Origin of the sequence: Natranaeroarchaeum sulfidigenes (assembly GCF_017094485.1) — an archaeon.
GTDB lineage: Archaea > Halobacteriota > Halobacteria > Halobacteriales > Natronoarchaeaceae > Natranaeroarchaeum > Natranaeroarchaeum sulfidigenes.
In genome coordinates this window covers 1-56,361 of record NZ_CP064786.1, presented here as the reverse complement: position 1 = coordinate 56,361, position 56,361 = coordinate 1, and the positions used below count along the sequence as shown (strand labels likewise).

At 60.5% G+C, this 56,361-nt stretch carries 56 protein-coding genes and 3 tRNA genes (1 of these 59 only partly in view); 27 read left to right on the top strand and 32 right to left on the bottom strand.

Annotated features, from left to right (window positions below; all coding sequences use genetic code 11):
* Positions 1-764 carry the 5' portion of a Gfo/Idh/MocA family protein gene (locus tag AArcS_RS00295; RefSeq protein ID WP_238480027.1) on the bottom strand. It extends 223 nt beyond the left edge of the window, so the window shows 764 of its 987 coding nt (coding positions 1-764); the start codon lies at positions 762-764; its stop codon lies off the left edge, out of view.
* 127 nt (positions 765-891) lie between these two features.
* Between AArcS_RS00295 and fba the strand changes: the two genes are divergently transcribed.
* Positions 892-1,884: a class II fructose-bisphosphate aldolase gene (gene fba, locus AArcS_RS00290; RefSeq protein WP_238478435.1), complete on the top strand. Its 993-nt coding sequence runs from the start codon at positions 892-894 to the stop codon at positions 1,882-1,884.
* A 153-nt stretch (positions 1,885-2,037) separates the two neighbouring features.
* Positions 2,038-2,724, top strand: coding sequence for a type 1 glutamine amidotransferase domain-containing protein (locus tag AArcS_RS00285; protein WP_238478434.1), 687 nt, complete (start codon positions 2,038-2,040; stop codon positions 2,722-2,724).
* Between the two features lie 16 nt (positions 2,725-2,740).
* Here the strand turns inward: AArcS_RS00285 and pfkB are convergent, their stop codons facing one another.
* The 4 genes from pfkB to AArcS_RS00265 all read right to left on the bottom strand — a co-directional run bounded on the left by pfkB (position 2,741) and on the right by AArcS_RS00265 (position 7,668).
* Positions 2,741-3,655, bottom strand: a complete 915-nt coding sequence (pfkB, locus tag AArcS_RS00280) for a 1-phosphofructokinase (RefSeq protein ID WP_238478433.1) — start codon at positions 3,653-3,655, stop codon at positions 2,741-2,743.
* Positions 3,652-4,413, bottom strand: a complete 762-nt coding sequence (gene glpR, locus AArcS_RS00275) for an HTH-type transcriptional regulator GlpR (protein ID WP_310736978.1) — start codon at positions 4,411-4,413, stop codon at positions 3,652-3,654. The genes pfkB and glpR overlap by 4 nt, the downstream gene beginning before the upstream one ends.
* A 36-nt stretch (positions 4,414-4,449) precedes the next feature.
* The gene (locus tag AArcS_RS00270; RefSeq protein ID WP_238478432.1) at positions 4,450-5,580 is read right to left on the bottom strand and encodes a PfkB family carbohydrate kinase; all 1,131 of its coding nucleotides are present in this window, start codon (positions 5,578-5,580) and stop codon (positions 4,450-4,452) included.
* 573 nt (positions 5,581-6,153) lie between these two features.
* Positions 6,154-7,668 (bottom strand): oligosaccharide flippase family protein, encoded by a 1,515-nt coding sequence (locus AArcS_RS00265; protein ID WP_238478431.1) that lies wholly within the window; start codon positions 7,666-7,668, stop codon positions 6,154-6,156.
* Between the two features lie 179 nt (positions 7,669-7,847).
* Between AArcS_RS00265 and AArcS_RS00260 the strand changes: the two genes are divergently transcribed.
* From AArcS_RS00260 to AArcS_RS00225, 8 genes are all read left to right on the top strand, one after another.
* Entirely contained in the window at positions 7,848-8,609 is a 762-nt protein-coding gene (locus tag AArcS_RS00260; RefSeq protein WP_238480026.1) for a GTP cyclohydrolase IIa, read from the top strand.
* Positions 8,606-9,595, top strand: a complete 990-nt coding sequence (locus tag AArcS_RS00255; protein WP_375139666.1) for a zinc-dependent alcohol dehydrogenase — start codon at positions 8,606-8,608, stop codon at positions 9,593-9,595. The genes AArcS_RS00260 and AArcS_RS00255 overlap by 4 nt, the downstream gene beginning before the upstream one ends.
* 69 nt (positions 9,596-9,664) lie before the next feature.
* Positions 9,665-10,129 (top strand): hypothetical protein, encoded by a 465-nt coding sequence (locus AArcS_RS00250; protein ID WP_238478429.1) that lies wholly within the window; start codon positions 9,665-9,667, stop codon positions 10,127-10,129.
* Between the two features lie 59 nt (positions 10,130-10,188).
* The gene (locus AArcS_RS00245) at positions 10,189-10,551 is read left to right on the top strand and encodes a DUF7475 family protein (protein WP_375139665.1); all 363 of its coding nucleotides are present in this window, start codon (positions 10,189-10,191) and stop codon (positions 10,549-10,551) included.
* Complete coding sequence (locus AArcS_RS00240; protein ID WP_238478427.1) at positions 10,548-11,327, top strand: hypothetical protein; 780 nt, start codon at positions 10,548-10,550, stop codon at positions 11,325-11,327. Before AArcS_RS00245 ends, AArcS_RS00240 begins: the two co-directional genes overlap by 4 nt.
* Positions 11,324-12,091: a CDP-alcohol phosphatidyltransferase family protein gene (locus tag AArcS_RS00235; RefSeq protein ID WP_238478426.1), complete on the top strand. Its 768-nt coding sequence runs from the start codon at positions 11,324-11,326 to the stop codon at positions 12,089-12,091. The genes AArcS_RS00240 and AArcS_RS00235 overlap by 4 nt, the downstream gene beginning before the upstream one ends.
* Before the next feature lie 46 nt (positions 12,092-12,137).
* Entirely contained in the window at positions 12,138-12,515 is a 378-nt protein-coding gene (locus AArcS_RS00230; protein ID WP_238478425.1) for a 6-pyruvoyl trahydropterin synthase family protein, read from the top strand.
* Positions 12,516-12,523: 8 nt separating this feature from the next.
* A complete protein-coding gene (locus AArcS_RS00225) occupies positions 12,524-13,627 on the top strand; it encodes a glycosyltransferase family 4 protein (RefSeq protein ID WP_238478424.1) in 1,104 nt (367 codons plus the stop codon).
* Here AArcS_RS00225 and AArcS_RS00220 read toward each other — a convergent pair.
* From AArcS_RS00220 to AArcS_RS00200, 5 genes are all read right to left on the bottom strand, one after another.
* On the bottom strand, positions 13,604-14,476 hold the full coding sequence (locus AArcS_RS00220) for a class I SAM-dependent methyltransferase (protein ID WP_238478423.1): 873 nt from the start codon (positions 14,474-14,476) through the stop codon (positions 13,604-13,606). The two genes, AArcS_RS00225 and AArcS_RS00220, sit on opposite strands and share 24 nt — an antisense overlap.
* A 54-nt stretch (positions 14,477-14,530) precedes the next feature.
* Positions 14,531-15,124, bottom strand: a complete 594-nt coding sequence (locus tag AArcS_RS00215; RefSeq protein ID WP_238478422.1) for a hypothetical protein — start codon at positions 15,122-15,124, stop codon at positions 14,531-14,533.
* Between the two features lie 189 nt (positions 15,125-15,313).
* Positions 15,314-15,385: transfer RNA gene (locus AArcS_RS00210), tRNA-Thr, on the bottom strand.
* Between the two features lie 76 nt (positions 15,386-15,461).
* Entirely contained in the window at positions 15,462-16,160 is a 699-nt protein-coding gene (locus AArcS_RS00205; RefSeq protein WP_238478421.1) for a DUF7114 family protein, read from the bottom strand.
* An 85-nt stretch (positions 16,161-16,245) separates the two neighbouring features.
* Positions 16,246-17,610 (bottom strand): restriction endonuclease, encoded by a 1,365-nt coding sequence (locus tag AArcS_RS00200; protein ID WP_238478420.1) that lies wholly within the window; start codon positions 17,608-17,610, stop codon positions 16,246-16,248.
* 97 nt (positions 17,611-17,707) lie between these two features.
* On the opposite strand from AArcS_RS00200, the gene AArcS_RS00195 reads away from it, so the two are divergent.
* Positions 17,708-18,406, top strand: coding sequence for an enoyl-CoA hydratase/isomerase family protein (locus AArcS_RS00195; RefSeq protein ID WP_238478419.1), 699 nt, complete (start codon positions 17,708-17,710; stop codon positions 18,404-18,406).
* Between the two features lie 6 nt (positions 18,407-18,412).
* On the opposite strand, the gene AArcS_RS00190 is transcribed toward AArcS_RS00195, so the two are convergent.
* From AArcS_RS00190 to AArcS_RS00175, 4 genes are all read right to left on the bottom strand, one after another.
* A complete protein-coding gene (locus AArcS_RS00190; protein WP_238478418.1) occupies positions 18,413-19,207 on the bottom strand; it encodes an NAD+ synthase in 795 nt (264 codons plus the stop codon).
* A 123-nt stretch (positions 19,208-19,330) separates the two neighbouring features.
* On the bottom strand, positions 19,331-20,761 hold the full coding sequence (locus AArcS_RS00185; RefSeq protein ID WP_238478417.1) for an NAD(P)(+) transhydrogenase (Re/Si-specific) subunit beta: 1,431 nt from the start codon (positions 20,759-20,761) through the stop codon (positions 19,331-19,333).
* A complete protein-coding gene (locus AArcS_RS00180) occupies positions 20,758-21,039 on the bottom strand; it encodes an NAD(P) transhydrogenase subunit alpha part 2 (protein ID WP_238478416.1) in 282 nt (93 codons plus the stop codon). Before AArcS_RS00180 ends, AArcS_RS00185 begins: the two co-directional genes overlap by 4 nt.
* Complete coding sequence (locus AArcS_RS00175; RefSeq protein ID WP_238478415.1) at positions 21,039-22,232, bottom strand: NAD(P) transhydrogenase subunit alpha; 1,194 nt, start codon at positions 22,230-22,232, stop codon at positions 21,039-21,041. Before AArcS_RS00175 ends, AArcS_RS00180 begins: the two co-directional genes overlap by 1 nt.
* Positions 22,233-22,453: 221 nt before the next feature.
* Between AArcS_RS00175 and AArcS_RS00170 the strand changes: the two genes are divergently transcribed.
* A tRNA-Gly gene (locus tag AArcS_RS00170) sits at positions 22,454-22,524 on the top strand.
* Positions 22,525-22,848: 324 nt separating this feature from the next.
* Here the strand turns inward: AArcS_RS00170 and AArcS_RS00165 are convergent.
* Entirely contained in the window at positions 22,849-23,616 is a 768-nt protein-coding gene (locus AArcS_RS00165; protein ID WP_238478414.1) for a hypothetical protein, read from the bottom strand.
* Positions 23,617-23,699: 83 nt separating this feature from the next.
* On the opposite strand from AArcS_RS00165, the gene AArcS_RS00160 reads away from it, so the two are divergent.
* On the top strand, positions 23,700-24,197 hold the full coding sequence (locus AArcS_RS00160) for a DUF367 family protein (RefSeq protein ID WP_238478413.1): 498 nt from the start codon (positions 23,700-23,702) through the stop codon (positions 24,195-24,197).
* A 1-nt stretch (position 24,198) separates the two neighbouring features.
* Here AArcS_RS00160 and AArcS_RS00155 read toward each other — a convergent pair whose 3' ends face one another.
* Positions 24,199-24,987, bottom strand: coding sequence for a TrmB family transcriptional regulator (locus AArcS_RS00155; protein WP_238478412.1), 789 nt, complete (start codon positions 24,985-24,987; stop codon positions 24,199-24,201).
* An 81-nt stretch (positions 24,988-25,068) separates the two neighbouring features.
* Between AArcS_RS00155 and AArcS_RS00150 the strand changes: the two genes are divergently transcribed.
* Positions 25,069-26,790 (top strand): COG1361 S-layer family protein, encoded by a 1,722-nt coding sequence (locus AArcS_RS00150; RefSeq protein ID WP_238478411.1) that lies wholly within the window; start codon positions 25,069-25,071, stop codon positions 26,788-26,790.
* A 1-nt stretch (position 26,791) separates the two neighbouring features.
* A complete protein-coding gene (locus AArcS_RS00145; RefSeq protein ID WP_238478410.1) occupies positions 26,792-29,227 on the top strand; it encodes an efflux RND transporter permease subunit in 2,436 nt (811 codons plus the stop codon).
* Between the two features lie 14 nt (positions 29,228-29,241).
* Here the strand turns inward: AArcS_RS00145 and AArcS_RS00140 are convergent, their stop codons facing one another.
* On the bottom strand, positions 29,242-31,197 hold the full coding sequence (locus AArcS_RS00140; protein ID WP_238478409.1) for a DEAD/DEAH box helicase: 1,956 nt from the start codon (positions 31,195-31,197) through the stop codon (positions 29,242-29,244).
* A gap of 55 nt (positions 31,198-31,252) precedes the next feature.
* Entirely contained in the window at positions 31,253-31,645 is a 393-nt protein-coding gene (locus AArcS_RS00135) for an ArsR/SmtB family transcription factor (RefSeq protein WP_238478408.1), read from the bottom strand.
* Between the two features lie 186 nt (positions 31,646-31,831).
* Here AArcS_RS00135 and AArcS_RS00130 point away from each other — a divergent pair, with 186 nt between their 5' ends.
* The 5 genes from AArcS_RS00130 (at position 31,832) to hcsS (ending at position 35,157) form a co-directional block, all read left to right on the top strand.
* Entirely contained in the window at positions 31,832-32,224 is a 393-nt protein-coding gene (locus AArcS_RS00130) for a cupin domain-containing protein (RefSeq protein ID WP_238478407.1), read from the top strand.
* A 127-nt stretch (positions 32,225-32,351) separates the two neighbouring features.
* Positions 32,352-32,684 carry an arsenite efflux transporter metallochaperone ArsD gene (gene arsD, locus AArcS_RS00125; RefSeq protein ID WP_238478406.1) on the top strand — a complete coding sequence of 111 codons (333 nt, stop codon included), beginning with the start codon at positions 32,352-32,354 and terminating at the stop codon, positions 32,682-32,684.
* Positions 32,685-34,613, top strand: a complete 1,929-nt coding sequence (gene arsA, locus AArcS_RS00120) for an arsenical pump-driving ATPase (RefSeq protein ID WP_238478405.1) — start codon at positions 32,685-32,687, stop codon at positions 34,611-34,613.
* A complete protein-coding gene (gene hcsL, locus AArcS_RS00115; protein ID WP_238478404.1) occupies positions 34,610-34,978 on the top strand; it encodes a halo-CC-star protein HcsL in 369 nt (122 codons plus the stop codon). Before arsA ends, hcsL begins: the two co-directional genes overlap by 4 nt.
* Positions 34,969-35,157, top strand: a complete 189-nt coding sequence (gene hcsS / locus AArcS_RS00110) for a halo-CC-star protein HcsS (protein WP_238478403.1) — start codon at positions 34,969-34,971, stop codon at positions 35,155-35,157. The genes hcsL and hcsS overlap by 10 nt, the downstream gene beginning before the upstream one ends.
* A 214-nt stretch (positions 35,158-35,371) precedes the next feature.
* Here hcsS and AArcS_RS00105 read toward each other — a convergent pair whose 3' ends face one another.
* From AArcS_RS00105 to AArcS_RS00080, 6 genes are all read right to left on the bottom strand, one after another.
* Positions 35,372-35,893 carry a hypothetical protein gene (locus AArcS_RS00105; protein WP_238478402.1) on the bottom strand — a complete coding sequence of 174 codons (522 nt, stop codon included), beginning with the start codon at positions 35,891-35,893 and terminating at the stop codon, positions 35,372-35,374.
* A 167-nt stretch (positions 35,894-36,060) separates the two neighbouring features.
* Positions 36,061-36,390: a hypothetical protein gene (locus AArcS_RS00100; RefSeq protein WP_238478401.1), complete on the bottom strand. Its 330-nt coding sequence runs from the start codon at positions 36,388-36,390 to the stop codon at positions 36,061-36,063.
* A gap of 151 nt (positions 36,391-36,541) precedes the next feature.
* Entirely contained in the window at positions 36,542-37,333 is a 792-nt protein-coding gene (locus tag AArcS_RS00095) for an FkbM family methyltransferase (RefSeq protein WP_238478400.1), read from the bottom strand.
* 29 nt (positions 37,334-37,362) lie between these two features.
* Positions 37,363-38,193, bottom strand: a complete 831-nt coding sequence (locus tag AArcS_RS00090; RefSeq protein ID WP_238478399.1) for a phosphatase PAP2 family protein — start codon at positions 38,191-38,193, stop codon at positions 37,363-37,365.
* 78 nt (positions 38,194-38,271) lie between these two features.
* The gene (locus tag AArcS_RS00085; RefSeq protein ID WP_238478398.1) at positions 38,272-38,499 is read right to left on the bottom strand and encodes a hypothetical protein; all 228 of its coding nucleotides are present in this window, start codon (positions 38,497-38,499) and stop codon (positions 38,272-38,274) included.
* 361 nt (positions 38,500-38,860) lie between these two features.
* Positions 38,861-39,184, bottom strand: a complete 324-nt coding sequence (locus AArcS_RS00080; RefSeq protein ID WP_238478397.1) for a hypothetical protein — start codon at positions 39,182-39,184, stop codon at positions 38,861-38,863.
* A 1,059-nt stretch (positions 39,185-40,243) separates the two neighbouring features.
* Here AArcS_RS00080 and AArcS_RS00075 point away from each other — a divergent pair.
* Positions 40,244-40,798: a hypothetical protein gene (locus AArcS_RS00075; RefSeq protein ID WP_238478396.1), complete on the top strand. Its 555-nt coding sequence runs from the start codon at positions 40,244-40,246 to the stop codon at positions 40,796-40,798.
* 79 nt (positions 40,799-40,877) lie between these two features.
* A complete protein-coding gene (locus AArcS_RS00070; protein ID WP_238478395.1) occupies positions 40,878-41,423 on the top strand; it encodes a 2Fe-2S iron-sulfur cluster-binding protein in 546 nt (181 codons plus the stop codon).
* A 146-nt stretch (positions 41,424-41,569) separates the two neighbouring features.
* On the opposite strand, the gene AArcS_RS00065 is transcribed toward AArcS_RS00070, so the two are convergent.
* Positions 41,570-41,642 (bottom strand) — tRNA-Gln (locus AArcS_RS00065).
* Between the two features lie 115 nt (positions 41,643-41,757).
* The gene (locus AArcS_RS00060; protein ID WP_238478394.1) at positions 41,758-42,360 is read right to left on the bottom strand and encodes a homing endonuclease associated repeat-containing protein; all 603 of its coding nucleotides are present in this window, start codon (positions 42,358-42,360) and stop codon (positions 41,758-41,760) included.
* Between the two features lie 1,899 nt (positions 42,361-44,259).
* On the opposite strand from AArcS_RS00060, the gene AArcS_RS00055 reads away from it, so the two are divergent.
* From AArcS_RS00055 to AArcS_RS00045, 3 genes are all read left to right on the top strand, one after another.
* A complete protein-coding gene (locus AArcS_RS00055) occupies positions 44,260-45,822 on the top strand; it encodes an HTTM domain-containing protein (RefSeq protein ID WP_238478393.1) in 1,563 nt (520 codons plus the stop codon).
* 78 nt (positions 45,823-45,900) lie between these two features.
* Positions 45,901-46,473 carry an IMP cyclohydrolase gene (locus AArcS_RS00050; protein WP_238478392.1) on the top strand — a complete coding sequence of 191 codons (573 nt, stop codon included), beginning with the start codon at positions 45,901-45,903 and terminating at the stop codon, positions 46,471-46,473.
* Positions 46,474-46,520: 47 nt separating this feature from the next.
* On the top strand, positions 46,521-47,180 hold the full coding sequence (locus AArcS_RS00045; RefSeq protein WP_238478391.1) for a metallophosphoesterase family protein: 660 nt from the start codon (positions 46,521-46,523) through the stop codon (positions 47,178-47,180).
* 2 nt (positions 47,181-47,182) lie between these two features.
* On the opposite strand, the gene AArcS_RS00040 is transcribed toward AArcS_RS00045, so the two are convergent.
* The 3 genes from AArcS_RS00040 to AArcS_RS00030 all read right to left on the bottom strand — a co-directional run bounded on the left by AArcS_RS00040 (position 47,183) and on the right by AArcS_RS00030 (position 50,840).
* Positions 47,183-48,361, bottom strand: coding sequence for an aspartate kinase (locus AArcS_RS00040; protein ID WP_238478390.1), 1,179 nt, complete (start codon positions 48,359-48,361; stop codon positions 47,183-47,185).
* A 126-nt stretch (positions 48,362-48,487) separates the two neighbouring features.
* Complete coding sequence (locus AArcS_RS00035) at positions 48,488-49,528, bottom strand: ATPase domain-containing protein (RefSeq protein WP_238478389.1); 1,041 nt, start codon at positions 49,526-49,528, stop codon at positions 48,488-48,490.
* A 73-nt stretch (positions 49,529-49,601) separates the two neighbouring features.
* A complete protein-coding gene (locus AArcS_RS00030) occupies positions 49,602-50,840 on the bottom strand; it encodes an RNA-guided endonuclease InsQ/TnpB family protein (RefSeq protein WP_238478388.1) in 1,239 nt (412 codons plus the stop codon).
* A gap of 205 nt (positions 50,841-51,045) precedes the next feature.
* Between AArcS_RS00030 and AArcS_RS00025 the strand changes: the two genes are divergently transcribed.
* Positions 51,046-51,471, top strand: a complete 426-nt coding sequence (locus tag AArcS_RS00025; protein WP_238478387.1) for a hypothetical protein — start codon at positions 51,046-51,048, stop codon at positions 51,469-51,471.
* A 34-nt stretch (positions 51,472-51,505) separates the two neighbouring features.
* On the opposite strand, the gene AArcS_RS00020 is transcribed toward AArcS_RS00025, so the two are convergent.
* Both AArcS_RS00020 and AArcS_RS00015 read right to left on the bottom strand, forming a co-directional pair.
* On the bottom strand, positions 51,506-51,691 hold the full coding sequence (locus tag AArcS_RS00020; protein WP_238478386.1) for a hypothetical protein: 186 nt from the start codon (positions 51,689-51,691) through the stop codon (positions 51,506-51,508).
* 108 nt (positions 51,692-51,799) lie between these two features.
* Positions 51,800-53,386 carry a DNA-directed DNA polymerase II small subunit gene (locus tag AArcS_RS00015; protein ID WP_238478385.1) on the bottom strand — a complete coding sequence of 529 codons (1,587 nt, stop codon included), beginning with the start codon at positions 53,384-53,386 and terminating at the stop codon, positions 51,800-51,802.
* An 86-nt stretch (positions 53,387-53,472) separates the two neighbouring features.
* Between AArcS_RS00015 and AArcS_RS00010 the strand changes: the two genes are divergently transcribed.
* Complete coding sequence (locus tag AArcS_RS00010; protein WP_238478384.1) at positions 53,473-54,372, top strand: S26 family signal peptidase; 900 nt, start codon at positions 53,473-53,475, stop codon at positions 54,370-54,372.
* A 40-nt stretch (positions 54,373-54,412) separates the two neighbouring features.
* Here AArcS_RS00010 and AArcS_RS00005 read toward each other — a convergent pair whose 3' ends face one another.
* Positions 54,413-55,930 (bottom strand): Cdc6/Cdc18 family protein, encoded by a 1,518-nt coding sequence (locus AArcS_RS00005; RefSeq protein WP_238478383.1) that lies wholly within the window; start codon positions 55,928-55,930, stop codon positions 54,413-54,415.
* Positions 55,931-56,361: the final 431 nt, after the last annotated feature.

Genomic DNA, 56,361 nt, shown 5'->3' with positions numbered 1-56,361 from the left:
TCGTCCGATGGCGGGCTGAACGCGTTTTCGACCTCGATCCAGCCGTTCGCCGCTTCGACCCGATATCGCTGAACGGTCTGGGTATCAAAACCCGAGGCGACTCTGGCAGAAGAGCCGTCATCGTACTCCAGGATTCCGGCGACCTCCGTGTCGACGCCCGAATCACGGGAGTCGTGGATGTGGGCATATACGCGACCCGGCTGGCCGAGAAACTGCCGGGCAGCCGAGACGGCGTACGCGCCGACATCCATCAGGCTTCCCCCGGCGAGGTCGGGATTCAGCCGGATATCGTCAGGGGCGTCGACCAGCGGGAATTTGAACGATGCCGAGACAGAGCGGATATCATCGAGGCGCTCGTCGGCCAGTTCGATCGCGCGTTCGGTTCTTGGGTGAAACTGATACATGAACGCCTCCATGAGCGTGACGTCGCGTCGTTCGCAGTGATCGACGACCTCGTGGGCCTCCGCGGCATCGACGGTGAGGGGTTTCTCACAGAGGACATCGAGCCCGGCGTCTGCCGCCCGTTTCGTCCACTCGGCGTGCAGGCCGTTGGGAAGGGGGATATAGACGGCATCGATCCCGGAATCGTCGAGTAGCGCGTCGTAGGATCCGTAGCTCCGGGGAATCGAAAAGTCGTCCGCGACCGACGCCGCCCGGTCGGCGTCCCGGGAGGCGATCGCACCGACCGTCGCTTCGCTCTCCCGGATCGCGGGAACGACCGAGTTTCGGGCGATGCCTGCCGTGCTGAGAATACCGAACTCCATGCGCGGTGATTGATCGTGCACACTAAAAGCTCTCCGGGCGATTGAACGTGCATCGCGCCGATAGACCGCGGTTTCGAATATATTATTACCCGCGCCGTGGAACGTTTACGGTGGGTAGACCACTACCATGTCATTCTACGACGGCAGTGAACTCGCGACCGTGTACGACGACGCGCTGGAGGAAGGGTTCGGCCTGATCGCCTCGAACATCGCGGAGCCGAATACGATGATCGGCCTGATGGAAGGGGCAGCACGCAACGACTCGGATCTATTGTTGCAGGCCTCTGCCGGAGCCTGTCGCTTCGCCGGGAACGGCGACGCCAAAGCCGGCCTAAAAGCGCTCGGTGGCTACATCGACGCGCTCGCCGAGGGGTTCGATATCGGCGTGTTCCTCAATATGGACCACCAGACCGACATGGACTTCATCGAGTACCAGATGGAGACCGACATTCCATCCTCGGTGATGATCGACGCCTCCCACGAGCCGTTCGAGGAGAACGTCGCCGAGAGCAAGAAGGTCGTCGAGATGGTCGACGAGTACGACGCCGACATCCTCATCGAGGCCGAACTGGGCCAGATCAAAGGCGTCGAGGACGAGATCGCCGTCGAGGACGCGTTCTACACCGATCCCGAGCAGGCCGTCGAGTTCGTCGATCGGACGGGCTGTGACCTGCTTGCGATCTCCGTCGGTACGCAGCACGGCGTCGCCAAAGGAAAGGATCTGGAGCTTCGCCCCGACCTCGCGGGCGATATCCGTCAGGCGCTGCGCGACCACGGCCTGGACACGCCGCTCGTCCTGCACGGCTCCTCGGGCGTCCAGCCCGACCAGCTCCAGGAGATGCTCCAGCACGGCATTTGCAAGGTCAACAAGGACACCCGGTACCAGTACGAGTACACCCGGACTGCCTTCGATTACTACGACGAGCACCGCGACGCCATCTTCCCGCCGGAGGGCGTCCCGGATTCGCGTGATACCTTCTTCAACGACACCGACTGGTCGCCGAACAAGGACCACTTCGACCCCCGCGTCACCGGCCGGGAGATCCGCGAGCGCATCGCGGACGTTCACGCCGACCTGACCGAGGTCTCGGGGAGCGCAGGCAACAGCAAATTCGATTGAACTCGGTGCTGTCGCGTTTTTATCGAGTCGCCAGCCAGCGAGAGCGTTGCCAGTCCAGCGGCGTGGCAGCCAGCGAGGGTGTTCCCAGGCCACAGCCATGACAGGCAGTGAGTATGGTGGGTTTTTCAGTGCTTGGACCCGAGTATGTTACTGATGGCGAACGCACTCTTTATCGTCAGTGAAGAAGGGTACTGGGGCGAAGAATGTATTGAGCCACTGACAACACTGTCGGACGCCGGTGTCGAAATTACTGTAGCAACGCCAAGCGGGGGCCCGCCGGTGATCGACGAGCAATCTGTCGATCCGGACGAAGTCGGTGAGGAGACGGCGACACACGTTGCCGAGGTCCACGAGACCGACGAGCGACTGCGGAATCCAGAGGCCCTGGCGGACGTCACCCCGGACGCGTACGATGCGGTCGTGTTTCCGGGGGGTCACGGCACTGTGTGGGATATCAATCAGGACCGCCACGCCCGGGCCGCACTCCGAACGGCTGTCGAGGACGGGGATGCAAAGGCGCTTGTCGTCTGCCATGCGGTCGGGATCCTCGCCTTTACCCGGGACTCCGATGGGGGATTCCTCGTCTCCGGACGGAACGTGACCGGGTTCCCGAACGCCTGGGAGGACGGGATCGTCACCGAGCAGGAACTGCTACCCGACGGGCGGAAACTTCCCTACTGGGTCGAGGATGAACTGAACGCTGCCGGTGGCAACTGGGACGCCGAACTCGACGCTGAGACGTCAGTTACCGTCGACGGCGACCTCATCACGGCCCGTGGTCCGTCGTCATCCCACGAGGCAGCACTCGTACTTCTCGACGAGATGGGTATCAGCCCCTAGAGATCAACAAAAACGTTCAGTCCGGGTCCTCGACGATTCGGACCTGATCGGCGAGCTCCGGGACATCGTCGAGGTGGTTGACCGCCGTTCCGACGGTACCGACGAGTCGCGCCGACACTGCGACGCCATAGCTGAGGACGCGCTCGGGCGACTCGCTCGTGTGCGAGGCAGCGAGGACGCCCGAGAGCAACGCGTCGCCCGCGCCAACCGTATCGGCGACATCGACGTCGAGCGATTCTGCGAACAGAACGGTGTCCTCGGCGACGTACAGCGCCCCCATCGCGCCGAGCGAGGCGACGACACGGTCGAACCCCTGCCTGCGAAGTGCCTGTGCGGCCTCACGACACTCCGCGATCGTCTCACAGGGCATCCCGGTAGCGGCTGCGAGTTCGACCTCGTTCGGTTTGCAGAGGCTGTACTGGGCGTCGAGTTCGGCGAGCGCCTCGCCGCCGACGTCGACGACGGTTTCCCAGGGGCCACCCTCTGCGAGTCGGTCGATCGCATCGACGTCGAGGCCCGGCGGGAGCGAGCCGCCGATCACGACGACTGCAGGCTCGTGGCGGGAAATCACGTCGATCAACTCGTCGATGGCTGACTCGTCGACGGTTGGGCCGTGGTGATTGATCTTGTACTCCGCATCCGGAGCCGAAATCGTCGTGTTCAGACGAGTCCGTTCGGAAACCTCGACGAAGTCGTGGGTGATCCCGTCCTCGTCGAGTTCGTTGCGGATGAACTCGCCGGTCATCCCACCGAGCAGCCCGGTCGTTGTCGTTTCGACGCCGAGGTGGCGCAGGTACTGGGAGACGTTGATGCCCTTGCCACCGGAGTTGAGTTCGTACTCACCGGTCCGGGCGACATCACCGTCGACCAGTGGTTCCGTGAGCGATAGCGTGTGGTCGATCGCTGGGTTGAGTGTGACTGTAAGGATCATATATCGTCGATGTAGTTAGTGTTGGAGTCGTCGAAGGCGGCACGGTACGGGTCGGAGAGCCGTTCATCAGTGATGACGAGATCGATCTCTTCGAAGTCGGCAAAGCGGACGAAGCTCCGCTCGTCGAACTTCGTCGCGTCCGCGACCAGCACGACACGCGTCGAGTTGTCGATCATACTGCGTTTGGCCTGTGCTTCGGCCTCATTAGGAGTCGTCAGCCCAGTCTCGAGATCGATTGCGTTCGTCCCCAGGTAGAGGAGATCGAAGTGCAGCCGTTCGATGAACGCTTCGGTGGACGGGCCGACAAGCGCCTGCGTGCTCTGTCGGAGCCGACCGCCGGTGAGTTTGACGTCATTGTCACCGCCACCGAGTTCAAGTGCGAGCAACGGCGAGTTAGTGACGGACACGATCGAGCCATCTGTCGGTGCGCGTTTGGCGACCTCCATCGTCGTCGTCCCGGTATCGAAGAATACGACCTGTCCGTCCTGCAGTTCGTCGATTGCGTGATCGGCGATGGTCCGTTTGACGTCCAGATTCTGGACCTCCTTTTGATCGAACGCCTGCTCGTTGCCCACGCTGGTAACCGGGAGCGCCCCGCCGTGGGAGCGCTCGATCAGTTGCTCGTCTTCGAGCGTCTGGAGGTCGCGTCGGATCGTCGCCTCGGACACGTCGAGTTCATTGGCCAGTGTCGTCACTGAGCACCCGTCGTGTGCGGAAACGAGTTCGACTATCGTCCGTCGCCGTTGTCGTGGTAACATGATTGAGTATCGTATCTCGTTCCCCCAAGCGCAGTGTTACGCTTCGAGGAACGCTTCGTACTCGTCGAAGTATGCATGGAGTTCCTCGTAGGACGGCTGATCGCCGCTCCCGACGAAGTACGAGGCGACGGCGTTACCGATCGCGACCGCAGCACGGTCCGGAACGTCGTTGACGAGGCCGAGCGAGAGCCCTGCGTTGAAATGATCGCCCGCACTCGTGGTGATCTCGGGCTCCTCGACGCGGGGAACGGCAACGCGGCTCGACCCATCCGCAGTAACGACGACCGACTCGTGTGCGCCGTGCCCGACGAATCGTGTCACACCGAGTGCCTCGTAGGCGGCGCCGGACGCCTCGGCGAGCGTGTCGTACTCCCCGCCCGAGAGCGTCTCGGCGAGGACGGTGGACTCGAACTTGTTCGCGGTGATGGTCAGCGTCGCAACGTCGTCCAGACGAGTAATGACATCCATTCCCTCGCGCAGTTCGGCCTCGCTGAGCTTGCGGACATCGCCCGGATCGACCATGACGGTTTCCGGCGGGTCATCGAGCAACGGCCAGACGTCTTCGAGCAGCCCCGCTACGATGTCTGGAAAACTCGGCATGTCGGCAAAGTAGCCCATTCCGAACAGCGCAGCACCGTCAATGCGGTTTGCGAGCTCCGCTGGCTCGGTGTGCTCGACGATTTCGGCCCAGTCGAGGTCCCGTGTCTTGTTGATCTCCATCAACATCAGTTTCCCGTCGTCGAACTCGCAGGCGTCCGTGTATCCCGGATCGCCAAAGGAGACCATCTCGAACTCGTCGAACTCCTCGGCGAAGGGCTCCTCGATAGGGTTGCCGTAGGTGCCGATCATCACCGGATCGTAGCCGAGGTGACCGTACGCCCGCGAGAGGTGTGCGGTATGACCGCCGGTGCGGGTCGCCGTGTTGAGCCACTCGATCGACAGCGAGCTATCGGCGGCCGCGGACGTGCTGATCCGATCGCCGAGTTCTTCGAGCGTCGTCAGGGAATCATAGGTATCCTCGTCCTGTCGCTCGGCGACCATTCGCCGAACCCGGTCGACGAAGCCATCGAAGCCGAACACCACGGACTCGGCGTCGAGCTGGGTGGGCAACGACTCGCGGCAATCCTCGATCGCTGCGGCCGTTTCTCTTCGTACCTCTTTGTCCATACTGGATGAATTAGAGGAGGACCGATAAAATCGTTGTGTACTGTTGCAGGATTCTGACGACAGAGTGAGTAAGATCAGCCCCACTGTATTTATTTCTGATCGATAGAATAGATTAGAAGATAAAGCAGTAGCAAATTGAGTGAAGTCTTACAGTCAGACCTGCGTAACAAACCGACACAGACGGAATAGCAATTAACGATAGATACAGTTACAGCAAAACGCCCGGAAGGAAGGTCAGTGTTCACAACATCGCGTAGAGATTATTCCTGCAGACTTTTTGAGAATTCTGAAGATAGCGATACTCCGTCGACCTGTCCGAGCAGTTGTCGCCGTCAGTATGCAAAGCTAGCCAACCGTCACGTCGACGCAAGCTACACCACCAGATACGCAGTAGGGAGTTACAGGCGCTACCTCGGGAGACTGAGCTCGTATATCGAGAGCCGAAACCGGACGATCGAATAGCGCCCGACGGGGCCACTGGTCACCGAAGGCTCCCGAATACTGACGAGCAACTACCAATCCCATCATCGCTGGCAGCCGTATCGACCCCCCACAGCCACGAGAACCCATCACTCAATCGGGTGACCCCGGTGCTCCAGCAACCTCCTGGTAGGCTCTGCGATCGACCGGTTCGATACCGAAAGATAGCAAGACGGCAGCATACAGCGCGATGCCAACCACTGCGCCGACGACAATGGCTGGGAGGGGGGGTAACAGCCAGCCGACGAAACCCATTCCAGGTGCCGCAACCGCGCCCGCAAGCAGTGGTTTGAAGAATGATCGGGAGTACGGATGAAGCCGCTCGAAGTACCACACTTCGGCAACCTTCGTGAGATTACGGACTGCGAGCACACCGGCGGAGGCCACTGCCGCCCCGACGAAACCAAACTGCTGGATGAGAACGACGTTGAGGACGACGTTGGCGATTCCGAACACCCACTCGTTGGCCATTACGACGTACTGGTGATCAGTCATCATCAGCAGATAGCCGCTCGGTCCGGTGGCACAGTTGAACAGTTGACCGATGACAAACAGCGTCAGCACGAGCGTTCCGGCGGTGAACTCGGGGCCGAACAGCGTCAGAATCTCGACGCGGAAGACGATCGCAAGGATGCCAAGCAAAAGGCTGATCGTGAAGATCCAGCGCGTCGTTGCGCCGTAGATAGCCGCCAGATCGGCCCGCTCGTCGTTGGTGTACAGCCGTGCGGCAACTGGCGGAAATAACTGGTTGAACGCAAGCAACGGGATGTACAGCAGACTCGAGACGAGTACGGAGACGTTGTAAATGCCGACCGCAGTCGACGAGAGAAAGACACCGACGATCAGCACATCGATCCGCCCTTGCATGACCGTCCCTGCCTCTTTGGCGGTCAGTGGTAACGAGTAGTTGTAGTACTCCCTGACAGTCTCGCGAGTCGCGTGCGGGCCACGTAGCGTTGGCCGGACGTCGAGCCGAGTCAGAAAGAGGAAGCCTGCAACGACGAGCGTCACCATGCTCGCGGCGACCATCGCCGCGACGAGGCCGTAGACCGACGCCCCGACGAGAAGCGCACCGCCGACGGCGACGATTCGCAGAACGGGCTTTACCAGTCGATCGGCGAACACCTCGTACTCGATCAACTCGACTGCACGAAACGTCGCGTACAGCAGGTTCGCAAGCGTATCCAGAAACAGGATCCCTGCGAACAGCCGCAAGACGGCAACGAAGCCCGCTTCGTCGAGGGTAAGCGCCGCGACTGTCGGAGCGAAGACGAACAGCACCGTCGAGACTGTGAGCGCGCCCAGAAACGAGGTGAGCCACGCAAGCCCGAGGAGAAAGCGGCGCTTCTGGGGCTCATCCTCGTACTGGGGGAGATACTTGAGAATGGACGTGTCAGAGCCGAGGTTCGTCAGGAGCAAGGCCGTAAACGCGATCGTCTTGCCGTACGCGAACAATCCGTACAGGCCTGCCCCGAGCCAGCGCGAGACGAGCAGGTGGACGAGAAACTCACCGGCGTCGGAGACGATTTTCCCGACGGTGTAGAGGGAGGCTCCGCGAGCGATCGAGACGAGCGAGTGGACCCGAGACTCGTCACCCCTGTCCGTCATTGCGCGGCTCTTCGACCGAACACACATCCGTCTGTCGTTGAAGGGCAGGTCACAAGAGTCAACTATCGGATCAGGGGAGAGCAGCCACTCTACTCCGCGAGAGCCCTTGCCGGAACACGACCGATTATTACAGGAGAATCCTGAGTGGTCCTGTGACTAGCACACGGGAGTCGATCCAGATCTCACTCGTCCAGCTGGACAACTACGGGCCGTGGACGGTGACGCCGTCGCCGCGTCGCGAGACGGATCTGCAGGCACTACAGGCACGGCTGTACGCGGCCCTCGCCGATTTCGTCGGCAACCACGACGGCTACGCCTTCTTCGACCGGTTCGACAACATGATCGCCGTCACAGACGGGATGACCGTACCGGACCACGAGCGATTCCAGGAACAGATCAGGAACCAGTTCCCGGTGACAGTGAGCATCGGAATCGGCGTCGGCCGGACGCCGACCGAGGCGCTGGGGGCCGCCTCGCAGGCGCTCCAGGCGGAAGGAAGTGCACAGGACGCGGACAGAACCGAGCAACTGGCGACAGCCGGAGCAGTCGGGGACACTCGCGGGTCGCTGACCGTCGCTCATTTCGACGTGGTCGACGTCACCGGCGAGTTTACGGATCAGAAAGCCGCAGGGGAGACCTCACTTGCGATCCAGCGGGCGACTGTTTCGCTCGCGTCGTACCTGCGCGAAGAGCACGAGGGGATCGCCCGATTCGTCGGCGGCGACAACATCATTGCACTCTGTCCGTCACTCGACGAGGGTGCGTTCGAGGGGGCGAGAGAGCACGTGCAGGCAACGACCGGGATCGACCTGCAAGTGGGGGTCGGCGAGGGTGAAACCCCACATAAGGCAGGGTATCGGGCGAAACTGGCGCTCGAAGAATGTCGGGAGACGGGCCGACGGATCGAGCGGTTCAGCCCTCAGGCAACTATCGATCGATGAACGCGAGCGCGCTGTATTTTACCGACGAACGGACCGTCGAAACCCGATCAATAGAGATCGACGGCCCCGCCTCGGACGAACTACTGATAGAGACCGAGTTCTCGGCGGTGAGCGCAGGGACCGAACTGCTGGTCTACCGGAACGAGACGCCGCCCGAAACGGCAGTCGACGAGACCATCGAGAGTCTCCGTGGTGAATTCTCGTATCCGATGCAGTACGGCTACGCTGCAGTGGGCGAGGTAGTCGATAGGGGACGAGACGTCGAGGGCGACTGGGTCGGTAAACGGGTGTTCGCGTTCAACCCACACCAGACACGGTTCAGCGCCCGACCGGACGACGTGATCGAGGTCCCCGAGGAACTCTCGGCCGAGCACGCGACGCTGTTACCGACCGTCGAGACCGCGACGAACCTGACGCTCGATGTTCACCCACGTCTGGGCGAGCAGGTCGTCGTATTTGGTGCCGGCGTCATCGGGCTGTGTACGGTGCGACTCCTCTCGGAGTTCCCCCTCGACCGACTGGTCGCCGTCGATCCGATCGAGAGCCGTCGGGCACTCGCCGTGGAGTTAGGAGCTGATACCGGCTGTCATCCGGAGCATCTCGGCGAGCACGCAGGCGAGGTCGACGTTGCAGTCGAGCTGTCTGGCCAGCCCGACGCCCTCGACGATGCCATCGGAGTTGTCAGCTACGACGGTCGCGTCGTTGTCGGCTCCTGGTATGGGACCAAACGCGCCCGGATCGACTTCGGAAGCCGGTTCCACCGCAATCGGATCGAACTCGTCTCCAGCCAGGTGAGTACCATCGATCCCGAACTGCGCGGCAGGTGGGATACCGACCGACGCATGGACACGGCGCTGGAGTGGCTCGGGCGAATGGATGCGGGGTCACTCGTCAGTCATCAGATTCCCTTCGAGGAAGCCGGACGGGCCTACGAGCTGCTGGACGAGCGTGAGGAATCGGCGGTACAGGTGGTGTTGACCTACTGAATGAACTCCTGCCGATCGCTTCGAGATCTATTGGTACGCGCCGGACTATCCGCGTTTGGGGGTGTTCTCATGTGGGTCACGCTTACCTACGTTTCTCTCTGGCAGGTGCGAGTGGTCGGTGCGCGGCTCTCCAGGCAGTTCCCAGGGTGGCTCGTCCCGAAGCCGTTCCGTGTGCTTCCCCCGCCCGAAAGCGAGTACGTCGGCGTCTGGGATGTCCCCCCTGCGACGGCACGCGACCGGCTCGCAGAGTGTGGGTTTAGCCAGATGATCCGGGCGTACCTCCACGCATACGAACGGGACGGGAAAGTACTGTACGAGGTGGCCAGCTGCTCGTATCGACCCGGCGGGACGTTCGGGCGCTGGCAACTTCACGTTCGGCTGTTCCCGACGCCGGAGGGAACGACTGACGTGTGGTGTCACTGGGAGTTAAATCCGAACGTCGCCCCCCTCGCCCACCTCAGACAGGAGGGCTACGATCCCGAAGACGGGGAACGGCGGCTCCGTGAACTACTCGACGACGTCTCGTTCGAGTAGGGGGTTCCCCTATGCAAAGGGATTTGTCGTATCAGCCATAGCCATAGACAATGAGTATCATGGATCGATCACTTGCACTCGACTCGCTGACACCGCTGCACTGGCTTGGCATCGCGATGGCGCTCGTGAGCGCGCTCGTCCACCTCGTCCTCGGCGTCGGCTTCTTCCCACACTACATGGGCGTACTCTTTTTGCTCGCAACGGGTGGCTTCGTCGGTGCTGTCGTGCTTGTACTGTTGGATTACCGGCGTACGGTCGTCTACCTCGTTGGAATCCCGTTTACCCTGTCACAGATCGTGGGGTGGTACGTGGTCAACCAGCCCGACAGCGTGTCTGCACTCGGCGCGGCGGACATCGCCGACAAAGTCGCACAGGTCGTCCTGATCGCCGTGCTGGTAGTTCTCTACCGACGCGAGTCGTGAAACGGGAATCGATCTCCCGCCGCAAGCAACTGCGCGGTCGGCTCGTGGTCGCGATACGGCGGGGCGTGACGGCCCCAGCGACCCGACGCGTTCCGCTCACAGCACTGCGCCGATATCACCGTCTACGACGGCGTCTCGGGCCGCGGCGGTACACCGACGCCGATCCGTTCGCACTGCTGCAGGTGGATCCGGGGCGGATCGAACGGAGCCTGCTGGAGACCGCACCCGCACGGCCACAGTGGGGGCGGGTCGTCGGCGGCGACTGGGACCGGGCGGGTGAGTCGTTCGACGACCGGCAGGTACCCCGGGGACTTGAACAGCGGTTCGTCGAAGACAGTCCGTGGAGGGAGACGGCACTCTACGACGCCTATGTCGAGCAGCTGAAGCGGTTCGGTAACGCCTGGGAGCACACATCGATCAACGATTTCGAGCGGCGCTGTCGCGAGATCGAGCGGGTGTATGAGTCGATCAAACGGGAAGGCTACCGGGAGCAGGCCGAATTGAGAGACCACGGAGCGACGGTCGGTGTCCGGGCCGACGAGATTAACGTCGATATCGGCCGGGACGGAACGATCTACTGGCGGACGTACGGACAACACCGGCTCGCGATCGCGAAGTTACTCGACATCGAGACGGTGCCCGTGGTCGTGCAGCGTCGCCACAGGGAGTGGCAGCGCGTCCGCGACCGGGTACGGGAACAGGGACAGACCGGTATCGACGAGGAGTCTCACCACCACCCGGACCTGCGAGATCTCGTCGAGGAGGGAGTGGGATGACCGCAGAGCAATCGGCTGACGTGACCGCCCGTCGTCACCACTGGACGGCTGCCGCGGGAGCCACGGCCCTTCTCGCGGTCGTCGGCGGGAGCGGACTCGCACTCGCGTGGGAGAGTGGCCCGCCGAATCCATACCTACTCGGGGCCCTCGTCGGGTTCGCCGTCGTGGTAACGACGACATGGCGAGCATTTCAGCTCGCTCGAACCGAGGTCGGTCCGGAGCGGATCACGGCTGCCACCTGGGTGACGATCGCCAGAGGAGGTGCACTGGTCCTGCTGACCGGGTTCTTGTTCGTACCCTCACCGGACGGGCTGGTCACGTGGGTTCCCGGCATCCTGTTCGCGCTCGCCGCCGCGGTAGACGCCGCCGACGGGGCCATTGCCCGCTGGTTGGACTGCGAATCGAAACGAGGGGAACGTCTCGACGTCGAGATCGACTCGCTCACTGTCCTCGTGGGGGCCGTCCTCGCGGTCCGGTACGGCGTCGCCCCGGTGATTTTCGTCGTCGTCGGCGTCGCTCGGTACGCCTTCGTCGCCGGGATCAAGTACCGTCGACGACGCGGCCGCAACGTGTACGATCTCGACCCGAGCGACCTCCGGCGTGCACTCGGAGGAGCCGCGATGGTCGTTATCTGCCTTGCGCTGTTGCCGGTCCCCGGCGTGTCACTCTCACGGCTGCTGGCGTGGATCGTGCTAGTCCCATTTCTGGTGAACTTTACGCGGGACTGGCTGGTGGTCTCCGGGCGACTCGACGGAGCGCAGTAACGACAGCGAGCCACGAATTTAAGCACACGCAGTCAAAGGGACAGTTATGTACACTGTATCCGCCACCCGATCATTCGTCGCTCAGCACTGGCTGACAGTTCCCGATCCGGGACCGGAAGGAGCCCTCCATTCGCATCACTTCACAGTGGAGGTGACGTTCGAGGGACCGGAGCTAAACGAGTACGGCTACCTCGTCGATATCGACGCCGTCATCGAGGCACTGGAAGCGACGGTCGCGGAATTCCGCGACGAGACACTCAACGAGTTACCGGCGTTCGAGGGTCGAAATCCAAGCGCCGAACACTTCGCCCGGATCTTCGGCGATAGCCTGCTCGCACGCCTGCAGCCCGAGACGGCGACGCGTTTTGAAGTCGGACTACAGGAAGACGATATCGCGACTGTCACCCACGAGCGAACGCTCTGAGTACGAGCGTGAGCGAGACGACGATGCACGTCGGGCTGGTGATCTACGGGGATCTGAACGCGACTTCCGGTGGCTTTCGGTACGACCGACAGCTCGTCTCGTATCTCCGGGAGCAGGGCGACACCGTCGACGTGATCTCGCTTCCGTGGCGCTCGTATCCGCGTGGACTCGTCGACGGCGTCTCCCCGTCGATCCGGGCGAAACTCGACCGATCCGTCGACGTGCTCGTACAGGACGGGCTCTGCCATCCGTCGTTGTGGCGACAGAATCACCAACTTGAGAAGCCGGGAGCGATCGTCACGCTCATCCACCATCTTCGATCGGACGATCCGACCGAACGGTTCGGCCCGACGTTTCGGCCGTTTGAGCGGCGATACCTCGAATCAGTCGACGCCGCGATCAGTACGAGCCAGTTCAGCCGGACCCGTGCGTGCGAGCTGGCGGCCGAACTGGGCCGAAAGCCCACTCTCGTTGCGCCCCCGGCCGGGCGAACCGAGGGAGCTGCGGTCACGCCGGAGCGTGTCAGGAAACGAGCGGTAACCGGGCCGCTCCGTGTCGTCTACCTCGGGAACGTGGTTCCCCGCAAGGACCCCAAAACGCTTCTGGCCGCCATCGCGCGCGGCCACCCGGAGCGGGACTGGGAACTGACCGTCGTCGGGAGCCACGACGCCGATCCCGACTACGCCGCGTCAGTCGTCATGGCGGCCAGCGAGTACGGAATCGACGATCGGGTGGAGTTCACAGGAAAGATCGAACCACCCGGGTTGGAGGCCATTCTCGAACGGAGCCACGTCTGCTGTGTGCCCTCGCGCTACGAGGCGTTCGGTATGGTCTATCTGGAAGCGATGGAGTACGGCGTCGTCCCGATTGCCGGGAGCGTCGGCGGCGCAGGCGAATTCGTCGAGCATGGCCACAACGGGTTCGTGGTAGAGCCAGGCGACGAGGCTGGAATCACCACACACTTGCAGGAACTCGACGACCAGCGCGGGAGACTTGCCCAGCTAGGCAAACGAGCTCTCGTGACAGCGAGACAGCATCCGACGTGGGACGAATCAATGAGCGATATTCGAGCGTTCCTCGGCAAGCAATCAGACGGTGAGCAAGACGTCTAACTGGTGAGCGACGTAGACGAGTTCGTCCCGAAGGATCTGCTCGTGTCGGTGATCTTCCCAGCGCACCAGTCGGTCGCCGTCGACCGCCGGATCGTCAACAAGAGCCGAGGCCACCGTATCGACAATGTGATGCAGGAAATACGCTTCATCGGCCTGGTATCCGTTCTCGGTGGGAGCGACGACCCAGTCGGATGCCCCTGCGGCGATCAATGTGTGATCGTTTGCCGCACGTGAGAGCAAGTGCTGGCCAGCGTGTGGATCACCCGGGTTCTCGCGGCGGATCATATCCTCGTGGTATCGCTCGACGACGTGATCGTCGAACGACGGGAAGACAGTCGGCTGGAACGTCGTCCCGCCGTCGAAGGTGATCGGAAAATAACAGTGACAGCCCGCTGGGAGACGGTCGAATAGCTCGTCGACCTCCGCCGAATCCAGCAGGTCGAGAAGCGCAGATCCGATAACCAGATCCGGTGTCTCTGTCGAAAGATAGTCCGCAGCGTCCATCACCGCGGTCTCAATCCTGATTTCCTGATCGTTGCGACGGAGAGTAATTCCGCTGTCTTGGGAGACAGTATAGCCTTCCGACGCCGCCCAGTCGGGGAGCCGTTCTTTCGCGGCGGCGATCGACGCCCCGTCGACATCGACTAACGTGTACGTAAGCCGGTCAGGGAGCAGCCCCCAGTCGAGGAGGCGCTGGAGCATCGTACCGATACCAGCACCGATCTCGACGACCTCGGACGCATCCGCAAGTATCGGTTCCAGTTCTTCCAGCACGTGCCGGTTCAGCGACCGGTCGTCGATCGTCCGTTTCGCCGCGAGATAACGCTCCTGCGAGTAGGTTCGGGTCACTCGTGCGTTATCCGTGGCCGAATCGACATACCGTTTTGGTCTCCGGCGAACGCATCACTCCAGCCGTTCGAGGAAGGTGCCCACCACGAAGACGTTCGTCCCTGTACAGAAAGCGACCCCGCCCGCGGTCAGTACCGTCATGCTGAGGAAGAACTCGTCGTGGTACGGGTGAACCCCCGAGGCCCCCAGACTTTCGATCGCCCCGAGACCGGCATGGCCCAGTCCCGCGAGCACCAGCGTCGCGACGACGCCGAGCAGGCCGGTGACGAATCCGAATCCGGAGAAGATATCCTCAAATCCGACCAGCGACCACGCCTGACTCTCCGAAACCTCTCCGAGCGACGACCGATACGCCGAGACTACACCGAGACCGCCAGCCGAGACGAGGAGACACGCCACACTGAGCAACAGCAGTGCGGAAAACGCCACCGGAGAGAAGGCCGGGTTCCCGCCAAAGTAGGTCTGTGAAACTGCTGGAGGAAGAAACACCATTATCGGTACGGTCGCCGACGCCGCAAACAGCAGGTAGCTACAGCCACGGACTTTCTGGGCGATCGACCAGCGGCTCAGGAGTCCGTGTTGCGCCCGGATGAGTTCGTACTCCCGTCCGTCGAGCACCATCTCGGTGTACTTGTTCGGATCCCCCATACTGTGACAGGGTAACAAGGTTGGTGTATATATCCGTTTCGGCAGGTGAGATTTTTGTTGCGGTCACGCGGATCGACGGCCGACCCGGACTCCTCGGACACAACCGGTGACAATCCGAGCCGAGTGGCGGAAGCGAGGGCATCTCGTGTGACCACTCGTTCTGTTGATCACCGTTCGTTCCTCGCAGAAAGCCTAGGCCGGGATTTGAACCCGGGCTCTCGTCCTTACCAAGGACGCGCTTTACCGCTAAGCTACCCAGGCACGGGTGCATCCTTCGATTATCGGGATCCGACTTTATGCGTTTCGATTCCCGGATACCGCGGGACGCCGTCCCGAATCAGTGATCGGTCGCCGACTGCTGGACGTGATCGTCAGTGCCATCGGACGAGCGCGATCCAAGCATGGTGTCGAGATCGCTGGGTAATAGCTCGGCTGCAGGGGGAAGTGGTGTATCGGCCGCCCCAAGTTCGTTTGCGAGGTCAAGGAGCCTCGTCGGGACCAGCCCTGCCTCCGCAGTCGGCCATGGGCTATCGCCCGCGGTCGCGCCCGCGATCACTGCCAGCTCGAAGACGTTCCGTTCGAGCGAGCGATCCAGCGAGGCGGCGGCGTCGGCGCTTTCGGCGCTTCGGCGGAGCGTCTGGTCGCGGCCGAACGCCCGGACGGTCTCGACGGCCTTGTCGGCGGCCTCGGTCCGGGCGAGCAGATAAAAGCCCCGTGAGACGAGGACGTCGGCGGCGAGGATTTCGAGGTTGGGTTCGGTGTGATCGCGCGGGTCGCGGGTGGCCCAGGGCTGTTCCTGGGCGAGCGTCCGGGTCAGGCGCAGTCCCTCGTAGATCAACTGGACGCCAGCACCGCGTTCGGCGACGGAGTCGGCTGTCGCCGAGCCGTCAATCGACCGTGCACTGGACAGGGTGAGCGCTCCCGGGGCCATGGAGGCGTCGTCGAGACGATCGTCGAGAAGCTTGCGGAGGGTAGTCGGCTCGATATCCGCGACTGCGTCGTGTGCTGCCTGCCGAGTCCGCACGGCCTCATCCATCACGCCGGACTAGGGAGAGGAAGGGCAAAGACCTTTGGAAAGTCGGCCTGCGAGTAGCTGCGAGAGATCGCATGCGGGCTCGGCCTCAGATGACGAGACCGAGCAGGCCAAACAGGAGTAGACCGACAATGATTGCGGCCGCCCCAGCGAGCAAGGGATTCTCCATTGCTTTGCGGTAGAACGGCATCGCGTCGTACTCGGCGCGGAACCGTTCGAGGTTCTCGCGGTCGTAGAAGTACTTCGTCTTGAACAGGAACGATTCGGTGACGGCACAGCCCGTACAGACCGGAGCACCGTCCAGTCGTTCCGTTTCGATGTGGTCGTCGCAGTTGACACTCCCGCAGTTCTCACAGTAGGTGAGCAGTCCATCCCCACCGCAATGGACACAGTGGCCGAACGCCCCGTCCATGACGACTGTGTCACGATCCGCCGTGAGATAGCTGTGCTGGTAGGCATACTCGCCGAGTTCGAGCCGTGCATCGACCGCCGGAACGTAGACTGGATGGAGCGATCGGATCGAGACGTCTGACTCTGTCGGGCGACAGGTCCTGGTGTACGTGACATTGTTGTCGCCGGTATACCGAACGGTCGTCTCGAAGCGGTCGCACTGCAGTTCCGCAATCCAGTCGCGGTACTCCGCTTCAGTGCGGCCGAACCGTTCCGTATCGACGGCGTCGAACTGCTCTCGATACCGGTCGAGAGCAATGGGTTCGGTACGGTCGACGTTTCGAGCCACGAGTCGGCTGACATCGCCCGCGAGCGGTCGTGGGCCGTCGCGGTCGGCGAGGATCGAGATGGGGTCGCGCTCGTCGACGCGATGGATGACGCCGACGGAGGTCTCGAATACGGCGTTTACATGGGTGTCAGCATACACGATCGGAAGCAAGGTGAGGGTAATCTTCGACGGGGCGACAAGCTCCGGATCGAGGTTCTCGACACTGCTCGCCGCAGCGCGGAGCTGGCTAGCGACGGATTCCCGGTCCCGCGGCGGCGCGAGCGTCTCCTCACAGACGATTTCGATCCGGCCACTGTAGAGATCCATCCCGATCTCATCGCCGACCTCGCGGAGCCGCTGGCCGTCGAACAGTTCGATTTCGGCTGCCCCGGATTCACGGCCAACCCGTGCCGCGTACTCCTCGGCCGGGCGGGTAAAGCGTCCGGTCGTCGCGACCATCCCGCGCTTCGGTCCCGGATGATCGTAGGTCTGTACCGCGGAGTGGAGTTTCTGGACGACCGGCCGACCGACGGTCGCGGTGTGTTTGCACTCGACGACGACCGCGCTCGGTGGCCCGTTCTCCCGCGGTTCTTCCATCAGGATGTCACGCCCTTTGTCGGCGATGCGTTCGGCCTGCCGAACGTTCCGGTAGCCCATCTTCCGGAAGACCTCGACCATCACGTCCTCGAACTCGAAGCCGGAAAGGTCGTCGAGTACCGTTGCGTCCGCGTCCATTACTGTCAGATCTGTCTCCTGAACCCACAAGGAGTTTGTGCCCTTCGGTGCCAGCCGTTGCGGCAGAACTTACAGGACGGAGGGCTACACTCAGTACATGATCGAGCAGCGCGTCGACGAGCGGGTTCGGGTAGTGACGTTGTCGCGCCCAGACCGACGTAATGCGTTGACACCAGATGGTCTCGATCAGCTCGAAACCGCAATCGCGGATGCCGATGAACCGGTGGTGTACCTCCACGGCGCGGGCACGGCGTTCTGTGCGGGGGCCGATCTCGATGCGGTCGACGCGCTGGAGGATGCCGATGCGGCGCGGGACTTTTCGGCACGCGGCCAGCGGGTCGCACAGGCGATCGAGACAGCAGATGCGATCGTCGTCGCCGGGATCGACGGCGCGGCCCGCGGCGGCGGCGTCGAACTCGCGCTCGCGTGTGACGTCCGGGTCGCAACACCCACAGCCACGTTCGGCGAACCAGGCGTCACCTTCGGCCTGTTCGGAGCGTGGGGAGGGACCGTCCGCCTGCCCGAGATCGTCGGCCTCGGGGATGCGATGGAGTTCTCGGTGAGCGGTCGCGACCTCTCCGCCGAAGAAGCACGCCGGATCGGACTCGTCTCGCGGATCGTCGAGCAACCTGAGGCGGTTTCCCACGAGATTGCTGGCAACGATCCAGCGGCGCTCGCGGTACTCAAAGAGCGACTTCGAGACACCGCGAGCAAGGCCGAGCAGGAACGTCGAGAGGCGGACGCCTTCGCGGAACTGGTGAGAGAGCGCAAGCGAAGAAACGACGACGGAAGCTAAGCCAGCTCAGTCGAGGGCGGGCGGCGCGGGCGGCATCGAGCGCTTGTGTGCACTCCGTTCGTACATCCCTCGTACCTCTTCGACAGTACTGACATCGACATCGAGGGTTGCCGCAGTGGCGCTGGCAGAAAGCGCACCGTCGACGTGCAGTGCGAGGATCGGATCAAGCGTGTCGTACGCGATCCCCATCTCCTCTTCGTCGGTCTGCTCGCTCCAGAGACCTGCCGTCGGAGTTTTGTCGACCAGATCCTCGGGAACGCCGAGGTCGCGTGCTAGCTGGCGAACCTGCACCTTGTATAGGTTGCCGATCGGATGGCAGTCCACCGCTCCATCGCCGTATTTCGTGTAGTAACCCACCTGTGCTTCGCTCCGGTTGCCCGTCCCCAGCACGAGCCGGTTCTCGTGGTTCCCGACCAGATAGTTCAGGACGCCGCGAGTCCGCGCGCGAGCGTTACCGACCGCGAGGTCGTCGCCCTCGGCCTCGGGATACCCCGCGACGAGCTGGTCGATAATCGGCTGGATCTCGATTACCTCGTACTCGATGTCGAGCATCTCGGCGACCCGTTCCGCATCGCTCATATTGGCTTCGTGACTGACCTCTCCGGGCATCACGAGCCCCTTGAGGCCATCGTTGCCAAGCGCTTCCACCGCGAGGTGTGCGACCGTCGTGCTGTCGATCCCTCCTGACAGCCCCAGCACCGCGCCGTCGGCCCCCGCGTCGGCAACCGTCTCCTCGATGAACCCCGTGATATGCTCTCTCCGTTCCGCGAGTTCGACATCCGAAAACCGAAGATCGACCATAGTAAGTCATTTGTTCACACGTGTAAGAATCACTCGGTTCGTGCAATCTATGGAACATATTCTGTCCGGAAGATCGACAATTGGCGACGGTATGCCGGGACGGTAGACGATAGAGAAAGAAAGCTAGTGGTTCTCCTTGTATGCGTTGACTAGCTCCTGCATCGAGCCCTTCGCGTCGCCAAACAGCATGCTCGTGTTGTCCTTCGCGAACAGTGGGTTCGGGATTCCGGAGAAACCAGGACTGAGGCTTCGCTTGTTCACGATCACCGATCGTGCATCCGAGACGTTGAGGACGGGCATCCCGGCGATCGGGCTCGACTCGTCGGTGTTTGCCTTCGGATTGACGACGTCGTTCGCGCCGGTCACGATGACGACGTCAGTCTGGGAGAAGGTCGGATTGACCTCCTCGAGCTCCCGCATCTTGTCGTACGGGACATCAGCTTCCGCCAGTAGCGCGTTCATGTGGCCGGGCATCCGTCCCGCGACCGGATGAATGCCGAACTCGACGTCGACGTCGTTCTCGTCGAGCAGCTCGGCGAGCTCCGCGACCGCGTGCTGGGCCTGCGCGACTGCCATCCCGTAGCCGGGAACGATGACGACCCGCTTGGCGGTGTCCAGCAACATCTCGACCTCCTCGGGGGACGTCTCGGTGATGTTGCCGTCGTAGATGTCGTCCATCGCTTCCTGATCCGGCTCCTCGCCGAACCCGCCGAACAGGACGTTCGTGAGCGACCGGTTCATGGACTCACACATAATGACAGTGAGGATCATCCCTGCTGCGCCAACGAGCGTCCCTGCGATGATCAGCGCGCTGTTGTCCAGTACGAAACCGGTCCCGGCAGCGGCGAGTCCCGAGTAAGCGTTCAACAGTGCGATGACGACCGGCATATCAGCGCCGCCGATCGGAATCACAAGGAGGATTCCGAGCACGGCGGCAGCGAGCACCAGCAGCCAGTACGGTGGTATCCAGTCGGCATGGAGTTGCGCAGCGAACAGGTCGGGGCTTGCAACGAGGTAGCCGCCAAACACCAGCGCGACGAGCAGGACGAGGGCTTTCATCACCTGCTCACCATCGTATCGGATCGCAGAGGTAGTGATGAGCCCGTGGAGCTTTCCGGCCGCGACCAGACTACCGAAGAGGGTAACCGAGCCGACGATGCCGGAGAAGACTGCTGCGACACCCACATCGACCGGAATCGCGTCGGTCGAGCCGAGTTCAACGAGTTCCGCGCCGGCAACCACGGCAGACGCACCACCGCCGAACCCGTTGAACAGACCGACGAGCTGTGGCATTTCGGTCCGCTCGACTCTGACGGCGAGGATCGTTCCGACGGCGGTGCCGACGAGCAAGGCGCTAAAGAGCACCAGCGGGTCAATGATCTCGAACCACAGGACCGTGACGACGACGGCAACGAACATCCCGCCAGCGGAGATGAGGTTGCCACGCATCGCCGTCCGGGGATGGGTCATATCCCGCAGGCCCTGAATGAACAGTATCGAAGCGAACAGATAGGCGAGCGCGAGCGTCGATTCCGGCAATGCAGCAAGCATCATCGGTCACCTCCGCGGAAATCAGCGAGCATGAAGTGGCTAACCAGATAGCCACCGACGACGTTGATCGTTGCCATAACGACTGCAACGAACCCAAGCGCTGTCGCCAGCATCGTATCGCCGGAGCCAGCCACGACCACTGCCCCAACGAGCGTGATCCCGGTAATCGCATTCGCACCGGACATCAGCGGCGTATGGAGATTGGTCGGGATCTTGTTGATAATCTCGTATCCGAGGAACGCCGCCAGCACGAACAGCGTCAGGTTCTGGATCAGCGACATCAGGCCTCACCTCCGTTGGATGCGTCGGCAGTCTCGTCACTCTGTCCGTCTTCGTCCGAGCCCTCCCCGTCCTCGCGGTGCGGCGCTCGAACCTCGCCGTCGTGGGTTAGCAGCGTTGCGTCGATGATCTCGTCGTCGAGATCGATCGTCAGCCCATCCTCGCCCGTGAGCAGATCAAGGAAGTTCCGCAGGTTGTTCGCGTACAGTTTGCTCGCGGTCTGGGGGACAGTCGCGGCCAAGTTGGTCGGCCCGTAGATCTCGACGCCGTCGTGGACGACGGTTTCACCGGGTCGAGATGGTTCGCAGTTACCGCCGCTCTCCGCGGCAAGATCGACAACCACGGAGCCCGGATCCATCCGCTCGATCATCTCGGTTGAGATCGGCTGGGGGGCCGGCCGGCCGGGAATCGCTGCCGTCGTGATGAGGACGTCCGAGTCCGGGACAACGCTCATCAGTGTCTCTTGCTGTTGCTGGGCGAAATCTTTCTCCTGTTCTGTCGCGTATCCTTCCTCGTCGGACATCGAATCGGTCTCCGCGCCGACCTCGACGAACTCCGCGCCGAGGCTTTCGACTTCCTCGCGGACCTCCGGCCGGACATCGTTTGCAGTCGCGTTGGCTCCGAGCCGTTCGGCGGTCGAAATCGCCTTCAGTCCCGCAACTCCGGCCCCGAGGACGAACACTTCTGCAGGCTGGATGGTCCCGGCTGCAGTCATTTCCATGGGGAACAGTTTCGGCAGGGCCTCGGCGGCGATCATCGTGGCCTTGTAGCCGCTGACGCTGTCCATCGAGGAGACTGCGTCCATACTCTGTGCCCGGCTGATGCGCGGGATCAGCTCGAGAGCGAACACGTCGACTCCTCGGGAGGCTAGCTCGTCGAGTTCCGCGTCGAGTTCGTACGGACCGAGCAACCCGATCACCACCTGCCCCTCCCGGTACGGTGGGAGCTCGTCGTCGGGCGTCGCCCCGAGCCCGCGGACGTGGAACACGACATCCGATCGCTCGAAGACGTCCTCGTCGTCGACAACGTCACAACCGACCGCTCGATACGACTCGTCACTCCAGCCAGCCCCAGTACCAACTCCGGAGCTGATCAACACCTCGTGGCCGTCGTCCACGAGGGCGTCGGCTACCGGCGGAATGAGGGCCGCCCGCGTTTCGTCTGCAACTGACTCGTTCGGTACCCCGAGTATCATACAGTGAACAACTGCTTTGAGAATCGTTGTCAGTTAACTTTGTCGAAATAGACGTATGTTCAGCAAAAAGCGTTTAAGACCATTATATTATTGTGGAGCTATCAATAAACATACGCACAGTTCAATATTTGTCAAGCTGTATTGTCGGAGACGATGACGGGAGCTGAATCAGCAGTGTTTAAGAATCGCCACCGCATAAATCGGGATGCAGCAACCCGAATGCGCCGGTGGTCTAGTGGTAGGACATGAGCTTCCCAAGCTCATAGCCCGGGTTCAATTCCCGGCCGGCGCATTTCTGCTGCGAACGTCAGTGAGCAGTGAAATCGCTCCGGGAATTGAATCACGCGAGACGAACGGAGTGAGTCTCGCAGTCGGGTTCAATTCCCGGCCGGCGCATGGCTGAGCACCGCGAAGCCATGTTCGAGAGACGAACAGAGTGTCTCTCGACGCATTCCTGCGTCAATGTCACGAACGAAGTGAGTGAGTACCCGGCAGTTCTGACCGACGATCGATCGAATGTGAGGAGTTGAATCGCCGCAACGAGTAGTTGAGCCCCGGGACTAGGAATCAAAATATCAGCCCTTTTATAAGAAAAGTGACGCGAGGGCATAGCGGCTCACTGTGGGCGGGCGACGCTCGAACACCGCAGACAGAGCACGTCATCACCGATCCAGTTGACGCTCGTCGACTCGCAGTTCGGACAGTAGTGGTGATCCGTGTCGTATTCGGTCGACCCTCGCGGGGCGGCAAGATAGCCACCCTCGACGACACGGTCCAGCAACGACGGAAAGCGGCGGCGTTTGTAGCGGGCACGTTCCGCGAGGAAGGCAGCTTGATCTGCAGGATCGGAGCCGTGTAACTGCTCCCACTCGATGGCAATCTCGCCGTCAGCGAGGCTTCTGGCAACCTGCGTGAGCGGCGTCGCGGCGGCCTCGAACAGAGGAGTCGTCGCCCAGCGCTGTGGATCGTCGATCCCCGCGCCAGCGTCTCGATAGGCCGTGACGGCGTCATCGTAGGCCTCGTCCACCCCGTTCAGGTCGCCAGCAACGTGGAGATCGGCGATGAGCTCCTCGAAGCAGGCCCGCTGGGCGGCGTGGTCAGTGACCGCGGCCAGATCACGGCTGACGGCGACACCTTCGACTGCACGGTGGGTCGCACGGGCTTGCTGTCCGGCAACACGATAGCAGATCGACGCCGTGCAGAGATAGCTGAGTCCGATTCCGACCCAGCCGTGTTCGTCGTCATCGAATGGGCTACTGTTCGCCCGCGGACCGGAGAGTACCCGACGTCCCGCACGGGTGTAGGCATCCCCGGCCGCAGTGTAGTTTCGATCGGCGAGGGAGGCGATGGCGTCGTCGTAATGTCCGTCGTCGTCGGCGCGCATGACCGGACTTAGGAGCAGGTGTACACAAAAGTTCGTCCTGACGAACGCGGCGTTTTTTGTGAGTGGTCCCGTACCGCCGAACAGTGAACCTCCACGTCAGGTACGAGGGTGACGACGATCCCGACAAGTGTACTGCGAAGAAACTCTCTCGGTTCGAGCTGGCGACCTTGCACAGCACCGATCGGGCAACACCGTACGGCGTCGTGTTGAACCCGCACGCCGAGCAGGCACTGTCACCGGCCGACGCGACGGTGAGTGACCGACTAGTCGCACTCGATTGCTCCTGGGAGAGCGCCCGCGAGGCACAGTTCAGCGTCGACGGCGAACACCGTGCCCTGCCCTTCCTCGTCGCGGCGAACCCGGTCAATTACGGAAAGCCGTTCCAGTTGACGACGGTTGAAGCACTGGCGGCCGGGTTATGTATTCTGGGGGACCGAGAGCATGCCAGTCGGATTCTATCGAAGTTCAGATGGGGCGAGACGTTTCTGGTGATGAACGAGGAACCGCTACGCCGGTATGCCGACTGTGAAGATTCGAGCGAGATCGTGGCGGTCCAGCAGGAGTATCTGGACCGGGAGTGAGCTACGGTTCAGCCGGCGTGGCATCCGCCCAGAGTTCGTCGAACGTGTCGACGAGTTCGGTCGCCACCTGGTCGCTTCTGAAGTCGACGACCGAGAGCAGCTCGTTTGGGGTGATCGGGTGAACGACTTCGAGACAGACCTCCTCACCATCGATCAGGATGAACCGCTGGTCGGGGACGACCGGACTGCGCCGGATCGCAAGCCCTGCGTCGGCCAGCTCAGTATCGTATTCTAGCTCGGTGTGCTCGTGAACGAGGAGTTTGACCGTGATACCGTCGTGTAACAGCGATCGAAGGCGCTCGGTGAGCGTGTCCCGGGTTTCGGGCCCCTCGTCGATCGTCCCTGCTGCGATGGAGACGCACTCGGTTGCAGTTCCGAGGCGCTCGTCTAGCAACTCGATGGCATCTTCGTGCCGAAAGGCGCTCGTGGCGAACGACTGCGTTGGTCGGTCGGTCTCCTGTGATCGAATCGCCGTTTCAAGCTCCTCGGCGGTCGTTTCGAATCGGCGACGGCGTTCGTCGAGGTCCTCCAGCCGGGCATCGAGTAGCTGTGAGACGGCATGTTCCGGCGACGCAGGGACGTATGTGCGCGGACGTGAGTCATCGTGACGAACGACAGAGCGTTTCGACAGCGAGTTAAGGACATCATAAATCCGGCCTTTCGGTAGCTCGGCGGCAGCGGCTACCTCGTCGGCTGTCATCGGCCCTTTCTCTATCAGTGCCTGAAAGGCCTGAGCCTCGTAGTTCGATAGTCCGAGATCCGCAAGCTTCTCCGCGACGTGCTCGCCCATACTCTACGCAACACGGTTAGAAACAACAGTGTTGTGGTTTCGATCCAAAAGGTACTTGTCTACCCCTCTATCAGTACCGGTATGAACAGGGTTAGGGCTGGATTACTCGTGCTGTTTCTCGCCGGAGTCGTTCTCGTGGGGCTGGCAGTTGCAGACGAGACGACCGGTAGTCCCGATATTGAGGTGTACACGCCAGACCCGTTCGTGGAACCCGGAGAGTCAGAAACAGTCACGGTCGATCTGCAGAATCAGGGCAGCGTCGACGATGACGATGGCCCCCCTGGTGCCGACGATGACGTAACGACCGCCAGAAACGTCAGCGTCGAGCTGGGCGATGACGAGGACGTTCCGGTGGACATCAGGACGAACGAGCAGCCCCTGTCCAATATGCCACAGGACGCCATCCAGTCGGTGTCGTTCGACATCGACGTGGATCAGACCGCCGAGGCCGGAACGTACGAGCTACCAGTAAACGTGACGTACACGTACACGCCCGCCGTGGACGACGACGACGGTCCAGACGACGAGCGGACGGTCACCGAAGAGAAGTCCCTCGAGATCCGCGTCGACGAGCAGGCGCGCTTCGAGGGCGAAATCGACGTCAGCGAGTTCCGTGTGGGCGACACCCGGACGGCGACGGCGGAGATTACGAATACCGGTGCCGAGAACGCAAGCGACGCTGTCGTCGGATTTCAGGCGCAGGACCCCAACGTAGAGGCCTTCCCGGAAGTTCCGGACGGTGAGCTATCGGGAGTCCCCGACGACGGTGAGGGTGATCCAGCGACTGTCGCCAGTGAAGTCTACGTCGGGGACTGGGAGCAAAACGAGACCCGTGAGATCGATCTGAAGGTACGGGTCGACGAGGACGCCCTCCCGCAAGAGAACGCGATCAGGGCAGACGTCGAGTTCCGTGACGACCGCGGCGTCGATCGAACGTCCAGAGAGATGGTCCTCGGTGCAGACGTCGTCGAGGAACAACGCTTCGTGCTGGATGACGTGGAGAGCACCGTCCGCGTCGACGATGATGGCTTCGTCAACGGGACGGTGAAAAACGAGGGCAACGAGACGGTACGGAACGCCGTCGTCCAGTTCAGCGAGGACCCTTCGGACGATATCGACGTACTCGATACCGGTGACTCGGAGACGGTGTCTCCACGCGAGGAGACGAGCTTCGTCGGTGACCTCAAACCCGGTGAGACAGCTCAGTTCGAGTTCCGAATCGATGCCAGCGCGGATGCGACAGCGGGAGATCGGATCCTGCCAATGGAGGTGAGATACAGAAACGCCGACGACGACATTCGGACGAGTCGAACACTTGACGCGCCAGTCACGATCGGAGAGGAACGCGAGGAGTTTGCCGTCGAAGCGACGGACGGAACGTTCGAGATCGACGAGAGCGGAACCCTCGAACTCACCGTCACCAACACGTTCGGCGAGGATGTAACCGACGTCCAGGCGAAGCTGTTCACCAACGATCCGATCGACAGCAGCGACGACGAGGCGTTCATCGAGCGCCTCGACGACGGGGACAGTGAAACGATAACGTTCGAGATCGATGTCGACGGCTCGGCCAGCGAGAAGACGTACCCGGTACGTGTGGACTTCCAGTTCGACGATGCCGACGGTGATACGCGGCTGTCGGACACGTACCGGATTCCCATAACGGCAGTCGAAGGGGAGACCAACTGGCTACGCATCGGACTCCTGGCGAGCCTCGTGCTCACCGCCGGTGTCGGTGCAGTAGCCTGGCGGTACCGCGACGGGATCAGGACTCGACTGCCAAACAACGACCCCGACGAGTAACATGGGCGACTCCGCTCTCGAACGTGGTATGGGCCGCATCGGGACTCTCATAACTGAGCGTCCCGGAACGGTCGTACTCGCCTTTCTCCTCGTCACAGCCGTTTTTGCAACCGGACTCGGTGCGATCGAGAGCGAAGAGGGCACCGACGAGTTCGCCGAAGGGGTACCAGCACAGGACGCACAGGACGAAGTCGACGAACGCTTCAGCCCGGCGTTTGCAGACGATACGTCGTCAGTCCAGCTCATTCAGCGAAGCCAGGGCGCGCTGACTCCGACGGGGTTAGAACGGAACCTCGCCGTGCAGGCCGAGCTGGAATCCGACCCCCAGCTCGACATCGAGGGGACGAGCTCGATTGCTGGAGCCGTCGCACAGACCATCGAACCGTCGGCGACGACGCCGAGCGCACAGCGTGCCGTCATCGAATCGACACCCGATCACGAAGTGCGGACCACAACCCGACAGTTGCTGGCCGAAGAGGACGGTCTGGCCGAGCTCGCGAGTGAGGATTACAGCGAATCGAGCGGAGAGGCAAGCGCCACACTGACCGTCGTCGAGTTCGATGGAAGCGTCGACGAGAGCAATGCGCAGGATCGAGCCGAGCGCGCTGCCTCGGCCGTCGACGGTGAGTTCACCGTCTTCAGTGGCGGTCTCATCGAAGAGGAGTTCGAGACCGTTATCAGTGACTCGCTGGCAATCGTCGTTCCGGCGGTCGTGCTCCTGATATTGCTGTTTCTGGCCGTCGCCTATCGCGACCCGATCGACCTGCTGTTGGGGCTCGCTGCGCTCGGAATCACCGTTATCTGGACGTTCGGGTTCACCGGACTCGTCGGGATCCCCTTCTCGGAAATGATGATCGCGGTGCCACCACTGTTGCTAGCGATCGGCGTCGACTTCGGGATTCATTCGGTGAACCGCTACCGGGAGGAACGGGTCGCGGGCTCAGGTGTCAGCGAGGGGATGAGTGCAGCGACTGACCAGCTACTGATCGCCTTCTTCATCGTCGCCGGAACGACGGTAATCGGGTTCGGCGCGAACGTCGTGAGTGATCTCGGTCCGATCAGGGATTTCGGGATCGTTGCGAGCATCGGCGTGGTGTTTACCTTCCTCGTGTTCGGCCTGTTCATGCCCGCAGCGAAGGTGCTGCTGGATCGGGCCCGCGACGGAACGCGGATCCCGGAGTTCGGTACTGCCCCCCTTGGATCGGACGGATCCCTGCTCGGCCGGGTACTACCTATCGGTGCAACGGTCGGACGACGAGCGCCGATTGCCGTCCTGATCGGGGCGTTACTCGTCACAGCCGGCGCCGGTGCACTCGCGACGGGCGTCGACACGACCTTCGACGACGAAGATTTCCTCCCACCCGAGGAGCTCCCGGGTTACGTCACGAACGCCCCCGGTCCCCTCGCCCCCTCCGAGTACACCTTCACCGAGACGATCAACTTCCTGGCGGATAACTTCGAGTCCGGCGAGGACGACGAGGTGACGGTCTACGTGGAAGGGCCGATGGAGACGGACTATGCCCTGGAGTCTATCAATCGAGCCGGTGGTGATCCCCCAGGAACGGTGATCTCGGATGGTGGACAGGCCGATTCGGAAAGTATCATCACGGTTATCGAGAGCCAGGCCGAAGAAGACGAGGAGTTTGCCGCACTGGTCGATCGCAAGGACGTCACCGGGAACGGAATCCCGGACCGGAACCTCGGCGAAGTCTACGATGCCCTCGAACAGTCCGAGGCCGGGGACCGTACCGACGATTTCCTGACCGACGATAGACGATACACAAAAGTAGTCTACTCCGTCGAGTCGGGGGCGGACGACGCCGATATCAGGTCGGATATGGAAGCGATGTCGGACGATTACCGATTTCAGGCGACCCCGACAGGCGAGATCATCATCTTCCAGGGTGTCGCAGACGTGATCTTCGAGTCGGCGATCACCAGCCTCGTGCTTGCACTGACGCTTACCGCTGTCTTCCTGATGGTGATCTACCGGGTTCTCGAGGGATATGCCACTCTGGGACTCGCAAATATGGTCCCGATCGCGGTGACCGTGGCCATGCTGGTCGGGACGATGCCCCTGCTCGGGATTCCGTTCAACGCGATGACGGCAACGGTTCTCTCGATCACGATCGGCGTTGGCGTCGCCTACTCGGTTCACGTTACCCATCGCTTTATCGACGAGTTCAACGCCGGGAAGGACGGCTTCGACTCGCTGGTGACGACGCTTCAGGGAACCGGTGGCGCGCTCGCCGGCAGTATGCTGACGACACTCGGCGGGGCGCTCTCGTTGATGCTCGCAATCATTCCGATCCTTGGTCAATTCGGGATTCTGATGTCGATCAGCGTCGTCTACTCGTTCCTGCTATCGGTAACCGTCCTTCCGCCGACGTTGCTACTGTGGGAACGGTTCGTCGTGGAACGAGGCCTACTACCCTGAAGCCGTATCGCCGATCACTCGGCGGTAACGTCGAGCAACGCCGCCCTCGTCTCCTGGAGCCGTTCGAGTACAGTATCGTACTCTACGTCCGAGTCAGGATCCGTCGGTCGGTGAGTCCCTGTCCCATCCGAGAGGTGTTCAGCGATTACCTCCGTCGCCGATAGCAGCCATTCGGCGCGCTCAGCCAGCCGTCGGACGTCGCCCGGTGCAACGCCGTAGCGCTCGTCGAGGTCGGCGGGATCGACGCCCGCAATCCAGTCGTCGAGAATCCGCGCCGTCTTGACCGTCGCCAGCCAGGACTGGAAGTTTCCCTCGAAGTCGTGAACCGGTTTGGTGAACTGCTCGGCGTTGCGCATGGCGAACTCACTGAGACGGCCCGCCTCCTCGGTCCGGACGTACTGGGTGCTCATGTCCTCGGTATCACAGATGATTTCGAGCACCGTCAACGTCGTCACCCGATCCATCGCCGCCGCAGTACCGAGCGCTTCCACGACTGCTGCACCAGTCAATGGATCGACGTACACCCGGGAGACCAGTCGGCCGAGGTCTGTGGCGGAGAGGCCATCGTTGCGCCGTACCATTCCAGTCGCGTCCAGATACGAGAGTACTTCGTCGACGAGATCGGTCAGCTCGGACGGGTCGCGCTGGTGGGCGAAAAACGTCGAGGAGAGGAGGTCGTCGAGCTCGGACCGGTTCTCGGCAAAGCCGCCAGCGAGCGTGGCGAGCACGTGGGTCCGGAGCGCCTCCCGCGAGTCGAGCTTCGACTCCACACGTTCTGGTTCTGCTCCGATGTAGCGCTCCCGGAGCTCGGCGGCGTCGACGCCGGTCGCGACCAGCATCGCCTCACCGTAGGGATCGAGTCCCGGTCGCCCCGCACGGCCGAACATCTGATGAACCTCGAGGACGGGTAGTGGCTCGTAGCCCTCACCGGTGAACCGCTCGTGGTCGCGGACGATCACCCGCCGTGCGGGGACGTTGACGCCCGCCGCGAGCGTCGGTGTAGCACAGAGGACGGCGAGGTCGCGCTCTCTAAACGCCTGCTCGACGATCGAGCGGTGTTCGGCGCGAAGGCCAGCGTGGTGAAACCCGACACCGCCTTCGGCGGCCTCCGCGAGTGCCCGTCCGGTGCTGGTCGTTGCACCCTCGCGGATCCCGGTTGCGACGTCTGGTGCGGTCCGGAACTCCCTCGCGCCGAGGCTCCGGGCGAACGTCTCGGCCTCACGTCGGGAGTTGACGAAGACGAGAGCCTGCCCACCGTCATCGATCACGTCGGCGACCATCGCAGTCGTCGGTGGGTCGTCGCCGGGATCGATCGTACGTCGGCCCCCATCGTCGAACGTGACCGTGCCATCGTCGTACACCCCGGTCCGGAGATCGATCGGTCGCCACGTCGACCGGACGAGTTCGGCATCGAGCCAGTCGGCGATCTCCGCGGCGTTTCCGACGGTCGCCGAGAGCGCGACGAGTTGCTGGTCGGGGACGAGCCGCCGGAGTTTCGCGAGCGTGACTTCCAGCGTAGGCCCACGCCCGCGAGCGTTCAGCAGGTGGACCTCGTCGACGACCACACAGGCGATCGCTTCGACCCAGCTAGCCCCGTTCCGGATCGCCGAGTCGACCTTTTCGCTCGTCGCAACGACGATGTCGTCCTCGTCGAAGGACTCGTTTTCGGCGTCGTAGTCGCCGGTCGCAATGCCGACGCTCACATCGGGGAGTTCGGAAAACGTCTCGTACTTTTCGGTGGCGAGCGCACGAAGGGGGACGACGTACAGGGCAGGTCCATCGGCCGACAGCATCGCCAGCTGGGCGACGAGGGTCTTCCCGCTGGCTGTGGGCATCGCCGCGACGACCCGATCCCCCCGCGTGATTCCGGCCTCGACGGCAGCAGCCTGGGGTGGATACAGCGATTCGATCCCCAGTCCCTCGAAGTGTTCTATGAACTTCGGCGCGAGCGACAGGTCGCTGACGTCCATCTACCCGGTACTGGGGCGAGATGCTATTTAAGCTACAGGGCGGAAAAGCCAGATACTAGAGGCGTCGCGATCCATCAAGAGCGACGAGTACGGCGTTCGCCCTCGATGTCGCACGGTACTTGCGCCACTTCCCGTCCTTGCGCCGAGTGACGAGACCAGCCTCCGTCAGCTGTGAGAGCGCGTGACTGATCGCGCTGTCGCTGACGTCGAGCAGGGGTCCAAACTCACAGACACAGAGCTCGTCGTCCGCTTCATGGAGCATTCGAACGATCTTGTATCGGGTGTCGTTGGCGAGCGCGGATAGTAGTTCGACGTCGGCGTCGAGCGTCGAACCACCCGTCGCTGCATCGAGTTCCTCGAGTTCGGCCATCCGCTCTGCAACGTCCCCCGGCGTACAACTGCCCTGGTCGTCGGCGAGATACCGCTGGAGACGGTCGTTAGATGACATAGGGGTAATTTGAGCAGATAGTGGATTAAGCGTTTTGGCGTGGCGAGGTGGTAGTTCTCGATCTGACAACAGAACAATTTAGTATTTGCTCATACAAATAGTTCGCATGGATAGCGGAACCGTACGGGGAGAGATCGTCGAACTGCCACTGGTTTCCTGTCGCCGAAACGCGAGGTGTCAGGGGGAATGAGCGCCTACAAACAGGTCAACTACAACGAGATCGAACCAGTCTCCGGCGCGATGCATGCACTTGGCGATTCGCTTGATAGCAAGCAGGTCGGTGTGTCCGTGGTCCGCTGCGATCCGGGCTGGCGAAACATGCCTCACGATCACGCCGAGAACGACCACGAGGAGATCTACATCCTGATCGACGGCGAGGCAACGGTGGTGATCGACGACGACGAGATCACGATGGAAAGTGGCGACGCCGTATGGATCGAACCAAGCGCCACGCGCCAGATCAGAAACAGCGACACGGAAAGCGCGTTTGTGCTCGTGAGCGCGCCGGCCTCGCGCTGTGTCGCCGCGAGCTGCGAGGGCGACGACGACTTCTGGTCGATCGAGGGGTTCGTCGGCTGAGTGCCGCGATCGAAGCGTTTATCCCTACGAATGAATGATTGCTCAAACGAGTTCGGCGAACCCGCGATTGATAACCGTACACACTCCGATCGCGAACGCCTGAACGATTGAACGGACACGATACACCATGACCGAACTACAACTGTACGAAGAGGCGATGTGCTGTTCGACGGGCGTCTGTGGTCCCGATCCAGACGACGAACTCGTCGAAGTAAGCGCGGCCCTGGACCAGCTTGACGAGGAGTTCGAGAACGTCGAGATCAGCCGGGCGAACATGCAACACAACATCGACGAGTTCCTCGAGACCCAGCGGATCTACGATCTCGTCCAGGAGCACGGCCCCTCAATCTTGCCGATCACGGTCGTCGACGACGAGATCGTCGCCAGAGAAGAGTACCTCGAGTATGACGAGCTCGCAGAAACGCTGGAACAGCGCGTACAACCACAGGAAGCCCAATAGATGGCCGAAACCACTACTGCAGCCCGAGAGATCGTCGAGCCGAGCAGCGAAGACACCGAGTTCGTCTTCTTCAGCGGGAAAGGCGGCGTCGGCAAGAGCACCGTCAGCTGTGCGACGGCGACATGGCTCGCCGACAACGACTACGAGACCCTGCTGGTCACCACCGACCCAGCGCCGAACCTCTCGGACATCTTCGGGCAGGAGATCGGCCACGAAGTGACCACGATCGACGACATCGAGAACCTCTCTGCCATCGAGATCGATCCGGATCAGGCCGCCGAAGAGTACCGGCAGGAAACGATCGAGCCGATGCGCGAGCTGCTTGACGACGAGCAGGTCACGGCGGTCGAAGAACAGCTCAACAGCCCGTGTGTCGAGGAGATTGCAGCGTTCGATAACTTCGTCGACTTCATGGAGTCACCCGAATACGACGTGGTCGTCTTCGACACCGCGCCGACGGGCCACACGATCCGGCTGATGGAGCTGCCATCCGACTGGAACGCAGAGCTGGAAAAGGGCGGCTCGACCTGTATTGGCCCGGCCGCCTCGATGGAGGACAAAAAGAAGGACTACGAGCGGGCGATCGACACCCTCCAAGACGGCGAGAAAACCTCCTTTGCCTTCGTCGGCAAGCCCGAAGACTCCTCGCTCGACGAGATCCAGCGGAGTGCCTCGGACCTCGGAGAGCTGGGGATCGAATCCCAGCTGCTGATCATCAACGGATACCTGCCCGAATCAGTCTGTGAGGACCCCTTCTTCGAGGGGAAGCGCGAGGACGAACAGGCAGTCATCGAACGGGCCAGCGAGGAATTCGATGCCGACGCCACAGCGACCTATCCCCTCCAGCCCGGCGAGATCGCCGGTATCGACCTGCTGGCTGATGTGGGTGGCGTCCTCTACGACGGCAACGAGGCCACCGTCGACGTGGGATCGGCAACCAGTATCGACACCGAGGCATCGGTCGACTTCGACGCACTAACTGATCCCGACGCAGTCGCCGAAAACCTCGAACCCGTCGACGGGGAGACGCGCTATCTGTTCTTCACCGGTAAAGGCGGCGTGGGCAAGTCGACGATCGCAGCGACATCGGCGACAAAGCTCGCCGAGGCGGGCTACGAGACGCTCGTCGTGACGACCGATCCGGCAGCACACCTCGAGGACATCTTCGGCGAACCCGTCGGCCACGAACCGACCTCGGTGAGCCAGGCGAACCTGGATGCGGCCCGAATCGACCAGGAGAAGGCGCTCGAGGAGTACCGCGAGCAGGTCCTCGACCACGTCACGGAGATGTACGCCGACAAGGACGACACCCAGATCGACGTCGACGCGGCGATCGCCAACGTCGAAGAGGAGCTCGAATCCCCCTGCGCCGAAGAGATGGCCGCGCTCGAAAAGTTCGTCGGCTACTTCGAGGAGGACGGGTACGATATCGTCGTCTTCGATACCGCACCCACAGGTCACACGCTCAGACTGCTCGAGCTCCCATCCGACTGGAAGGGCTTCATGGATCTCGGCTCGCTGACGAAAGGTGCCGCGCCAGCCAAGGGCGGCAAGTACGACATGGTCATCGAGACGATGCAGAACCCCGAGAAGAGCTCGTTTGCCTTCGTTATGTACCCCGAGTACACGCCGATGATGGAGGCCCACCGTGCGGCCGAGGACCTGAAAGACCAGGTTGGCATCGAGACGGCCTTTGTCGTCGCCAACTACCTGCTGCCCGAAGAGTACGGCGACAACGCCTTCTTCGCCAACCGCCGAGCCCAACAGCAGCAGTACCTCGGTGAGATCAAGGACCGCTTCGAGACCCCGATGATGCTCGCCCCGCTCCGACAGGACGAGCCAATCGGCCTCGACGAACTGTCGGCGTTCGGCGAGGAGATCACGGGACTGTCCGAGATCGCCAAACGAGAGGAGGTGACGATTCAATGAGCCAGCAAGTGTCCAACGAGGAGGCAGTCGAACAGAAGCTCCAGACGTTCATCGGGACGCTCAAAGACTCCGGGGTCTACCAGGAGTTCATGGCCGCCAACGAACGTCTCGAAAATGACTCGGAGGCGAAGGCGTTGCTGCAGGAGTACCAGCAGAAACAGCGGCAGCTCCAGACGGGCGGCTTCGACGAGTCGGTGATGAGCGAGCTGCGAGAGCTCCAGGAAGAAATGAACGACAACGACACGATCCAGGCCCATCGCGAGGCACAGGAAGCGCTCGTGGAACTGCTCCAGGAGACAAACGAGGTCATCAGCGAGAAGATCGGCCGCGAGTTCGCGCAGTCACTGGGAGGTGGGTGCTGTTGAGCGCCTCCGACGAGGACGTGCTGGCGGCGGCAGCGGCGCTGGGCGAGGAACTCGCCGCGGCGAAAGCCGACACCTCACAGTTCCAGTTCACCACGATGCTGAAACAGTGTAACGAGGCGATTACCGAAGAGACTGGCGTCAAGTACGGCGACGCGTGCGGTGCTGGCGGTAGCTGCTGACACCCTCACTTCGGTTCGTAACGACCTGATTCCCCGTCGGCGGGAAGCAACTGGGAGGCACGTAGACTGATGACAAGGATTCAGACGGAGATCCCCGAGCGCCGGGAGAGGATAGCCGAAACGGCGAGTCACCAGCTACTTGACCTAGCGGATGCGCTGGGTGGTCGGAATCACCGTCTTCGCGAGCCTGCTGTAGGCGCGCTTCTTTCGGCGATCAGCTCGACCAGTCGATGATGTCGATCTCCTCGCCCTCGACGCCCTCGGGTAGGTCACCGATCCGCTCACGCGCTTCGTCGACGAGAGTTTTGGCCACTGCAAACCGGCCCGCATCGGGTGCTCTGATGACACCGTTTTGATCAAACCTATCCGGGACGACGTTTCGGACCCGGTTCCACCGTTCATCGCCGAGTTCGGCAACAAAGTAATATGCACGAGCATCGGGGAGCGTGTCGGCGACCCCATCGAAACCGGTTATGCGGTCCGGCTCCTCGTCGGCTATCAGGTCAACCGTCGAGAAGTCGTCTCGATGGTCCATGACGAAGGGAACGAGATCCGCGTTGACGCTCGCGTACGCCGTGGCACGCGCCAACTCAGCGGCGTCGTCATCCTCGAAGGCTGTCCGGTCCAGACACTCGACCATCCGGAGCTCGTCGTCCAACAGGACAGTCCCGTACGCGAGTCGGGCCTCTTCGAGACGGTCGAGAACATCCGCGAGAGGGTCGCTATCGTCGGCCATACCCCTCGTTTGTGGTCACGATACAACCACTTTTTCATCACGAATCAAGGCGGATACCACGGGGTCGTCCGAAAATCACTGGTTGGCGGGATCACGAAAATCGGAGATTCCCGAACGACTTGACCCCGAGGCAGTTGACAAGGAGCGGCGGGCAACCGTCAACAGCGTCAGCTTTCGACAGGGTCGGCGATTTCGTGGAGTTCGTCGGCAGTGATCTCGACTCGCCCCCCGTCCGCTCCCGATCCGGAGACCGGCTCGAAGGATAGTTCGAGCTCGTGCCAGTCACCGATTCGGGCAGTCTCGTCGAGGATCTCCGTCTCACTGAATCCCGCTTTTCGATCAGTAACGACGACGGTGTTCGAGCGGCGACCCGTGGCTCTCGGCTCGAGTTTGAGCTCGTACATATGCCAGTCGCCAAAGCGCGCGGTCACGTCGAGAATTACCCCCTCTTCGAAGCCACCGATCGTCTCTGTGATCTCGTAGCTGTTCCGTGCCATGCAGATAATCGTGCGGTATGAGGCCTGAAAAGCATATTCACGGGGAAGTGCCCATTTATACGACCGGCGTCTGTATCTGCAGAGCCCTCCCGATGCCCCGTTGTCTGTGGCGGTGGGCAGTGAGTTCCGCGTTGACACGTCAGCCAGTGAGTCACGCAGGTAGTGCTTTCAGGATCGGACGGGCGTCGCGCAACGGCTCGAATTCGTAGCCAAGTTCGTCGAGTAACCGCTCAATCTCCTCGCCGTCGGTATGGACTTCACAGTAGATCACCCGCGGTCGATCCCGCTCGATCGTCGTCCGCAACCCGCGCAGAACAGCCGCATCGACACCTTCCGCGTCGATCTTGAGTACATCTGGAGATGGGACTGTTCCGGACGCGACGAGGCTATCCCCGTCGACCGTCTCGATGGTGATTGTATCCGATAGGCGCTCCCCCTGTGCACCGGAAACGTGGGCGGCCGAGCTAGGTGCCGCGGTAAACTCGACGGAACTCGCTTTCTCGTGGAGTGCCACCTCGTGGACATCGATGTCGTGGCCGGTCGTCTCCACGACCGTTCGGAGTCGGTTAGCAGTGGTCGGGTGCGGCTCGAACGCGACCACGTCGATCTCGTCGTGAACACTCGCAGCCACGACAGCGTGCCAGCCCAGATGTGCCCCGACGTCGTAGAACACGTCTCCGGGTTCGAGTTCCTCGACCAGCTCCTCGAACAGTCGGATCTCGGGATGCATCCAGCGAAAGCGCTGGTACTGCCAGTACGTCTCCAAGGGGAGTTCGACGTCGATTCCGCCGACCTCGTGGACGATCGAGTCCTGACGGGAGAGCCGAAAGAGGATCCGTGGAATATCGAGTCCCCAGTACAGCGATTTGAGATGGGTATGGACCCCGACCCGCCGCGTTATGCGTTTCAGATGGCCCGTGTAGAGTCGACCGTCGGAGAGCATGTCGGGTTACTGGACCGTTTGCGTGTGGACTAATGACTCTTTGGCCGAGTGACGACCGCTCGTGCACCAGTCACCGCAACGACCGCGAGGACGATCCCCGCGAGGACGTCGACGAGCCAGTGAATCCCAAGCGCCATCGTCGCGACGACGATCGAGGCTGCAAGCACCGACGACAGCCCGAACCAGCGTCGGAACTCCTCGCGAGTCATCGCGGCGAGCAAGAAGACGGTCACCGATAGCGACGTATGCAGCGACGGGAAGACGTTCGTGTTCGTGTTCCACAGCGCGGTGAGATGCGTGATATCTGGGACGAGTTCGAGCAACGGCGCATCCGCGCTCGACCCATCGCTGGACCGGTCGGCGTTTCTGGGGCCATAGGCGACGACCGAGGCGTAGAACACGACCGCGACAGCGTAGTTAATCGCGTATGCCGTCACGAGCAGCTTGAGTGGGCGCGCCCGGTCGGCAAAGAAGTAGAGAAAGACTGGAGCGATCAACAGCAGCGCATAGCCAACGACGTACACCGCCGAAAAGTACGGCATCGTGATGTCGGGAACCAGTGACTGAAACGTCACGACGAAATCGCCCTCGATGGCGTAGATCGTCGCAGTTGCCTCGAAGCCGTACGCGTGAGAGAAACGTTCGATATAGCTCTGAGAACCCTTGTTGACGAGGAGAACGAGCGCCAGGAGGAGGACGAACGGACCGACTGCTCGGAGGCGGTCCCGAACCCAATCAGGTCGGTGCCGGATCTCGTGGAGTCGTCGGGCGCTAAGACACCACCAGCAGACGAGGGAGAGGCCAACAGCGGTAACCACGATGACACTCAGAAACAGTACGAGGACCTCGATCGGAAACACGGATTCGTACGGAGATTGGCCGAGACCTATATTAATACACTGGTTACAGAAATCCGAAAGAAGCGTCCACGCGAGGCGTCACGACTCGACGGGCTTTGCGACGCTGGACAGCTGGTCTGCCGTGATCTCGATACGCCCTCCGCTCCGGGTCGGCTCCGCTCCGGGCTCGAACGCGAGACCGCACTCGTGCCAGTCGCCGATCCGTGCAGTCTCATCGAGGATCTCAGCCTCACCGAAACCGGCGTCGTGCTCGGTGACAACGACCGTTTTCGTGCGATGCTCCGCTCGTTCCGGTTCGAGCTTCAAATCGTATGCATGCCAGTCACCGAACCGGGCGGTGACACAAAGAACCTCTCCCTGCTTGAAACCGCCAAACGGTTAGGTGACTTCGTACCGAATCCGACTCATACGGCAGATAGTACCTGTGATAGCTCAAAAAAGGCAGTTCCTAGTAGCAGTGTCTTTTATATATCGACGGCCGGATTGACCCGACGAGACACTATCATCACAACACTCTGCGCTAATCGGGCGGTGACCCAGAAAACGGACCGAATGGCTCAGCCCGTGTGCTTCGAGTGGGACGACCACGGTTGGTTGGAGGGCTCATACTCTTTAGCGGGGGCAAGTCCCACGTTGAGAGAGCGCACCAGATGGCTACCGGGGTCGTTCAACCAGTGTCGAATATCTGTGGTTCGTCCGCTGGGTCGACGTCAGCGAGGGCGCGAATCACTTTCGTCGCGAAGTAGTACCCGATGCTGAAGTAGCCGACGAGCAGCACCACAGTGACCACCGACAGCGCGACGTTGACCGTCACAAACAGGGCGAACGCGGCGGTAAATGAGGATCGCTGTAGCTCTTCGACGTGGTGGAGATCGCGATATGCCTCTACGGTTTCCGGGATCGGATCCGGATATTTTTCTTCCCCTCCGTGAAATGCAAGATACCGAATGTGCAGACGACCAACGAAGTAGCCAACGATAGCAGCTGGCATCGTGAAAAGGATTAGCGATGGAAACCAGACCGGCAGCATGGAACTACTACACGATGTATTACGTCCTCAACGCTGAAATACGTGCTTGGTAGCAACGTATCGACGACCGGTCGGATATTGGCGGTGCCACCGTCGACGTGGTAAACGGATACTATCGGGATTCGGGTCACGCCACATCTGAAGGAGTCCCCTTCGGGCCGCTGGCTGTTGATTCCGACACGCAAAGTAACTCTGAATCCCATGCCGGGATAGGAGTAACGGCGGCTTGGCCCCGTCCTCAGAAATCGAAGATTTCTGATGGGCTGCACGAGAACTCCGTTCTCGTGGACGCCAGTAGTCCGGTCATGCCGACCGGACTGGGAACCTGTTAATCCCGACGTTGGAATCCCACGGCTCCAGCCGTGGGAGGAGGTCAACCCACCTTCCTGCGGCTCTGTCGTCAGTCCTGATTATATTCGCTGTCAGGTAGCTCCGGAATACTAATGTATCGAGAGAATTCCGCTCCCTCACACTGGAAGCATTTTTTCGGTCCTGTCTCGGACGACGTTGCCATGACGTTCCCACAATGACGGCACACGTGAAGATGATTTCTGTCCCCCATTATACAACACCAATAATAATTAACGATTCGTAGAGATATAAACTGCTCTTCTCACAAATTGACCGATCACGATCTCCGTAGGTCGGCTCTCGATTTCTGCCACATTCGCGCCCTAAATCTCGCATGATGGTTTTGACAAATATTTGGTGAGAGACACATCCTGCAATCGGTCACAACTTGTTTTGTGCCAACCATCGACGGATCCACGAAAGGTATTCCGCGAGGCTTGCTTGCCAAACTCGCTACTGTCAGAAGTCGATAACATATCCCACCCGATCGCGCCGCTGCGCGCGACGAGTGAGACCTCACAGTCAGGCTCTATCGCGTTATGTCCGGGATAATAACCGGTTCATTGCGCGTGTCAGAGACCGGATAGTCCAGCCCGCCACGAAGTGTAGAATAGCATATGTATTTTCTTCTGCGCAAAAAATAAGCACGTCCCATCCCTAGCAGACGCTGTGACGAACAACACGTACAGCGATGTCAGATCGGAGATGCGGCTCGCGTTCCACATGTCGATCAGGTCGAAGATGATACTCACTGTCGGCACGCTCTTACTTTCGACGCTGGCCGCACCGGCAGTCCACTTCAGGCGTGACTACATCAGACAGATCGAGGGGACGGCGATCTTCGCCGAGTCTATGAGCATGACTGCAGGCATCGCACTCCTGTTAGGAAACGTGAGTTCCTTCGTCGTTGGTCTCTATATGCTAAAGTGGGTCCGAGACCGTGAGAAGGCGTCTTCGTTGACGAAAGCGGAGATACGGAAGAAGCTCCGTATCGAGGATGTGTTCATGTATTTTCAGTTTTTTGGGACGCTGTTGGTCCTGGTACCGCTTGTCCCGCTTGTACTCGGAGGACTCTTCCCCGATATCATCGAGCCGATGTACAATGCCGGTATTACGGTGTACAACCCCTTCGAGCTGGTCTTGCTCGACATCCGGTACATCGCCCTCGTCACCGGCGGCGGGTTCGGGTTGCTGCTGGGCGTGATGTGGTGGATCGTAAAATAACCGGCCGTATCGTGTCGACCAATACGGCCAAGCTATCCACTGTAAGGTATTTCTGATAGAGTGTGGCACAATGTATTGTATGCCACAGAACTCTGAGCACCACGATGACCACTCCGACGGGAAAAGCTGCTCGAGTCGTCGTGTGAAAGCTGACCCGGAGCGTCGCCGCCTGTTGGTCGCAATGGGAGGAGTCGGTACGGTGGCGATCTCGGGTTGTCTCGATATGTTCGACGACGAGGACGACCCTGAAGAGGAGCCTGAGGCAGAAGACGACCCTGACGAGGAAGACGATCCGGAGGAGGAAACAGAGGACGACCCTGAGGAGGAAGCGCAGGTGTACGAAGTCGAGTTCCTGGAGTTCGACGAGACGATCGAGGTCGACGAGGACGAGGCACTGCTGTACGCCGGGCTGGACCAGGGATGGGATCTACAATACGCCTGTGAAGTCGGGACCTGCGGTCAGTGCACAGCCCGGTACGACGGCGATGCAAACGAGGTTATCAGCCACGATGGCAACGAGTTCCTCGACGAAGAACAGATCGAGGACGGCTGGTTGCTTACGTGTGTCGCCTTCCCAGAAGACGACTTTGCAATCGAAACGAACGTTCAGCCCGAGGAAGAGTGAGGGTCTCTACGAGGATCGTGTGGAGTTGAGGAAAGTATAGTCCATCCTGGATTCGAACTGACTGCAGACTCGCTACCACTCGTCTGCCGGAGTTCGAATCCACTCAATGACGATTCTGTCGCTCACAGGTACGTTCGCGACAAGAATAGTCCATCCTGGATTCGAACCAGGGTCGAAGCCCCCAGAAGGCTTCAGGATTGGCCGCTACCCCAATGGACTGACATGTCTCTATTCACTCACTTTCGCGAGTGCTTCACCAGCAAATACTGGCCTTTGGTATTTGAGGGTTTCGAACTCGGTACAACAACGTACAAAAAGACCAGACTGCGGTTAGCTAGCCCGACCGAGATACGCCGTTCTCCGAGGTCGAAACAGCCGCAACACCCGCTGGAACAGTGTAGTGTTCCTTCCGATGGCAGTTCGAACAAAGAATACTACACTTTTCCATTTCAGCTCGAATCCTCTCCCGTGAGTACCCGTAGGTGACCATCTGACCGATCGCCATCTCCTTGACTGCTTGATCGAGATGGTGGAAGTCGAGACAGGCCGGATCGGCTTCGCCACACCGAGTGCACACTGCGACGTCCCGTTTGTATACGTACACCCACGCTCGGTTGGCAGCACGACGTGTTTTGGTCCGTTCGTTGTTCGTCTCGCGATGCCGGTAGTGCCAGCGCTGGTCGGCAGAGAGCTCATCCCACTCCAGTTCGTCAGGGATGGTGACGTCGTCTGGTTGTGGATCGAGTCGCGGCCCGCGGGAGTACTCCGTGTCGAGTCCGGCTTGCTCTTTGGCCGCGTTCCAGCCGTCCGTCACCCGAAGGATCGTCGACGCAGACGGTGTCAGTCCAAGTTGTTCGTACTGGGCTTTCGTTGGGGATTCGCCCAGTCGCTGTGCAGCTTCGCGAAGTGCTTCGAAACAGGTCTCGTGTGCAATCATACAACTCTTGGCGCGTTATTTCGGGGGAATACTCGCGCCCCACCCGTTGGGGCGCGGTATAAAATACCGGTTAAACGAGCCAGAGGACGACATCGCGAACGAATACCACAGAGAGACTATCGGAGCTGATGAGTTTCAGCCTATGTGTTTCTGTTGAGACACTCAGCTATTGTCAGGGTCAGCGAAGCGGGCTGTGATACAGAGGGCGCCTCTTGCACTCACAGTTCACCGAATCACAGGGAATCGAACCGATCGGTACAGGATACTTGCATACAGATATCGAACGGTGACCTCTCCACAATATGTCAGTAGCGACGTGCAAGACACAGAGGGTGAGTTCAACACTTCTACTCGTTTTCTTCCATACGTCAGTGGGCGAATTATCTACTCACTGAGCGTGCGAACCGACACAGGACCGGCATCCGTTACGGTGTCGGCGAGTAAGCAGACTGGTCAGATGAGTGATTTCAGTCAGGGATTTGAGAGTGGATTTGTCCATGATTTTTTAATCTGCAGTCGGATTGACGTACATGAGTACGAAGTGTGCTTCCTGTGGTGCAACAATCGATGAAAACACAGTTGTCTGCTCAAAGTGTGGTAATAACCCACGCCGTGATGTAGCACACATATTGGGGACAGTAGCAATGGTTTCAGGTCTTGCGAGTTTACTCTTGCCTCCGCTCGCAATCATCGCACTCCTTCAGGTGCTGGTGATTGTCATCTTCTGGGTAACAGCGCCATGGATTCTCCCAGCACAAAGATATGATATCCAGTTCGGCCTTCTGAACGAGCCATCCGGAGAAAGCAAAACGAGCAGCAAGTGACCTGTATCGACCGGTCTTCTTCAACCGCTATTTGAGCAGACCGTCATGCAGGACTCGCGCCCTGTACCTTGCATAGCAGTGTAGATGTTATTTCCTACTGATAGTACAATACCGAACAGTTTGCACAGCTACCGAACGGTCGTTCCCACAGAAATGTATCTGGATGGCAATTTTCAATAAAATCAAACATGCTCATCATGTCGTTCCGATTGCAGACCAACTCCAGTTTCGTTCCGTGGCGACCACCGAGTTCATAATCAGTGTAAGAACCTCTACCGTAAGGAAAGAGGCGTTCGTCCCGAGAAATTTCCTTATGACAGATCATATTCGTCTCAGTACTCCGGGAGAGGGCTGACATAGAAAGAATGCTGTGAAGACTAGGAAAACGGAATGCCCACCAGTACGGAGAACCGCTATCGTCGAAACGGGTTGTAAGTGGTCAATATGGCTATACTCGTCGACTCCGGGCCGTAAAACAGCGTCGCGATGCCAGAGCTGCCCACAGGGGCACCGAGTAAATATTCATAATCGGTTCCCGTCTGCCGGTTTGATTCATTAAACGAAGCCCCATGCACGGCCGAGCGTATCCCATCAGGCGAAAGGCAACACGGTCAGTATCGGGCGATACAGAGGATAGACTCGGAGATAGCGCCCAGCTGCAAGTAGTAGTACTTGTCTCGACACCGGTCAGTGGTTCTTTTCCGCCCTAGTTCGATTCGTGATCTTATGAGACAGCCACTAGCGGGCAATAGAGCCGATTATGAAAAACGATCGAGCCTGTGAGAACGCAGGGCTGTGTCTCTAAGAGATGGATCAATCGAGAAGTCAAGTATGAGTATACAGGAGAATCAGGCAGGTCGTCAAGGACTTCGGTACCCGACCGCATGGAGACTCAAGGGACTCTTTGACCCTACTGAAAGCACTTGTGTCCCACCCCCATCGGTGCGTCTGTTAGACGGCAAGCCACCATCACGAATCGCCGATCAGGGCACCCGGACGGGTACTGACCCCCGGCAGGGAGATCCATCAGGAACGTCGCCGTTGGGGCTGTCTGAAACAGGAGTCATCAATAGCCATGCGTCTCGACCGACCGGAGTTGACGCGGCGGGTTCGAGAATACCGGCCCGACAGCGACCGGTTTGAACCGATCCTGCAGCAAATTCGGGCCCGCTTCGAGGTGGATACACGGTCACTGGCCGCCCTTCGGATCCTGTTAGGAGTGACCCTTCTCGTTGATCTGGGGCATCGTGCTGGCGACATCGAACGCCACTATACCGACGCCGGTGTCTACCCGCTGGAAGCGTTCGAGCTGACGTATATCAGTTACAACGGACTCTCTGTGCACGCGCTCTCGGGCGACCTGTGGTTTCAACAACTGTTGTTCGCGATCGCCGCGACGTTTGCGGTCCTCTTCGTGCTCGGCTATCGAACCCGTTTGGTCGGGACGATATCGTTGCTGCTGTTGTTCTCGTTACACGCACGGAACCCCGCGATACTCAATGGAGCCGACCGACTGTTACGCGTGCTGTTACTGGTCGCACTGTTGACGCCGCTGGGCGAACGCTGGTCCATCGACGCGCTGCGGCGTGGACACGCCCGTGTCAGTGTAGCCAGCATGACGACCGTGGCGCTGCTCGTCCAGCCGATCGTAGTGTTCACCCAGAACGCGTATCTCAAGCGCGAAGGCGACACTTGGTACACAGGCGAGGCTCTCGAAATAGCGCTATCGAACGACGCTATGACTATCCACCTCGGGAACGCCCTGGCGCAGTATCCGGCGCTTCTGGAACTACTGACGTTTCTGTGGGTCTGGCTGCTTGCCGGCTCGTCGGTATTCTTGCTGCTCACAGCAGGGTGGCTGCGGACGGCGTTCGCACTAGTGTATATTGGGGCGTTCGCCGGAATGGCCGTCTCGATGGCCGTCGGACTCTTTCCGCTGGTGTTGATCGCAGCAGTCCTGCCCTTCTTCACAAGAGACTTCTGGGAAAGGGGGCGTCGGATCGCTCCGTATGGTACCGTCATCACGAACCGGCTGACCGCCTCCACACTCGGGCCGCTTGAACGTCCACCCATCGAACAGCGAGTTCTCACAGCCATCCGGAAGCGGGGACATCACTCGATGGCCTCCTTCGCGGTCACGTACGGACACTCGTTGCTTACCGTCCTCGGCGTGCTCGTGCTTGCATGGATGCTGCTGTTCGGTGGCGCACATGCGACCGAGTATGAGGTGCCCCACGAACTCGATTCGACGCATCTCGACGAGCAACGCTGGGGTCTGTACGCCCCTGATCCGGGAGCCGGATACAGCTGGTACGCCGTCGAGGCCGAGCTCGAAACCGGAGACACAGTCGATGCGCTCGACGACAACACGGGCAGTTCGGACCCACCACCGGACGCCGCACAGGAGTACGATGGGTTCCGGGATCGGAAACTACTGGAGACCGTTCGTGATTCTGGACTCGGAGACCGTCACGAGATACTCGCCGGGAGTTACGTCGAGTGGGCCTGTGACCGCGCCGAAACGGTTCACGGCGACTCAGTCCAGCAACTCACAGTCACACAGTACATTCAGCCGGACTCCAGAGATGGCACAGTTGATGACATCAGCCAGCGCACGATTACAGAGCGGGATTGCTAGAGGATCAGTCTCTGGAGGGACCCATGTGTGAAGCTGAATATCGACACCGCTTTTTTCACGGGTTACAGAACACGAGACATGTACGTCGGACGCTTCGTCGTCGTCGGCCCGTCGGTGGGTGCGTATCGAGTATCGTCGCGGTCGTTCCCGAATCGAAAGATCGTCGAGCGCGACGGTGCCCTGACTGTCGTCCCGACTGCCGAAGCCGCAGAGACCGACAACCCCTACGTCTCGTATAACTGCGTGCGGACGGCGGGCGAGTCGGTGGTCCTCGGGAACGGCTCGCACGTCGATCCGATCACTGAGAAGCTCGAACTGGGCTACCCCGCACGCGATGCCCTTGCCGAGAGCCTGCTCGCGATGGACTACGAAAAGGACGACTACGACACGCCCCGGATCGCCGGTGTGATCGGCGAGGAGGCGTATATCGGGACCGTTCGGAAGGATGCCCTGCTGGTCGAACAGGTCGAGGAGCCAACCCTGGTGGCAACCTACGAAAAGGATTCACCGGAAGCGTTCCCGTTCGACGCCGAAACGGCAGCTAACGCGGCAACCGAGGCGTACGATCTCGATCTCGAACACGCCGTCTGTGCGGCGGGAATCGAGCGGGGCGAAGACGGCATCTCACTGGCGATCGAGAACGGCGAGTAACCGATCGCGGCCGAATTCTGAAGGAGCCCCGATTCGTAGCGTTGGATATGAACGTCGGCGTCATCTCTGACGTACACGGAAACAAGGTCGCGCTCGACGCCGTGCTCGAGGATCTGCCGCCAGTCGACGCGCTGGTGTGTGCTGGCGACGTCGTTGGCTACAACCCCTGGCCCGCGGAGTGCGTTGACGAGCTACGGGAGCGAGACGTGCCGACGGTGATGGGAAACCACGACCGAGCAGTTGCAAGCGGGTCGACGTTCCGGTTCAACAACATGGCTGCGGCGGGCGTAAAGTACGCCCGTGAAGAACTCACCGGGGACCAGCTCGACTGGCTCGAATCGCTCCCGGACGAGCGCGTCGAGCTGGAGGATCGCCTGAAGCTCGTCCACGGACATCCCGACGATCCGGACCGGTACACGTATCCCGACGAGTTCAGTGCACGGATGCTGGAGGGTGAGGACGTACTGGTGATGGGCCACACTCACGTTCAGCACTGCGAGCGGTACGGCGAAGGCATCGTGCTGAATCCCGGAAGCGTCGGACAGCCTCGCGACGGTGATCCGCGTGCGGCCTACGCAGTGGTCGATCTCGACGGAATGGACGTCGATCTCTACCGGGTGGAGTATGATATCGACGCCGTGATCGACGCCGTCGAGGCGGCGGGCCTCCCCGAACGGATCGGACAGCGATTGAAAACGGGACAGTAACGCTAGAACCGCTTTTGCATGATTTCGAGTGCAGTCTCCCGATCCGACCAGTCGACGAAGACGGCGATGCTCGTCGCGCTCGTGATCACATCAAGGATGTTGATCCCCTCCGCAGCGAGCGGCTCGATGATCTCCGAGAGGACGCCGGGCTGGTTGGGGAGCTGGCCGCCGGTGACGCGGATGACTGCGATACCGTCGTCGACTGTAATGCTCGACAGCGGCTCCTGATCCACCACTTCACGATGGAGGACGGTTTCGGCGTCCTCGGCCTGTGATTCGTCGACGTAGAACGTGATCGAGTCCATCCCTGATGCGACCGCGTCGACGTTGATATCGCCTTCGCCGAGCGCTGTCGTGAGTTCCTGAAGGACTCCCGGGCTGTTGCGGATCGCGCGCCCGGCGACGGTCATGCACGCAAGCGGTTCGTCCCGCATATCGACGAGACTCCGGAACTGTCCTTCAACCTGCGTCCCGCCGGTGAGCAGGTCGCCGTGCTGATAGTGCACGACACGAACGCCCATGTTGCCTTCTTTGTACGCCAGCGCGCTTGGTGCAACGACTTCGGCCCCGCGGAAGGAGAGGTTCCGGAGTTCGTCGACAGTGATCTCACCGACGTTCCGGGCACCCTCGACGACCCGTGGGTCGCCCGTCATGACGCCCTCGACGTCAGTCACGATGACGACTTCGTCGGCGTCCATGTACTTGCCGAGCATGACGGCGGTCGTATCGCTCCCGCCGCGACCCAGTGTTGTCAGCGATCCATCAGGAGCCTGCGCGAGAAAGCCGGTGATGACCGGGACGACGTTGCTGAGAGTTCCGGCGACTTCCTGTGCGCGCTCGTGGGTTCTTTCGACGTCGACCTCCCCATCCTCGTCGGTCAGGACGGGCCACTCGTCACTGCCGGGTTCGAGGAAGACGGCGTCGACGCCGCGAGCGTTGAGTGCCGCCTTGAGCATACGGACGCTCGTGCGTTCGCCCATACTGACGATCTCGGCCCGGTCGGCCGGTTCGGTCTCGAAAGAAATCTCCGAGAGCAAGTCGTCGGTCGTACTCCCCATCGCGCTGGCGACGACCGCGATCTCGTGGCCCTGTTCGACCGCTTTTGCGATCGAATCGGCGGCTCGGTCGATCCGTTCGCCGCTCCCAAGACTCGTCCCCCCGAACTTCGCGACTACTCGCATGCTACCACCCGATTACTCGTGTGACTGTGGGTCATGGGGGTGAGTAACCAAGGGGACCGGATAACTGTGTTCATTGCGATCCGACCCCGACCGTCGTTCGTGAACGGTTGGGCGGTTATTTGTGCTTCAACTCTCCGAGACGTCTCCGTCTGTATCGTCAGTCGAAGCGGAGCCGTCTGGTTCGGTGGATGATGTCTCGTCATCTCCGTTCATCTCTTCTGCGGGCGAGAACGTCACCATCCCCTGTTCGGCAGTGTACTCGTATGCCACCCATTCGGCGTAGACGAGTACACCACTCATCTTGCGAATGCGGATCCGCTTGATTAGTGTGTGCTCGACCAGAGAGTCGTCCATTGCGAGATCGACGATACCGTCCGCAATGTATTCGAGATCGTGCGGAAAGACGTCACGTTCCGGCCCAGGAGTTGCCCCTGCAAAGATCGGAACAAATCGGCCCTTGCAGACATCTGCCCGGACGTTCTTTACGAAGTCGTACGCCTGTACCGGCTGGACGAGCGTCCCGAACTCGGTCAGTGAGTCGATCACGACGATCCCCTCATCCACCATACCGGACTCGTCGAGTGCGTCGTCGAGTTTGCTCTCGATTTCGGCGGTGTCCCGCGGGTTTCGCACGTCGATCGACGCGGGCTCGGTAACGCCGTGCAGATGCCGGTTCCAGTCGTTCATCCGGTCGAACAGGCGATCGGGGTTGTCGAGACGATCAGTAAAGCAGTCGACGATCCGGAGCTGGCCGCGTTCGAGGGAGGGAAGGACGTTCCAGTCGAGGGTGAGGAACCGCTCGACGACGGACGTCGGCGGTTCACGAAAGGACACGATAACCGCTGGTTCGCCTCGCTGGAGCGTTCGCCAGACGAGTTCGGCGTGTAGTTCGGTATCGCGAGTTCCTGCCTGACCGCGAATCAGGACGAAACTGTTCCGGGGCATTCCCTCTGGAAGCGCAGTGTCGAGTCCCGAGACGCCTGGACTTACGCGTCGATGGCCATGATATTCGGTGAAAACCCGGTCCGAATCTCGAAGCGCGTCCCGACACGCCTCCGAACAGAACTCGTAGGACACGCCGGACCGGTCCAGACTCAGGGTCGGTTCCGGGCACGGGAGCCGACAGAAATCACATCTCGTTGTCCGATCACGACCATCGTTACTCATACACACTATTTGACCGTCGCGAAAGTAAGCTACCACGCCCTGAAGGACGTGGCATTCAGCGTGGACTCCCGTTCTAACTGTGTAACACAGTAGGCGAATACTCGCCGTTCACGTTCATCATCCCGCTGTTCAAGCGCACGCCTACGGGTGCGCCTCCACGCCCAGACTTTTGCTGGTCGCGGAGATACTTCAAGCCGATATTCTTCGCCGCGTTGTAATCCGCGTGAACATCATATCCGCACTTCAAGCACTCGAACTCGTTCTGACCGTTATTGTGCGGGCGATTATCCTCGTGAGTGAACCCACACTTCGAGCAACGTTGGCTCGTGTACGCAGGATTAATCTGCTTCACGACAAGCCCGTCAGACTCGGCCTTGTACGTGACGTACTCGTACAAGCGGTGGAACGCCCACTTGTGAACCGCCTTCGCGTGCGGCAAGCGTTCGCGGATTCCTTTGAGTTGCTCGAACACGATATGCGTACAGTCGTTCTCCAGAGCTTCGTCTACGAGTTCGTTCGAGATCGTGTGAAGCATCTGCTCAAACCGCCCAGTTTGCTTCCGACCGACTCGCTGCACGTTGATGTGCGCCCACCGAGTTCCAGTCTGCTGAAGCGACCCCCGCCGTTTCTCGTATTCTCGGTGCCAGTGGTTGAGTTCGCCGCCGCCCCAGAATCGTCCGGTTGAGGTGGTTGCGATGTTTGTGATGCCGAGGTCAACACCAAGGACGGAGACGTGCTTGGCATCGCCTGTGTCGGCATCATCGTTCTCCACGGCGGGCTTTGTCCGCACGTGAAGATAGAAACAGTCCTCACCCTCGTCGTAATGGAGTGTGGCCCCCTTCACCTCGTAGTCATCGTTGAACAGGTACGCCGAGTGCGGCGTCTTACGCTGTTCGTTGGGGAGGACGAACTCAGCGGTGATTCGCCCGTTGATGGTGGCGAGTGTTGCGTGGTCGTCGTTGACGGTGACGGTTCGGGCGTCGTAGCTAGCGAACCGTGACGTGAACTCGGGTTTCGAGGCTTTTTTGCCTTCCTTCCAGCGTTCTACGACGCCTTTGACGGCTTCTGCGGCACGGTTTCGCGCGGCTTGCACGAGATTGGCCGGGAGTGGCGAGTCGTCTCGAACGTCGTAGTAGGTGAGGTCGTGGAGTTTCTGTTTGCTGGTGATTTTCCAGTCGGATTCCCACGCTACGTCTACAACATGGTTGGCGGCGTCGAGGAAGTGGTCGATGGTCTGGTGGAGGAGGTCAGCGGCACTCTTGTCCACATCGAGTTTGACGGGAACAGTGCGAGTGCCTGAGCCTTCCACCATCTTCACTTCATGTGTAGCACTTGGAATTTATACTAGTTCGGATTGGCGTGGGGAGTCGGCCTGCTATCGAACGCGGTGTGTGTCCGAGTGGTCGGCTTCCTCCCGCGCCTAAAGACGCGGGTTTCCGCCTTGCGGTCATTATGAAAGTAACTGTCCACAAGACTCGTCACAAACGGTTTATCCACGTGGATCAATAACATACATCATGGAGATACGGGACGCAGTCGAAGCGGACGCCGATGAGATCGCGTCGATCGCGGACGCGCCGACCGACGTGATGCGGAATCTCGTCCACGACCGAACTGTCCGTGTCGCCGAACCAGACGGGACCGCAACCGATCCGAACGCCGATACGGATCGGTCAGACGGTGAACTACTCGGCTTCGTCAGTTTCGACGCTAGACGACAGACGGTACACGTCACCCAGCTAGACGGCACTGCCGAGGCGTGTCAGAAGCTGCTCGGAGAGCCGATTAGATTCGCTAAACGGGAGGGAATGGACGTCGAGTTGCTCGCTCCTGACTCCGAGCCAGCAGTAGCGACGGCCGCAGAAGAACTCGGGTTTGTCACGGCAGGTCGGGGGCCGACGTTCAACGGTACTAGAACGATACGATACCGGCTCGAAGCGTGAACACCAGTGGGCACGCAAGAATAGACGATAACCGTCAATCAGCGGTCTGATCACTTCGCATGCCTGCACCGGCTGGCGATTCGTATTTTAGGTCCGCTGCGAGGTTCGGATGACAGTCAGCACAGACAAGCCGTACTTGCCGATGGGTCATCACCTCCGCCCGGACGCGATGCTCGAACCTGTGTGGGACATCGTCACCGCAGTTTTCACAGGAAACCATGACAACCTCACACACGGTTCGAGAATATATAAAAATTCCTTATTTGGCAGCGTTTATGACACATTAATCCACTATAAGGCATTTTGGAGTGAGAAGATACACTAAAGCTCAGAAAAACTTCCTGATTGTAGTGTCCAGTGTGTCGAGATCGACGATCGGTGCGTACCCCGAATCGGGGTCGATGTTGACGCTCTTCTGGAAATCGGTCTGGGCCTGCCAGCAGCCGGAATTAATCGCGAGGACGTTTCGGTATTTGCCGTAGCCGAGTTTGTGGACGTGACCCGTATGGAAGATGTCGGGCACCTCGTCGATGACGAGATAGTCCTTCTCTTCGGGTGCGAGTCGCATATGGCCGCCGTACTGGGGCGCGACGTGACGTTTCTTCAGTAGATGGTACATCGGCTTTTCGGGCTCATCGTACGTAGCTTTCTCGTCTGGGAACTCGGCAATAATTTCGTCGAGCGAGACGCCATGGTACATCAGCACGGAGACGCCTTCGATGGTGACCGTGGACGGGTTGCTGGTGATTCTGGCATCATGAGCGCTCATAATGTCGCGGAGTTCCTCATCGAAGCCGGGTTGCGGTTCGGCCAGCCGAACGGCATCGTGGTTCCCCGGAATCATGATGATCTCGATATCGCCGGGAATCGATTTGAGATGCTCCGCGAACGCCTCGTACTGATCGTAAATATCGACGATATCGAGCTCGTCGTCCTGATCGGGGTAGATACCGACTCCTTCGACCATGTCGCCCGCGATTAGCAGGTACTCGACGGATTCGGCCGCCTCGGTGTGGAGCCAGTTCGCGAACCGATTCCACGCGTCTTCCATAAACTCCTGACTTCCGACGTGAACGTCACTGATGAGCGCCGCCTGGACGTGTCGGTCGGCAGTGGACGGCTCGAACGTCCGCGGGACATCGGGGAAATAAAGCGAATCGACAAAGAGGATCCCCCCATCGTCCGCGAGGGTTCCCTCGACAGCGATTACCTCGTCTAGCAGTAGTTCGTCGACCAGGTCGGCGAACTCGCGATCTTTCATCACGAGACAGGGAAAGGTTCCCGAGGTGTCTTCGAGTTCGATCAGCCAGTGTCCGCTTGCCGTCGAACGAATGTCGTTGACCATCCCGACGATAGCTGCATCGCTGTTGCCGCCCATCGCTTCGAGCGTGTCAGTCGGACGGTGGTTGACGCGGCCACGGAGCTGGTTGCTCAGTCGCTCAAACCGATCGCGGAACACGTCGACGAAGTCGTCGTACTCCCCGGTGCCGGTACTCCGACCAGTCATATCATTGGCGATCTCGATCGACCGATGAGCGGCGTCACCGCGATCCGCACCGTCTCCTCCCCCAAACGCGGTCGATGCGTCGGCTATCCCCGCCGAATCCCCCTTTGTTTCAGGTGGATCACCCCCGGTTTCGGAGTGGTCTTTTGGACGATTAGCTCCAGTTGAAACAGAGGGGTTGGAGTTCGCCGACGCAGCCTTGTTAGCATTCGATCCCTTCCCGTCTGAGAGAACTCGTCGGACCTGTTCGGTAGTGATCGTCAACGCATCGTCGGGCGTCGCTTCAACGACAGCCTCCAGCGTTTCGGCCGGATCGTCGGCCGACGCGATCAGCGTTACCGCTTCTCGATCGGCGTTGTAACCGTGACGGACGAGTTCACGTACGATTCTGGCGGGAGCTTCCAGCGGCACTACACGTAGCATACCCGTAGTCGGTCAAAAGCGTGCCGGACCGGCGAACAGAAGGTTGATTTTCGGGGGCCGTATAGGGATGGTCAATGAACGACAGGCGGGACGGCGATAAGCACGATCCCCCATTCCCGTCGGATGGCGGCGATGGCGACGGGGATTCCAGCCTCGATGGCCCCACGCCCTCCAGTAGCGATGGAGTCGGTTCGGACGCACCTCACGGAGACGGTGTCGACCCGGACGGATCCTCAGAACAGTCACAGGAGAACACCGAGACCGCCATCTCTGGCCAGCGCAGCGACAGTACAGCGACGGCGTCGACCGGCGGAACGGACTCCGACAGCGACGTCCCGCCACCCAGTGAAAACCCGGTTCGCTGGTTCCTGAACACGAGAAACGGTTCCGTACTACTGTTTAAAGACATCGCCAGCAGCATCGCGATCGTCGCAGTGATCGGCCTCGTGTTGTTCACGATCAGCGGCGTCTGGCCCCCGCTCGTTGCAATCGAGAGCGGCAGCATGGAGCCACACATGCAAAAAGGCGATCTCGTCTTTCTGATGGAGAACGAACGGCTGGCATCAAGTGAGGCCGTCGCAGCGGGTGTCGTGACTCACGAGGTGGGACAGCAAACAGGGTACACCAAGTTCGGCGATTACGGTGACGTGATCATCTTTCGACCGGACGGGCAAGAGCGGACCCCGATAATACATCGGGCGCATTTGTACGTCGAAGAGGGAGAGAACTGGTACGACAGAGCGGACGGAGACCATCTACAGGCCGACAGCTGTGACGATCTCACCAGTTGCCCGGCACCACACGATGGATTCGTGACCAAAGGGGACAACCCGACGACGAATCAGCACTACGATCAGGACAACCGATACCAGATCGTCAAACCGGAGTGGGTAGAGGGGACTGCGGAAGTTCGGGTGCCGTATTTGGGCTGTATCCGACTGGAATTCTCCGGGGCCGCATCCTGTCGCCCGTGAACCGCCAACGCATACATTCGAATCGAATAACGAGATTCCGTCAGTTATCGAACCGTGCCTGCACGAACGGCTGGACATCCTCGATGTCACCGATTCGTGAGTCCGACATGAGCACTGCCTCGGTCTCTTCGATCGGTACGGAGAGACTGATTTCCTTGGTTCGGCCGTATCGGCCCTTCGAGACGACCACGGCGTTGACGATCCCGAGCATATCGAGTTCCGAGATCAGATCGGTCACTCGGCGCTGCGTGAGGACATCCGCGTCGATCTCCTCACAGAGGCTCTTGTAAATATTGTAGACCTCGCCGGTGTTGATGTTGTGCACCCCGTTCTTCTCGAGGAGTATCGTCGAGAAGAGCACGAGTTTCGACTGCGTGGGCAGTGTTCTGACGACCTCGACGACTCTGTCGAGTTCGATCTTGTCCTGGGCCTGCCGGACGTGTTCTTCGAGGATCCGGTCTTGCTGGTCGCGTTCGGCGAGCTCACCCGCGGTTCGGAGAAGGTCGAGCGCGCGTCGCGCGTCGCCGTGTTCCTGTGCCGCAAACGCAGCACAGAGCGGAATCACGTCGTCGGTCAGCGCGTCGGGTTTGAACGCGACGTCTGCCCGGTGCTGGAGGATGTCCCGCAGCTGGTTGGCGTCGTACGGCGGGAAAACGATCTCTTCCTCACCGAGACTTGATTTGACACGGGGATCGAGGAAGTCGGTGAACTTCAGATCGTTGCTGATCCCCATGATGGAGACTCGCGAGTTACTGAGCTCGGAGTTCATCCGAGAGAGGTTGTATAGGGTGTCGTCGCCGCTTTTTTCGACGAGTTTGTCGATCTCGTCAAGCATGATCACGACGACGCGTTCACGGTAATCAACCGCCTCGAAGAAGACACTGTAAACTCGGTCCGTCGGCCACCCCGTCATGGGGACCTGCTCCATCTCTTCGCGGTCCTGTCGTAGCTCTTCGATCCGGTCGTCGAGTTCGTCGACCGAATCGAACTCGGTATCGTCGAGTCGGGATGGGGTTCCAGAAGACTCATCCACCCCCACGTCGTTCGAGAGGTCCTCACGGAGCGCCTCGTACTCCGTCAACCGTTTGTCGATCAGCTCCTCGTTCTTGTCGATGAACTTGTTGGCAAGCTGGGCGAGGACGCGGTACTGCGTATCCGTCACCTCGCAGTTGATGTACTCGACATCGCACGGCACGCTATACTTCTGTGAAGTACTTTCCAGCTCCTGGCTAACGAACTTCGCGCTCGCTGTTTTGCCGGTCCCCGTTTTGCCGTAGATAAGTATGTTGGACGGTGTCTCTCCCCGAAGTGCAGCAACGAGGATTGTCGCCATCTTGTTGATCTGCTCCTTCCGGTGGGGGAGTTCGTGTGGGGTATACGACGGCCTGAGAACTTCCTTGTTCTCGAAAATCGGTTCGCTATCGAGCAGGTCGTCGAACAACCCCTGGTTATCGCCGTCTGGCTCGTCCTCGAGGACGACTTCGTCGAGGTCGACTTCGAATGACTGTGCGCTGTTCGTCCGTTCCTCGTTGTCGCTTCCTGATTGATTGTCGACCATCTGTCATTCGCTCCGGCGTTCTTGTGTTAGACGACCCCTCTATTTCACGTGGACATCCACGGCGGTAGTGGAAGACTCGTACGTTGCTACCCTATACGGCAGATATTCGCGATGGTATTGACGAGGGGTAGTCCAGTTGATGCAAACGAACCCAAGGTAGAGTAGGCTCTTAAGTTCTTCCCATTTTCCGTCATTGGGGGACAGGTTGAAGCGTAGTTCCAGCCGAAATGGAGGGGTTGTGAAGTTGACTCGAAGGCATCAGACCAATGGACTGCACTTCGTTGAGTGACTAGTACCGAGAACCAGAGATCAGTTCCAGCTACCCATCTCCAGGGAGAAGGGTTGGACAGGATTCGCAAGGTGGCCGATAATTGTGGATCGAGTGATCAACAGAAGCTGTTCTTGTTCCAATAGTCGGTCTGATTCGACTG

What these genes read in the sequence shown, in the direction of transcription:
- fba (WP_238478435.1), top strand. Translation starts at nt 892, where the DNA reads ATGTCATTCTACGACGGCAGTGAACTCGCGACCGTGTACGACGACGCG.
- AArcS_RS00285 (WP_238478434.1), top strand. Translation starts at nt 2,038, where the DNA reads ATGGCGAACGCACTCTTTATCGTCAGTGAAGAAGGGTACTGGGGCGAA.
- pfkB (WP_238478433.1), bottom strand. Translation starts at nt 3,655, where the DNA reads ATGATCCTTACAGTCACACTCAACCCAGCGATCGACCACACGCTATCG.
- glpR (WP_310736978.1), bottom strand. Translation starts at nt 4,413, where the DNA reads ATGTTACCACGACAACGGCGACGGACGATAGTCGAACTCGTTTCCGCA.
- AArcS_RS00270 (WP_238478432.1), bottom strand. Translation starts at nt 5,580, where the DNA reads ATGGACAAAGAGGTACGAAGAGAAACGGCCGCAGCGATCGAGGATTGC.
- AArcS_RS00265 (WP_238478431.1), bottom strand. Translation starts at nt 7,668, where the DNA reads ATGACGGACAGGGGTGACGAGTCTCGGGTCCACTCGCTCGTCTCGATC.
- AArcS_RS00255 (WP_375139666.1), top strand. Translation starts at nt 8,606, where the DNA reads ATGAACGCGAGCGCGCTGTATTTTACCGACGAACGGACCGTCGAAACC.
- AArcS_RS00250 (WP_238478429.1), top strand. Translation starts at nt 9,665, where the DNA reads ATGTGGGTCACGCTTACCTACGTTTCTCTCTGGCAGGTGCGAGTGGTC.
- AArcS_RS00245 (WP_375139665.1), top strand. Translation starts at nt 10,189, where the DNA reads ATGGATCGATCACTTGCACTCGACTCGCTGACACCGCTGCACTGGCTT.
- AArcS_RS00235 (WP_238478426.1), top strand. Translation starts at nt 11,324, where the DNA reads ATGACCGCAGAGCAATCGGCTGACGTGACCGCCCGTCGTCACCACTGG.
- AArcS_RS00230 (WP_238478425.1), top strand. Translation starts at nt 12,138, where the DNA reads ATGTACACTGTATCCGCCACCCGATCATTCGTCGCTCAGCACTGGCTG.
- AArcS_RS00215 (WP_238478422.1), bottom strand. Translation starts at nt 15,124, where the DNA reads ATGGGGGATCCGAACAAGTACACCGAGATGGTGCTCGACGGACGGGAG.
- AArcS_RS00205 (WP_238478421.1), bottom strand. Translation starts at nt 16,160, where the DNA reads ATGGATGAGGCCGTGCGGACTCGGCAGGCAGCACACGACGCAGTCGCG.
- AArcS_RS00200 (WP_238478420.1), bottom strand. Translation starts at nt 17,610, where the DNA reads ATGGACGCGGACGCAACGGTACTCGACGACCTTTCCGGCTTCGAGTTC.
- AArcS_RS00195 (WP_238478419.1), top strand. Translation starts at nt 17,708, where the DNA reads ATGATCGAGCAGCGCGTCGACGAGCGGGTTCGGGTAGTGACGTTGTCG.
- AArcS_RS00190 (WP_238478418.1), bottom strand. Translation starts at nt 19,207, where the DNA reads ATGGTCGATCTTCGGTTTTCGGATGTCGAACTCGCGGAACGGAGAGAG.
- AArcS_RS00185 (WP_238478417.1), bottom strand. Translation starts at nt 20,761, where the DNA reads ATGATGCTTGCTGCATTGCCGGAATCGACGCTCGCGCTCGCCTATCTG.
- AArcS_RS00180 (WP_238478416.1), bottom strand. Translation starts at nt 21,039, where the DNA reads ATGTCGCTGATCCAGAACCTGACGCTGTTCGTGCTGGCGGCGTTCCTC.
- AArcS_RS00175 (WP_238478415.1), bottom strand. Translation starts at nt 22,232, where the DNA reads ATGATACTCGGGGTACCGAACGAGTCAGTTGCAGACGAAACGCGGGCG.
- AArcS_RS00165 (WP_238478414.1), bottom strand. Translation starts at nt 23,616, where the DNA reads ATGCGCGCCGACGACGACGGACATTACGACGACGCCATCGCCTCCCTC.
- AArcS_RS00155 (WP_238478412.1), bottom strand. Translation starts at nt 24,987, where the DNA reads ATGGGCGAGCACGTCGCGGAGAAGCTTGCGGATCTCGGACTATCGAAC.
- AArcS_RS00150 (WP_238478411.1), top strand. Translation starts at nt 25,069, where the DNA reads ATGAACAGGGTTAGGGCTGGATTACTCGTGCTGTTTCTCGCCGGAGTC.
- AArcS_RS00145 (WP_238478410.1), top strand. Translation starts at nt 26,792, where the DNA reads ATGGGCGACTCCGCTCTCGAACGTGGTATGGGCCGCATCGGGACTCTC.
- AArcS_RS00140 (WP_238478409.1), bottom strand. Translation starts at nt 31,197, where the DNA reads ATGGACGTCAGCGACCTGTCGCTCGCGCCGAAGTTCATAGAACACTTC.
- AArcS_RS00135 (WP_238478408.1), bottom strand. Translation starts at nt 31,645, where the DNA reads ATGTCATCTAACGACCGTCTCCAGCGGTATCTCGCCGACGACCAGGGC.
- AArcS_RS00130 (WP_238478407.1), top strand. Translation starts at nt 31,832, where the DNA reads ATGAGCGCCTACAAACAGGTCAACTACAACGAGATCGAACCAGTCTCC.
- arsD (WP_238478406.1), top strand. Translation starts at nt 32,352, where the DNA reads ATGACCGAACTACAACTGTACGAAGAGGCGATGTGCTGTTCGACGGGC.
- arsA (WP_238478405.1), top strand. Translation starts at nt 32,685, where the DNA reads ATGGCCGAAACCACTACTGCAGCCCGAGAGATCGTCGAGCCGAGCAGC.
- hcsL (WP_238478404.1), top strand. Translation starts at nt 34,610, where the DNA reads ATGAGCCAGCAAGTGTCCAACGAGGAGGCAGTCGAACAGAAGCTCCAG.
- AArcS_RS00105 (WP_238478402.1), bottom strand. Translation starts at nt 35,893, where the DNA reads ATGGCCGACGATAGCGACCCTCTCGCGGATGTTCTCGACCGTCTCGAA.
- AArcS_RS00100 (WP_238478401.1), bottom strand. Translation starts at nt 36,390, where the DNA reads ATGGCACGGAACAGCTACGAGATCACAGAGACGATCGGTGGCTTCGAA.
- AArcS_RS00095 (WP_238478400.1), bottom strand. Translation starts at nt 37,333, where the DNA reads ATGCTCTCCGACGGTCGACTCTACACGGGCCATCTGAAACGCATAACG.
- AArcS_RS00080 (WP_238478397.1), bottom strand. Translation starts at nt 39,184, where the DNA reads ATGCCAGCTGCTATCGTTGGCTACTTCGTTGGTCGTCTGCACATTCGG.
- AArcS_RS00070 (WP_238478395.1), top strand. Translation starts at nt 40,878, where the DNA reads ATGCCACAGAACTCTGAGCACCACGATGACCACTCCGACGGGAAAAGC.
- AArcS_RS00060 (WP_238478394.1), bottom strand. Translation starts at nt 42,360, where the DNA reads ATGATTGCACACGAGACCTGTTTCGAAGCACTTCGCGAAGCTGCACAG.
- AArcS_RS00055 (WP_238478393.1), top strand. Translation starts at nt 44,260, where the DNA reads ATGCGTCTCGACCGACCGGAGTTGACGCGGCGGGTTCGAGAATACCGG.
- AArcS_RS00050 (WP_238478392.1), top strand. Translation starts at nt 45,901, where the DNA reads ATGTACGTCGGACGCTTCGTCGTCGTCGGCCCGTCGGTGGGTGCGTAT.
- AArcS_RS00045 (WP_238478391.1), top strand. Translation starts at nt 46,521, where the DNA reads ATGAACGTCGGCGTCATCTCTGACGTACACGGAAACAAGGTCGCGCTC.
- AArcS_RS00040 (WP_238478390.1), bottom strand. Translation starts at nt 48,361, where the DNA reads ATGCGAGTAGTCGCGAAGTTCGGGGGGACGAGTCTTGGGAGCGGCGAA.
- AArcS_RS00035 (WP_238478389.1), bottom strand. Translation starts at nt 49,528, where the DNA reads ATGAGTAACGATGGTCGTGATCGGACAACGAGATGTGATTTCTGTCGG.
- AArcS_RS00030 (WP_238478388.1), bottom strand. Translation starts at nt 50,840, where the DNA reads ATGGTGGAAGGCTCAGGCACTCGCACTGTTCCCGTCAAACTCGATGTG.
- AArcS_RS00025 (WP_238478387.1), top strand. Translation starts at nt 51,046, where the DNA reads ATGGAGATACGGGACGCAGTCGAAGCGGACGCCGATGAGATCGCGTCG.
- AArcS_RS00020 (WP_238478386.1), bottom strand. Translation starts at nt 51,691, where the DNA reads ATGGTTTCCTGTGAAAACTGCGGTGACGATGTCCCACACAGGTTCGAG.
- AArcS_RS00010 (WP_238478384.1), top strand. Translation starts at nt 53,473, where the DNA reads ATGAACGACAGGCGGGACGGCGATAAGCACGATCCCCCATTCCCGTCG.
- AArcS_RS00005 (WP_238478383.1), bottom strand. Translation starts at nt 55,930, where the DNA reads ATGGTCGACAATCAATCAGGAAGCGACAACGAGGAACGGACGAACAGC.